We start from the raw sequence: 43,177 nt of genomic DNA, 5'->3' as shown, positions 1-43,177 counted from the left end.
GGTGCGGGCGGGCGACCGTGGCCGAGGCCACGGTCTGGGGGCGCTGCTGTCGTCTGCGGCGATGGCCAGCGCCTTCACGCATGCCGCGCTCGGCGCCGTCTTCGCCGGGTACCTCATCGAGCGGGTGGCCGGCCGCGTCACGTACGTCACGATCGTCGCGGGACTGTGCGTCGTGGGTGCGGCGATCCTCACCGCACGCCGCCGCGAGATCTCCGCCCTGCGGCTCGTCCCCACGACCCTGCTGGTGTTCCTGGGATGGCTCCTGGCGAGCGTCAGCTGGAGTCAGGATGCCGCGGGCACGATCGCCGGCTGGCTGGGGTTGTCGGGGCTCGCCTTCATCGCCGTCGTCATCGGGCACGTGCGCGACACGCTGCAGACCGCCCGCGCGCTCGGCGACGTCATGCGGGTGCTGCTCACCGTGTCACTCGGGCTCGAGATCCTCTCCGGCATCCTTCTCGACCTGCCGCTGCGCTTCCTCGGGATCGACGGTAACATCGCCATGCTCGGTCCCGTCCAGGGCATCTTCGGCACCCGCAACTCGCTCGGGTTCGTCGCGGTGCTCGCGCTCATCACCTTTCTCGTGGAGTACCGCACGATGTCGGTGCGCCCTGGAGTGTCGCTCTACTCCGCGGTGCTCGCCGGCTCGCTCGCCGCGCTCTCGGACTCCCCCACCGTGCTGGTGCTGGCCCTTGCCGTGGCCGCCGCGACCGGGGCGCTGGCCCTCGTGCGGCGCACCCGCAGCGACCACCGCCGCTCGGTGCAGTGGCTCTTCGGCGTCGCGCTGATCGTGGGGATCACCGTGGCATACCTGGCTCGGCATTCGATCATCGCGTGGATCGGCGCAGCGCGGGACTTCTCCACCCGCGCGGACCTGTGGGCGCAGATCGTCGTGTTCGTGCGCGCACGGCCCGTTCAGGGCTGGGGATGGAGCGGCACCTGGACCGATGAGTTCCCGTTCGGCACGATCAACTACATCCTGCGCGACTCCCACCGCTCAGCGCTCAGTGCCTACTTCGACGTGCTGCTGCAGGTCGGCTGGGTAGGGCTGGTGCTCTTCGGCGTGTTCGCCGGCCTGGCATTCGTGCGGGCGTGGCTCGTCGCCAGCGAACGCCGGTCGGTCCTCTACGCGTGGACGCCGCTCATCCTCGTGGCGCTGCTCGTCGAGTCGGTCTTCGAGAGCTTCGCCCTGGCCGGCTACGGCTGGCTCATGCTCGTGCTGTGCGCGGTGCGCGCCGGCCAGTCCCGGTCGTGGCGGGAGCGAATCGACGAGGCGTCGCAGGGGTCGGACCTGCCTCCGACGACGGACCTCCCGAGGGGTTTCCGAGGCGGGGCGGGGTAGGATCGACGCGCCATGCCCTCTGCTTCCGACGCCTCCACCTCCGCGCGATTCGACCCCGCGACGGCGACGATCGCCGTCGTCACCTACAACCGCTCGGGCCTGCTGACCCGGCTGTTGGAGAGCATCACGGCGATGGATCCCAAGCCGGGGCATCTGGTCATCGTCGACAACGCCTCGACGGACGACACGACCGAGGTGGTCGAGTCCTTCCGCGACCGCATCGGCACCGAGATCGTCTACCGCCGGCTCGACACCAACACCGGCGGCTCCGGCGGTTTCAGCGAGGGCATGCGCATCGCATACGAGCTGGGGTCGACGTGGATCTGGCTCATGGACGACGACGTCGAGGTCATGCCCGACGGGCTCGCGCGCATGGGCGCCTGGGCGCCGCGGTTCAAGTCCATCCAGGGGCGACGCTACGACTACGACGGCAGCGAGTTCTACTGGCAGTACCGCATCGCCGAGCCGCTGGCCATCCCGATCCCGTTCGCGCCCGCCGGGTTCGACGAATCCGGCTACAAGGAGATGAACTCCGGCTGCTTCGAGGGGATGTTCATCCACCGCGACATCGTCGCGCAGATCGGTCTGCCCGACCCCCGGTTCTTCATCTACTGGGACGACCAGATGTACGGCTGGCTCGCATCACGAAAGACCACCGCCGTCATCGTGGACGAGTTCGTGCTGCGCCGCACGCGTGAGATCAAACAGTGGGACATGGGCATCCGCCACATGAACGCGTCGAGCAACGCGTATCGCTACTACATCATGCGCAACCGCGGACACATGAAGCAGTACTACCGGGCTCTCGGGGTCTACAACCCCGTGCTCTTCGGGCTCGGGACGGCGCTGACGTTCGTCAAAGAGGTCATCCGGCTGCTGTTCGTCGAACGCACCGTGCGGGGCACCTCGAACCTCTTCCGCGGCATCCGCGACGGACGCAGGATCGCCAGGGATACCACCTGGCACCCCATGCCGTCGCTGACGGTCTCCGCCCCCACCGACCACTGACCTGAGGAGGCCCCTCGTGGCTCACGTGCTCCAGAACGTCATCTTCCCGCTCGACCGGGACCCGGATCTGCTCCCCCTCTACGTGGACCCCGAGACGTGGACGTCCATCGATGAGGAGCCCGTCCGCATCACGTCGAATGCGCAGCTCGCCAATGTCCTCGGGCGCCACCGCGGACGCATCGTCGCCGGCCGTCGGGTGTCGTTCGGCACGTACTTCAACGCGTTCCCCGCGTCGTACTGGCAGCACTGGACAGCGGTGCGCGACGTCACACTGACCGTGCACACCGAAGGTCGCGCGACCATCCTCGTCTACCGGTCCACCGGCGCGGGTGTGCGCCAGCGCATCGAGACCCGGGAGGTCAGCGGCACCGCGACGACGACGTTCGACCTGGTGCTGGATCAGTACAGCGACGGCGGCTGGATCTGGTTCGACATCGCCGCCGACGACACCGACGCGACGTTCGAGGGCGCCACGTGGTCCACTTCGCTCGCCCCCACCCGCGAGGGCAAGGCCTCAATCGGCATCACCACGTACAACAAGCCCGATTACTGCGTGGCCACGCTGCGCGATCTGTCCCAGGCCGGTGACCTGCTCGACCTGATCGACCGTGTCTTCCTGATCGACCAGGGCACCCAGCTCGTAGCCGAGGAGGAGGGCTATGCCGAGGTGGCCGGCGCCCTCGGTGAGACGCTGCAGGTGATCCGCCAGCCGAACCTCGGAGGATCCGGCGGCTTCGCGCGGGCCATGCTCGAGACGCTCGACCGTCCTGACAGCGACTTCGTGCAGCTCCTCGACGACGACGTGCGGATCGAGCCGGAGTCGATCCGTCGCTCGATCGTCTTCGGTCGTTACGCCTCGACGCCGACGATCGTCGGCGCCCACATGTTCGACCTGCTCGACCGCGCCAAGCTGCACGCATGGGCGGAAGTGGTCGACGACGAGCCGTTCATGTGGCGCACGCTGTACCAGGAGCGCATGCCCCACGATTTCTCGGTGGCGAACCTGCGTCAGTCCCCTACCCTCCACATGCGCTTGGATGCCGACTACAACGGCTGGTGGATGTGTCTGATCCCCGTCGAGGTCATCCGGGCGGTGGGGCTGTCCCTCCCCGCCTTCATCAAGTGGGACGATGCGGAGTTCTGCCTTCGCGCCCGCGACGCCGGATACCCGACCGTTTCGCTTCCGGGCGCTGCCCTGTGGCACGTGTCGTGGGTGGGCAAGGACGACTCGATCGACTGGCAGGCCTACTTCCATGCACGCAACCGCATCGTCGCGGCGCTGCTGCATTCATCGACGCCCTATGGCGGCACGCTCATCCGCCACAGCCGCCGCGTCGACCTCAAGCACCTGATGATGATGCAGTACTACCCCGTGGCGCTGCGGCACCGGGCCCTGCGTGATGTGCTGTCGGGTCCGGCGCACATGCAGGCGAACCTCGCGACGGCCATGCCGGAGGCGCGAGCGCTGGCTTCCGCGTTCCCCGAGACGGTCGTGCACAAGGACGATGGCATCCCACTGCGCTCGCGCAAGGGCCGCCAGGTGTTCAAATGGGCCCGCCGCCACGAGTTCGACAGCCCCACCGGTCTGCGACTGCGCTGGTTCACGCTGACGACCCTCGTCTCACACTGGCTCCACACCCCGAAGCCCGAGAACGTGTCGATGCCCGAGGTCGAGTTCGGCAAGGGCGACGCGCAGTGGTGGCGACTGCCGCTCTACGACAGCGCGCTCGTCAGCGCCGCCGGGGGCGGCGGCAAGAACATCTACACCCGGGACCGCGCGCGCTTCCGCCGGATGCTCCTCGAGACGGCGCGTCTGCATTGGCTTCTGCGCCGGCAGTGGCCGCGCCTGTCCCGGGAGTACCGCGCCGCACTGCAGCAGCTCACCTCCGAGCAGAGCTGGCGCCGCGTCTTCGAAGAGTCCTGAGCAGTCAGCGGGCCCCGGTGCCGTAGTCGGCTTCGTACCGCGCCAGCACCTCGGCGATCGGCGCGTCGAGCACGAGCTCGCCCTTGTCCAGGTAGAGGCCGCGCGTGCAGAAGCGGCGCAGGTCGCGCTCGTTGTGGCTGACGAAGAACAGCGTCCTCCCTTCCGAGAGCAGCTCATCGATGCGGCGGTAGCACTTCTCGCGGAACGCTTTGTCGCCTACCGCCAGCACCTCGTCGACGAGAAGGATCGGCTCCTCGAGCTGCGACACGACGGCGAACGCGAGACGCACTTTCATGCCGCTGGACAGATGCTTATAGGGAGTGTCGACGGCGTCTTCGAGCTCGGCGAACGCGATGATGTCGTCGAAGCGGCGGGCGATCTCGCCACGGGGCATCCCGTGCAATCCCGCCGCGAGTCGCACGTTCTCCCGCACGGTGAGATCGCCGACGAATCCACCGGTGATCTCGATGAGCGGCGCAACGCCGCCATTGACCCTCACGAAACCCTCGTCGGGCAGCATCACACCGGCCACGAGCTTGAGCAGCGTCGACTTGCCCTGCCCGTTGCGGCCCACCACGCCGATCGCCTCACCCGGGCGCACCGCGAAGGAGACGTTGCGCAGAGCCCAGAACTCACCCGCCTGAGCCCGTCGCGACACGCCGCCGAAGAGGTCCTTCACCGTGCGGCCGCCCCTCCGGCCGCGACGGAATCGCACACCGAGGTCCTCGACCTGGATCGCGTGCTCCGCGTCGATCTGTCGCATCACAGCTCCTTCAGGACCGCCGGTTCGAGCCGCCGGAACGTCAGCACACCCACGGCCAGGATCAGCAGCGTCACCACGACCGAGCCCACGACCGCCGAGGTCTCCCATTGGTCGGGGAAGAACCCGACCCGGTACATCGTGAAGATGCCGGCGAGGGGGTTGAACACAGCGATGTCCGAGAAGCCCGCGGGCAGGTCCTTGACACCGTAGATGATCGGCGACGCATAGAAGAGCGCCCGCAGCACCAGGCGAGTCGTGCGCTCCAGATCGGTCCACAGCACGCACAGCGGCGCAATGATCAGCCCCAGTCCGACCAGCAGCAGGAGCTGGAGCAGCACGGCGGCCGGGAACCACAGCAGCCCCCATCCCACGGGGGCACCGGTGAACAGCGCGAAGACGACGAGCACGGGGATCGAGCAGAGGAACTCGATGCCTTTGCTCAGCACGATGCGGTTGACCCAGATGGACCTCGGGATGGCGGTGGACCGCACCAGCCGGGAGTCCTTGTTGAACGCCCGGGTGAAATCCGACATCGCAGCGTTGAACCACACCCAGGGCAGCAGGGCCGTGATCAGGAAGACGATGTAGGGATCTTCGCCGACGCCTCGATTGAAGATCTGTGTGAAGACGAACCAGTAGATCGCGCTCATCACGAGCGGGTCGAGCACCGACCACAGGTATCCGAGCGCGCTGGTCGCATAACGCACCTTCAAGTCCCGGGCGGACAGCAGCCACAGGGAGTGCAGGTAACGCCGCGGGGAGCCGGGCGCACCGACAGTGGGGCTGGTCACGCTGTCGATCCTAGGGGCGGCACGTCAGGCGAGCTCGTTGTTCCACATCGACAGCGCGGCGCCGATGGCCATGTGCATGTCCAGGTACTGGTACGTGCCCAGGCGACCGCCGAAATGCACGTCGCGCTCCCCCTTGGCGAGCTCGCGGTACGCGAGCAGGCCGGCGCGGTCGGCGGCGGTGTTGACCGGGTAGTACGGCTCGTCCTCGCGCGTGGCGAACCGCGAGTACTCGCGCATGATGACCGTCTTGTCGGTCGGATAGCGGTCCGCGCGCTCGGGGTGGAAGTGCTTGAACTCGTGGATGCGCGTATACGGGACGTCCGCATCGGCGTAGTTCATCACCGGTGTGCCCTGGAAGTCAGCGACCTCGAGCACCTCCTCCTCGAAGTCCAGCGTGCGCCACGACAGCTCCCCTTCCGCGAAGTCGAAGTACCGATCGACCGGACCGGTGTAGACGATGGGCACCTGGCCCACCGTGGCCTTCTTGTTCAGCGGCTGGCCTTCGTCGAAGTAATCCACCCCGAGCTTGATGTCGATGTTGGGGTGGTCGGCCATGCGCTCCAGCCACCGGGTGTATCCGTCGACCGGGAGGCCCTCCCACGTGTCGCTGAAGTAGCGGTTGTCGTAGTTGTAGCGCACCGGCAGACGGCTGATGACCTCGGCGGGAAGACTCTTCGGGTCGGTCTGCCACTGCTTCGCGGTGTAGTCGCGGATGAACGCCTCGTACAGGGGCCGACCGATCAGGCCGATCGCGCGCTCCTCGAGGTTCTGTGCCTCCCGCGGGTCGAACTCGCCCGCCAGCTCGTGCACCACGGCACGCGCTTCATCCGGCGAGTACGCAGCCTGGAAGAACTGGTTGATCGTGCCGAGGTTGATCGGCAGCGGGAAGACGACGCCCTTGTGGTTGGTGTAGACCCGGTGTACGTAAGAGGTGAACTCCGTGAAGCGGTTGACGTACTCCCAGACCGTCGCATTGGACGTGTGGAAGAGGTGCGCGCCGTAGCGGTGGACCTCGATGCCGGTCGTCGCCTCGTCCTCGCTGTACGCGTTGCCGCCGATGTGATGACGGCGATCGATGACGGTGACCTTGCGACCGTGGGCGGCCGCACGCTCGGCGATCGTGAGACCGAAGAAGCCGGAGCCGACGATGAGAAGATCCATACAGGGGGTACTTTCGCTCGAGCGCACGAAGCGCGCACATGTACGCTCCACTGTATCTGCGAGAGCCTGAGCACAATGTCAGGCGATGGTTCCTATGCTGGGTACGGTGACCGTCGATATCATGCTCCCCTTCTGGGGTGAGCCGGAGCTGCTGTTCGCGACAGTGGCATCCGTTCGCGCGCAGAACGACCCGGAGTGGCGCCTGACGGTCCTCGACGACGGCTACCCCGATGCCCGCGTCGCCGAGCATTTCCGGTCGATCGACGACGCCCGCATCCAGTACGTCCGCCGTGAGCACAATGCCGGCATCGTCGAGAACTTCCGCGCCAGTGTGGCTCGCGCAACCGCCGAGTACCTCACGGTGCTGGGCAGCGACGACCTGCTGCATCCCGACTACGTGTCCCATATCCATGCCACCGTCGAGCGTCATCCCGGCGTCGACGTCATCCAGCCGGGCGTGGTCGTCATCGACGCCCTGGGCCGACGCCACACCCCCCTCGTCGACCGCGTCAAGCACGCCCTCGCCCCCCGCACCGCCCACGGCGACGTGACGATGCACGGCGAGCACCTGGCGACGAGCCTGGTGCGTGGTGATTGGCTCTACTGGCCCTCGCTCGCTTTCAAGACCGCATCGATCCAAGCCCACGACTTCCGCGACGACCTGCCGATCATCCTCGACCTGGCGATCCTGCTGGACCTCGTCTTCGAAGGCGCCACGCTGGTGGCCACGGCGGACGAGGTGTTCAGCTACCGCCGTCACCGGGCGAGCGCGTCACAGACATCACTGCTGGACGGTCGCCGCTTCGAGGACGAGCGGCGGTTCTACCAGGAGGTGGCCGAGCGCGCGGGTGCGGCGCGCTGGGTCTCCACCGAGCGCGCGGCGCGTCGACGCGTGCTGTCTCGACTGCATGCCCTCGCGGAGCTGCCGCACGTCGTGCGACATGGCACGGCCGCCGGGCGCGCGGCCGCCCTGCGGCACATCTTCCGCTGACTAGCGGCGCAATGCCTCGCGCCAGGCGCGCAGCAGCATCCATCGCGCACGGAGGACCGCTGCGAGTCCCCGTGGTCGCGACGGAGAGGTGTTGTCGGCGTGCAGCCGCCGCCGGATGGTCGGCTGTTCGATGTGCACGAGCAGCCCCTGCGCGTTGCCGAACGTCGCCAGCCACAGATCATGGGACTCGGTGAGGAACGAGGGGAAGGGCAGCACCCGGTCGACGACGTCACGGCGCACCGCCATGGCACAGCCGAAGTAGGGCGCGACACCCGCCAGGATGCGCAGCTCATTGCGCAGCCGCTGCCGGGAACGCCGGGCGGACAGGCGCCACGGCACGCGCCGGATCGGCGAGCGCAGCGGCGCGTCCGAGCCCAGCAGCACGAGATTGGATGCCGCGACGGCCCCCTCCTGCAGGGCGCGCACGAAAAGCGCGCGCCTGCCGGGGATCCACACGTCGTCCTGATCGGCGAGCATGACGATGTCACCGCCGGCCAGCCGCATCGCCTCCTCGAAGGTGCGCACGTATCCGTGATTGACCGCGCGCGGATGCAGCGTGATGCGAGGATCCGCGATGCGGCGGATGACGTCGACGGTATCGTCCCGCGACGCGTCGTCGACGATGACGAGTTCGTCCTGGGGCTCGAGTTCAGTGAGGATCGAGCGGATCTGCTCCCCGACGAACGCCGCACCGTTGTAGGTCGCCATGCACACGCTGACCCGAACCTCGTTCACGAGGGCACCTCCTGCAGCCCGCGCAGCTCCCGCAGCAGCACGACGATCTGGTACGACGCCACGCACAGCTCCGAAACCGCCACAGCCCAGGCGACCAGCGGGACGGACCCGGCCGCTGCGAAGGCGAGGATCAGGGGCGCACCGACGCCCGCGCCGATCACCGTGGACACCGCCAGCGCCCGCACCCGGCCCACGACGACGAGGCAGGCGTAGCCGACCACGGCGGAGGTGCCGACGCCGACGAAGGCGATCCCCAGAGGCAACGAGATGGAGAAGGGCACCTCGAGTGTGCCGCCCGAGAGCAGCCTCGACGCGAACGGCGACAGCGTCGCGACGAGGATGCCGGCGCTCACCCCGATCGTGACCGCCGCCCCCGTCGCGGCACGGGCACGGCGCACCAGATCGGCCTGCGGGTCGGGCACCCAGCCCTGGAAGAACTGCTGGATGGGGAGGAAGGCGATCGAGGCGTACTTGAACAGCCGATCCGCCATGGCGTAGACCGGCAGCAGCGCCGGCACGAAGATCTGCACGGCGACCGCGGGCAGGGTGACATACAGCGTGCTGGTGGCGGTGGCCGTCACGGCGTGCCGCTGCTCGGCGAGTACCACGCGCAACGGACGCCGACTGCCGGCATCGGCCACCGCTGCGGTGCCGCGCAGGGCGGCGCGCGCGTCGAGCGTGACGGCCACGACGTAGCCGAGACCCTGGCCGACGAGGAACGCCCACATCTGGCCGGTGAGGAGGGCGCCCGCGACCCCCACCACCGTTCCGCACATGGTGGGCACCGTGTCGCACAGGAAGAGGCGCATCGGACGCGCCTGACCGGTGAAGTACCAGCTCGCGCCGAGGTGGGGAAGCAAGTACACCACGGCGCCGAGCACCGACGTCAGCACCTCGCCGCGCGTCAGCAGCAGCAGCACGAGCGCCGCCGACGGCACGGCGACGGCGTAGAGCTGAAGGCGCACCCGGAGTGATTCGCGATACAGCCGAGGCTGTCCGTCGGCCGGAGTGGACGCGACCATGGCGGCCCCGGTGGCACCCCACCCGAAGGCGACCAGCACTCCCCCCAGCTGCCCCACGATCTGCACCAGGACGAGGATCCCCCACGACTCCGGTCCCAGGGCAGGCACCAGCAGCGGCATCGCGAGGATGCCGAGCAGGCTCGCGGCGCCCACCGAGAGCGAGAACCCGCTGATACGTCCCACCACCGCCGCGAACGGCCGCGCCCTCATTCCGCCCCACCTTCCGGACGCAGCGGCGCATTCCAGCGGACGGCCGCCGCGATGGGCGCCAGCGCGGCCGGCATCCGGCCCATGCGCCCACGGACCGCGGCCACGACCGCGGCGCGATACACCCGCCACAGCGCCCGCCGGGGCTGGGCCACGACGAGCGCGTTCGCGAAATGGAGCCCGTCCAGCACGGTGTCGCGGAGGATCTGAGCCGGGGCCGTGCCGAAGTGCTCCCTGTTGAGCACCAGCCGATTGCGGACCCGGTAGAAGTAGCGGAACGGCGTGCTGAGGGTCACCTCCGGAGGAATGCCGGGCAGCCGCACGGGGCGCCCGAAGATCAGCCGCTCGTATTTCGCGCCCAGCGCGTGCCCGAGCCTCAGACCCTCGACTGCTGCCACGCGGTAGCCGGCGGCACGCAGCCGAAGCTCGAACTCGGTGTCCACCAGGTCGATGAAGAAGTCCTCGCGCAGACCCCCCACGGCTTCGAACGTGCTGAGGGGCACGAGCATGCCGGACTGGATCACGTTGGCGGCATCCGAGATCCCGTCGCGCATCGGTCCGCGAGCCTGGCGCACGGCGGCGAAGAACTCCGGGACCAGTGCGCCGATCACGCCGTCAGCGGCACGCGCCGCCCCCTCCGCCAGCGCGGACACGAAGCCGTCCGGCACCACCGAATCCTGGTCGAGCGTCACCACGTGGGTGGCGCCGTGAGAACGGGCGACGTCGACTCCGCGGTTCAATGCGGCGGCGATTCCTCGGTTCGTCGGGAACACCACGACCTCGGCGCCCAGGTGCGAGAGGCGGTCGAGGACCGGCGCGGCGGTCGGGCCGGAGCCGTCGTCGACCACGACGACACCGTCGACCTGCGGACGGACCGAGGACACAGCCCGCTCGGCCTGATCACCAGGGCGGAAGGTCGATACCACCGCCCACACCGACGGCGCGCTCATGCGCACCCGCCGGGGTGAGCACGCCGTGCGTGCGGGTTCGGACGAACGAGGGCGTCACGTGACAGGGGCATGGCCCACCTAGACTATCCTCACTCGCTGTGCCGCCGGTCGGCGGGGGAAGGCGAGATGGATGGATCCGCGAGGCGCGATCGTGCTGGCCGCATATCGGCCCGACGAGGAGCTTTTCCGCCGGCAGTTGCGGTCCCTGCAGGCACAGACCGTGACCTCCTGGGAGTGCATCGTCTCCGTCGACGGTGACCGTGAACCCGTCGAGACCCTCGTCCGCGACGCCACCGGCGACGACCCCCGCTTCCATGTCATCGGCGACGGTTCGCGACGCGGTTTCTACGGCAATTTCGAGCGCGGGCTGAGGGCGGTGCCGGCCGACGCGGCCTGGGTCGCGCTGTGCGATCAGGACGACCGGTGGGATGCCGACAAGCTGGCCGTGCTGCTCCCGCATCTCAGCGACGTCTCAATGGTGTCGGGCCAGGCGCGGATCACCACCTACCCCGAGGAATCGGTGTCGGGCCGCACGGAACGGATCGACGCGGACGCAGCGACCATCGTGCTGTCCAACCAATTCACGGGATCCCTCTGCGTGTTCGACCGTGAGATCCTCGCCACCGCGCTGCCGTTCCCGCACGTACACACGCGCGTGGCGACGCATGACCACTGGCTCGCCGTCGTCGCCGGGGCCTATCGCGGTACCAAGGTCACCGATCGGATCGTGCAGGACTACGTGCAGCATTCCGCCAACGTCTACGGCGACCCGAGCGCACTGCGAAGCTCCGGTGTGGCGGCCTCAGTGAGAAACGTGCTGTCCCAGGCCCGCCGCTACGAGGGGTCCGCCTCTCCCGCCGCAGTCGCCCGCATGACCTTCTGGACCTACGTCGGGTGGCGGCAGCTCATGGTGGACACACTCCGACTGCGAACCGGCGCCGTCGATCCGCGGTTGGACGCCCTCTTCGGGACGGGTCGACGACACCGTGCACTGACGCGGTTCCTGCGCCTTGCCGTGCAGACGCAGACCGTCCCTCGGCGCTTCGCCCTCGAGTACCGTGCCAGCTGGTGGGCGGGCGCGGTCACGGCTGGACGGCGCCGAGCCCGGGCTGCAGCGTCCGCTCAGTCGGGGGTCGCGCCTTCCTGACCGCCATCGAGGGCGTCGACGCGCGTGGCCAGCATCTCCACCTGCGTGCGCAGGATCGCCGACTCCTCGGCGAGCTTGCGGACCTCGTCCTCAGCCGCGCTGAGCTCCCACGACAGGTGCAGCGCGACGCCGAGCAGAAGCAGGATGGCCATGGCGAACAGCAGGTTCGAGGGCACGAGCACGCCCGAGAAGCGCGCCAGGCCCTCGAGCAGCCCCGGGAACAGCCCGATGATCAGTACGGCGAGCGCGATCACCAGCCAGAGCACGGCGTACTTCTCACGCAGCCGGCGCGTCAGCAGCATCCACATGACGAACACGAGAATGAGCAGCGCGAGGCCGATCCCGGCGATGACGATCATATGGGGCTCTCCTCTCCGGGGCGCCGTACCGCGCGACGCATGAGCGCCAACGTCAGCGCGAAGCTCGAACGCAGCAGGTACACGGTCGCGCCGAGCGGACCCTGGCTCGGACGGCCGAACGCCCGCGGACGCATCGCCACCGGGACCTGCGTGACGGTCAGGCCGGCATGCACGGCGGCGACCAGCGAATCCAGGGTGTCCCCGAGATACTCCTCCGGGTAGTAGCGCACGTATTGATCGATCGCGCGCGCGTTCGCCGCCCGGAACCCGCTCGTGACGTCGGTGAGGCGGGTGCCCGCGACGCGCGAGACGACCTTCGCCAGGACGACCATGGCCCACCGGCGGGGACCGCGCACCGAGTAGTCCCCCACTTCGGCGAAGCGCGCACCGATGGCGATGTCGGCACGGCTCAGGCCGGCGAGGACTCTGCCGATGTCGGCGGGGTCGTGCTGACCGTCGGCGTCGACCTGGATCGCGCGTCCGTAGCCCAAGCGCTGCGCGTAGGCGAAGCCGGTGCGCATCGCACCGCCGACCCCCAGGTTGAACGGGAGCGAGAGCACGACCGCGCCGGCGGCGCGTGCGACGGCGGCGGTCTCGTCCGTCGAGCCGTCATCGATCACGACGACGTCGAATTGCGGACCGGTGTCTTTGATCTCGCGCACCGTCGCTCCGACGTTGCGCTCCTCGTTCCACGCCGGCACGAGGACCAGCACACGGTCGGCGTTCGTGGGTTCTGTCATTCGCAAAGGCCTTTCACGGTCACCCACGCCCGCAGGCGATGACCTCAAAGAGTTTGGCATCCCCCTGCTGATCCACCAGACGCACCGCCGGGGACGACGCGAGATCGGTCAGCCCGGGGAGCGCATTGTCGCCGCCGTGCACCTCGCGCGAGCCGAAGTCGAGCACGTACCCCACGTCGAGCGCGTCGACGGCCGCGCAGACGGTCGGATCGGTCGCGGCGTCACGCAGAGCGTCGTTGACTTCGGCCATCTCCTCCGAGACGTCCATGAGGATGTGCGGCATGAGCACATCGCGGCCGCTGTAGGCGTAGGCGAGTCCTGCACCGGTGTACGGGTTGCCGGCGATGACGTCACCTTCGGGCACGTGCTCGTCGAGACGCTCGAGCAGCGCTGCCTCGTCGGCGCTGAGCAGCAGCGCGTCCGGCCCCATGTCGAAGCTGTCGTGAGCCTGCTGCACGGCGGCCTGCAGCGCGGGCTGCGCAGCGGCCACCAGCAGGAGCGCAGCGGCGGTGCCGAGGACGGCCCGTCCGCGAGAGGACAGCTGCAGGCGTCGCGACATCCATCGGGCGGTGCGCGCGTAGCCGAACGCCGCGAGCGGCGCGAGCGCGATGGCCGCCAACGCCGCCAGACGTGGCCAGTTGTTGTACCAGCTCCCGGTCAGCGCGTCTCGCAGGTTGCCCCACGGCGAAGAGGTCACGACGAGGAAGAGGACGATTCCGATCAGCCACATTCCGACGAGCACGAGGCTCGTGCGCGAGCGCTCGACGACCGCCCACAGCAGCCCGAGGACCACCCCCACCGCCGCGACCACGGCCGGTACCGGGTAGTAGAGCGTCACCGTCAGCGCCTCCCCCAGTGCGGAGAGCGGATCGGTCACCGTCGGCCACTGCCGAGTGGGAAGAGGGGGCCGCAGCAACTTCAGCAACAGGAGTCCGACACCCGCGTAAGCGAAGAACCCCAGGACGACGAGGATCCGCCGGCCCGCGGATGCCGCGCTCGCCCATGCCCGCCAGGCGAAGACCAGAGCCAGGGGAACCGAGAGCGCCAGCCAGGCGACGAACCCCCCGGGGTGGGCCAGCGCGACACCGGGGACGATCCCCGCGACGACGAGCGCCCACCAGCCCGGCGCGAGGCTCCCGCCGACACCGACGCCCAGAAGTCGCGCCGTCGCTGCGAGAGCGGCCGGCACCAGAGACAGAGCCAGCTGGTACGGGTACAGCACCCCGTAGTCCATGGGCAGGAACGGGAACGCGGGTACCGCGACAGCCGCGATCGCGGCACTGACGGTGACCGACAGGCCCGGCCCGGCCAGCGTGCGGGCGAGGAGCATGATCCCGGCCGGCCACACGACCGCCGCGATCAGGAGCGTCTGAGCGGTGACCACGACGGGGATGGAGGCGCCAGACAGCTGCACGACGAGAGCCGCCGTGGCGTGCCAGGCGGCGGGATAGAAGGGAACGCCGCCTCCCGGGCTCGTCATCTGACCGATCTGCAACGCGGAAGCGGTCCCCTCATCGAGGATGTAGCGGATGGCGTTGAGGTGGAAGACGTTGTCGAAGGTCTGCGAGATCGCATCCGGCGCCCCCACGAGCTGCATGACCCGCAGCGCGATCACGGTCGCCGCCGCTGCCAGCGCGACGAACGTCCATACGCCCCGAGGCCCGGGGGACGCTGCGGCGTCGCGGCCGAAGGGGCGGCGGCCCGAGCGACGCGCCAGCACGACGCGCAGCAGCACGACAGCGACCGCGATCAGTCCCGCGCAGAGGATGACGGGCACGACCGTCCATCGCAGTCCCACCATCGGGGCGAGTGTGCTCGCTACCCCGATCGCCGTCGTGGTGAAGGCGGGGGCCACCCCCACCGACCAGAGGCCACGCAGACCGATGATGCGTGCAAGGCCGACGCCGACCACCGCGTACAAGAGGAAGAGCACGAGCATCGAGCTCAGCAACTGGATCACCACTGCGGAGGGATGCCTTTCTCTTCATGCCGGGGACGCTCCAGGCTAACGCGGCCTCATGAGGCTCTCCTGTCAGCGGGTCCGGGCGTGTGTGACACGATGGACGGATGAAGGGCATCATCCTGGCCGGCGGGTCCGGCACGCGGCTGCACCCGATCACCCTCGGCGTCTCCAAGCAGCTGATCCCGGTGTACGACAAGCCGATGGTCTACTACCCGCTGTCGACCCTCATGCTGGCGGGCATCGACGAGATCCTCATCATCACCACTCCGCATGACGCACCGTTCTTCGAGCGTCTCCTGGGCGACGGGTCGCAGTTCGGCATCTCCCTGTCGTTTGCTCAGCAGCCGTCGCCGGACGGACTGGCGCAGGCCTTCACCATCGGCGCCGACTTCATCGGCGACGACAAGGTGGCCCTCGTCCTCGGCGACAACCTCCTCTATGGACCCGGCCTCGGCTCGCAGCTGAAGCGCTACGCCGATGTCGAGGGTGGCGCTGTCTTCGCCTACTGGGTGGCGGAGCCCTCTGCCTACGGCGTGGTGGAGTTCGACGACGCCGGCGTCGCGGTGTCGCTCGAGGAGAAGCCCGCCCACCCCAAGAGCAACTACGCCGTTCCCGGACTGTACTTCTACGACAACGACGTCGTCGAGATCGCCCGCAATCTGTCGCCCTCACCGCGCGGTGAGTACGAGATCACCGACGTCAACCGTGCGTACCTCGAGCGCGGCAGGCTGCAGGTGGAAGTCCTCCCTCGCGGTACCGCGTGGCTCGACACCGGGACGTTCGACCAGATGACGGACGCCGCCGAGTACGTCCGCACGATCCAGCGACGCACCGGGCTGTCGATCGGCGTGCCCGAAGAGGTGGCGTGGCGGCAGGGATTCCTCTCCGACGCGCAGCTGCGTGAGCGTGCGGAGAAGCTGGTGAAGTCCGGGTACGGCACGTACCTGCTGGAGACGTTGGAGAGAGGCCACTGATGTCGAAGCTGCTCGTGACCGGCGGTGCCGGCTTCATCGGTTCCAATTTCGTGCACCACGTCGTGGAGCACACCGACCACCACGTGACGGTGCTCGACAAGCTCACGTACGCGGGCAACCGCGCGTCGCTCGCGGGCCTGCCGGAGGACCGCGTGCGGTTCGTGCAGGGCGACATCGCTGACGCTCCCCTCGTGGACGAGCTGTTCGCCGACACGGATGCCGTCGTGCACTACGCCGCCGAGTCACACAACGACAACTCGCTGCACGACCCGCGGCCGTTCCTGGACACCAACATCGTGGGCACCTACACGCTGCTCGAGGCCGCCCGCAAGCACGACGTGCGCTTCCACCACATCTCCACCGACGAGGTATACGGCGACCTGGAGCTCGACGACCCCGCACGGTTCACCGAGTCGACGCCCTACAACCCGTCGTCGCCGTATTCCTCCACCAAGGCCGGCAGCGACCTGCTCGTGCGCGCGTGGGTGCGCTCTTTCGGCGTCCAGGCCACGATAAGCAACTGCTCCAACAACTACGGGCCCTACCAGCACGTGGAGAAGTTCATCCCGCGCCAGATCACGAATGTGATCCGCGGCATCCGTCCCAAGCTCTACGGCAACGGCGAGAACGTGCGCGACTGGATCCACGCAGACGACCATTCCTCCGCGGTGCTGACGATCCTCGACAAGGGCGTCATCGGCGAGACCTATCTCATCGGCGCCGACGGCGAGAAGGACAACAAGACGGTCATCGAGCTCATCCTCCAGCTGATGGGCCAGCCTGCGGACGCCTACGACCACGTCACCGACCGCGCCGGCCACGACCTGCGCTACGCCATCGACTCGACCAAGCTGCGCACCGAGCTCGGCTGGACTCCCCGGTTCCAGGACTTCGAGGCCGGATTGGCCGCGACCATCGACTGGTACCGGGAGAACGAGGACTGGTGGGCACCGGCCAAGGACGGCGTCGAGGCGTTCTACGCGGCGAAGGGTCAGTGAGCGTGACGGAGTACGGCAAGGCCCTGCAGCCGACCGAGACCGGCATCCCGGGCCTCGTCGTCTGGGATCTGCCGGTGCACGGCGACAATCGCGGCTGGTTCAAGGAGAACTGGCAGCGCGAGAAGATGACCGCCGCCGGTCTGCCCGACTTCGGCCCGGTGCAGAACAACATCTCGTTCAACGACGCCGTCGGCACGACGCGCGGCATCCACGCCGAGCCGTGGGACAAATGGGTGTCGGTCGCGACCGGTCGCATCTTCGGCGCGTGGGTGGACCTCCGCGAAGGACCCACGTTCGGCGCGGTCTACACCGCCGAGCTCGACCCGTCGAAGGCGATCTTCGTCCCGCGCGGCGTCGGCAACTCCTACCAGACGCTCGAGCCCGACACCGCGTACACGTACCTCGTCAACGACCACTGGTCCCCCGACGCGCAGTACACGTTCCTGAACCTGGCCGATGAGACAGCCGCGATCGCCTGGCCGATCCCGCTCGACCAGGCGGAGCTCTCGGCGAAGGACGCCGCACACCCGCGCCTGGCCGATGTCACCCCCGTGCCGCCGAAGAAGCTCCTCGTCCTCGGCGCAGCCGGCCAGCTCGGCCGGGCGCTGCGGGCCGAATACGGCGACGCGTCGCACATCGAGTACGCCGACCGCGCGGAGCTCGACCTGACGGCCCCGGGGCTGGAGTCCGCGCGCCGCTGGCGGGAGTACGACACCGTCATCAACGCCGCGGCCTACACCGCCGTCGATCTCGCCGAGACGGCGGAGGGCCGGGCGGATGCCTGGGCGGCGAACGTCACCGGCGTGGGCGCTCTCGCCAGAGTCGCGGCCGCCAACGGCATCACGCTCGTCCACGTGTCCAGCGACTACGTCTTCGACGGCACCAAGGCGAGCGGTTACACCGAGGACGACGCGATCGCACCGCTCGGGGTCTACGGACAGACGAAGGCCGCCGGCGACGCGCTCGTGGCGACGGTCCCCCGGCACTACATCGTCCGGACGAGCTGGGTCATCGGCGAGGGCGGCAACTTCGTGCGCACGATGGCGTCGCTGGCCGGTCGCGGCATCGACCCGAAGGTCGTCGACGACCAGGTGGGACGGCTCACCTTCACCGATGACATCGCTCGCGGCATCCGCCACCTGCTATCGGTGCATGCGCCTTACGGCGTCTACAACCTCACCGGCGGCGGAGCCGCCGAGTCGTGGGCGGACATCGCTCGGCGGGTGTTCGAGATCACCGGCAACGATCCCGCCCGCGTGACGCCGGTCAGCACGGAGGAGTACTTCCGCAGCGCCACCGGCCCCGTGGCTCCCCGGCCGCGCAACAGCGAGCTGGAACTGACGAAGATCGAGCGGGCCGGATTCACGCCGACCGATGCCGGCGAGGCGCTCGTCCGCTACCTCCGCGGCTGACAGCCCGGCTCGACGGACGGCCTTCCGCCGGACGTGCGGTCAGGCCGCACCGACGACGATACGCGGCACGCCGGCCCACGCGGCGGGGTCGGTGGCGTTGCGGCCGTCGACCAGAAGACGGATGCCGGGCAGGTCCGCGGGCCCGAACGCACGGTAGTCCGCGTGATCGGTCTGCAGGACGGCGAGGTCCACGTCGGCGCCGGTCGCGTATGGCTCGAACCCGAGGGCGCGCAGCTCGTCGTCGGAGTACAACGGGTCGTGCACCGTGACCGTCGCCCCGCGAGTACGCAGGGCCTCCACCGTCGGGAAGACGCCGGAGAACGCCGTCTCCTTCACGCCGCCTCGGTACGCGGCGCCGAGGACCACGGCGCGCAGGCCTTCCAGCGAGCCCAGCAGGCCCTCCGCCTGAGCGACAAGACGCTCCGGCATCGAGGCGTTCAGCAACCGGGCGGTGCGCACGATGTCCGCGTCCGGGTCGGTGGACAGGTACAGCCGCGGGTACACCGGGATGCAGTGGCCGCCGACGGCGATGCCGGGCCGGTGGATGTGCGAGTACGGCTGCGAGTTGCACGCCTCGATCACCTGGTAGACGTCGATGCCGTGCGCCGCAGCGAAGAGGCCGAACTGGTTGGCCAGTCCGATGTTCACATCGCGGTACGTCGTCTCCGCCAGCTTCGCCATCTCGGCGGCTTCCGCGGACCCGAGATCCCACACCCCGTTGGGGCGCGCAAGGTCGGGTCGCTCATCGAACTGCAGGACCGCCTCGTAGAACTCACGGGCGCGCTGCGCGCCGGCATCCGAGAGACCGCCGATGAGCTTGGGGTACTTGCGCAGGTCGGCGAAGACACGGCCGGTGAGCACGCGCTCGGGTGAGAACACGAGGTGGAAGTCCTCCCCCTCGGTCAGCCCGGACCCCTCTTCGAGCATGGGCTTCCAGCGGCCGCGGGTCGTCCCCACCGGGAGCGTCGTCTCGTAGGACACGAGGGTGCCGGGAGTGAGGTGCTCGGCGAGCGACCGGGTCGCGGCATCCATCCATCCGAAGTCCGGTTCCCACGTGGTGTCGTTGACGAACAGCGGCACCACCAGCACGACGGCGTCGGCGCCGGGGATCGCCTCGGCGTAGTCGGTCGTCGCGCGCAGCCGGCCCGCGGGGACCAGCTCGCTGAGCTTCTCCTGCAGATGGGCTTCGCCGGGGAAGGGCTCGCGCGCCGCGTTGATCTCCGCGACCGTCGTCGGGTTGACGTCCACGCCGATCACTTCGTGACCGGAATCGGCGAACTGGACGGCGAGGGGGAGCCCGATCTTTCCGAGGGCGACGACGGCGATGCGCATGGGTTCCATCCTATGCGGCGCCCGCGGCGCGGCAGCCGGGGCGCCGCCTGGTCAGGCGGTCAGGATGTCGATCACGCGTTGCGCCGCGTGGCCGTCGCCGTAGGGGATCGCGTCGGTCGCGGGGGGACGGGGCCGGGTGACCCCGGCCGCGATCTCCGCAGCCGAGCCGGCCAGCACGTTCCAGCCCAGTTGGACGGTCTCAGACCACTCCGTCTCCGTGCGCACTGTCGTACACGGCACGCGAAGCAGGAAAGCCTCCTTCTGCAATCCGCCCGAGTCGGTGACGACACCAGCGCTATGCAGCACGGTGGCGATGAGGTCCGGGTAGCTGAGCGGGCCATGGGGAATCAGGGAGCCCACCGCCAGCGAGATGCCGTGCTCGGCCGCCTTGGCCACGATTCTCGGGTGCGCCAGCAGGACGGTCGGCTTATCCAGCCCCGCCAACGCCGCGGCGACCTCGGAGAGGCGTCTGGGATCGTCGGTGTTCTCGGCGCGGTGGATCGTCGCGACATAGTGATCCCCGGTTTCCAACCCCAGTTCCGCAGCGATCGGGGACGGCCGATCCGCGACCTCATTTCGGACGTCGAGCAGCACATCCGTCATCACGTCGCCGACGAGCACCGCGCGTCCCGCCAAGCCTTCCCGCGCCAGGTGGTCCACGGCCACCTGTGTGGGCGCGAGGAGGAGATCTGCGGCGTGGTCGGTGAGGACGCGATTGTGTTCCTCGGGCATCCGGCGGTTGAAACTGCGAAGACCTGCCTCAAGGTGCGCGACAGGCAGGTGCATCTTCACGGCAGCCAGCGTCGCGGCGAGTGTGGAGTTCGTGTCGCCGTAGACAAGGACCCAGTCCGGCCGCTGGGCCGCGAGCACGGCATCCAGAGCCGACATCATGTTGCCGGTCTGCACGCCGTGCGATCCACTGCCCACGCCGAGGTGCACGTCGGGTCGGCCGATGCCGAGGTCTCGGAAGAACACCTCCGAAAGCATGGGGTCGTAATGCTGCCCGGTGTGCACGATGACGTGCTCCACGCCGGCCGCACGCGCCGCCGCGTGTATCGGGGCGAGCTTGACGAATTGCGGTCGAGCTCCCACGACGCTGACGATCTTCACTGAGTCTCCGATCTGCGGGTCACCAGTTCGGCGAGGAGATCGCGGGCGAGCGCCCGCTCACGCTCGAAACTGAGCTCGAGGGCCGCCGCGTGCGCGTTCGCCTTGTACGCCATGATTCGTTCCGGCGTGAGCATGGACAGCGAACGCACGCACGCGTCGACGCTGAAGTCATCGCTGACGACACCGAGATCGTATTCCGTGACCACCCGCTGCATCTCGATGGTGGGACCGATGGCGACCGCCAGCCGCGCCTGGACGAAGTCGAACAGCTTGTTCGGGAGCGTCAGGCGCGCGTTTGTGTGGACCGGCGGAATCCAGAAGACTCCAACGTCGTACGCGTTGAGAGTCGCCGGTAGATCGGCGGGGGGAACGGGGTCGTGGAAGACGATCCGAGGATCGCCCCCGGCGCGCTCCTTCAGCTGAGCGAGGTATCGGCCTCCGTCGGCCGCTGGCACGAGATACAGGTCGAGGGTGAACCGGTCATCCAGCGCGCGGACCGCATCGATCATGGTCTCGAGGCTGCGCCCGAACACCGCCCCTCCGCTGTGCACGAGCCGGACCCTCCCTGGCTGGACCGGGACGGGGTCCAGAGTCGAGTACGGCGCGGCGTTTCGCATGACGGCGGGCAACACACCGAACCGTCGGAAATACAGCTCGGCGATCTCGCCGCCCACGGTCGTGACCACGGCGGCGCGCGGCAGATAGGTGCGGCAGAGGTGGACCATGAAGGGCGCGACGAGCAGACGCCAGGACAACACGTGCGTGCGCTCTTCCGGCGCCCACTCGTGCATGTCCGCCCACACGGGAGCGCCGCCGGCGAGGGCGAAGGCGAGACCGAGCACGCGCGCGTCGTTGGCGACGACGAGATCGAAGTCCCGCCCCCGAAGGCGCTCGTGCGCGTACGCCACGCCCGGTGCGGCGATTTCGACGGCACGGAATCGCCGGAGTGCGAGCCGCGCGACCCCGAGCGGTGTCTGCGGCAGCGACGGTCGGTCGTCGGGCACCCGGATGTGCTCCGCCACTCCCGGCGGGGCCTCGCCATAGCCGACGGTGGTCACCTCGCCGTATTCCCGCAGAACCTCGATCTGGCGCAGGACCCGCGCGTCACGATTGATCGGGGAAAGTGAGATGCACAGGATGCGCGTCATGCCACCACGTCCCTGTAGATCGCCTCTAGCTCCTCCGCGCTGGCGGTGAGACTGCGCTCTGCCGTCACGAATCCCCGTGCCCGCGCGCCGATAGCCGCACGCTCGTCCACCGTCATATCCAGGGCCTCCCGCAGCCTGTCCGTCAGCGCGGCGACATCGCCCTCCGCCACCAGCCATCCCGTGTCGCCGTCCCGCAACATCTCGGCGGTGCCGCCACTGTCGTAGGCGAGCACCGGGGCACCGCATGCTTGTGCCTCGAGCAAGACCAACCCTGCGGCTTCGCGCGCGATGCCGTTGAGCCGCGTGGGCAGGACCACGACGTGGGCCTGCCGCATTTCCTCCCGCACCTGCTCGGCCGAGCCGCCGCCGAGCACGCGCACGTGCGAATGCGTTGCAGCCGCCGCTTCGAGTCGCGCTCGGGCACTGCCCTCACCCAGGAAAGTGAGCGCGTGCGGGCGGTCCTGGACGGCCTGAACAGACGCCTCAAGCAGATCGAAGACGCCTTTGGTCTCGACGATCCGCCCGACGAACAGCACGACGGGGACATCCGCCCGCGGTGCCGGTGTCGGCGCGGGCGTGAAGAAATCGGTGTCGATTCCCTGGTAGTGAACACGGATACGCTCCGGCGGCGCGCCACCGTTGACCGCGACGTCGGCGATGTAGCGACTGACCGCCAGAATCCTGTCGGACTCGGCGAAGGCGCGGCGCACCTGACGCGTGAGCCGCGCGAGCGCGAGACGTCCGGGCACCGTGCGGGAGGAGGCGGGTGTCATCGGAACGAAGGCGTCACCACCGTGCACCGTCGTGATCAATGGCGTCGTCTCGTCTCGGGCGGCAGCGGCGGCGGCCGAGCCGTATGCGAAGTGCTGGTGGATGACGTCCGGATTCCAGGACCGGATGTCGCGCGCCGTTCGGCTGGCGAGAAGAGCGCCCGCCTGTTCGCGGCGGCGCACCGGCCACGAATCCGCGACGGGCAGGTGCCGCGCGAGCGTGTCCTCGATCTCGATGGTGGCGCGCGCGGCGGGATCGACGATGTGTGCGGCGCCCGTGAAGAACCGGAAGGTGTGCCGGTCCGCCAGCACGCGCGCGTGAGCGAGCGCGAAGTACGTAGGCGGAATCAGCAAAGACCCTTTGGTCAGCGCAACGCGCAAGCTCTACCTCCAGGTGGCGGTGTAATGTGGGAGGACGGCCTAAATGGGCTTCCCGACGCTACACACAGGTCCGATGTGACGCACGAATCCGCACCCCACCTACTCTACGTCGCATGGGGATTCCCGCCGTCACGCAGCGGCGGGGCGTACCGCCTGCTGGCCACCGCCAACGCGTTCGCCGCCGCCGGCTGGGATGTCACCGTCCTGACCGTCCCGCGCGAGGTCTTCATGCGCAGCACCGGCATCGATCCTTCCCTCGAGGCGCGAGTCGATCCGCGCGTGAGGGTGGAACGCATCCCGTTCCCGCACGACGAGACGAATCTCGACCTGCGCACGTGGGGAGCGTTCCGCGCGCACGCACCCGAACTGTGGAACGGGTGGCGCGGCTGGCGGACGGGTCGAGTATTCCCCGAACCGAGGTATGGGCTCTGGCGGACTGAGCTGGAGCGCGCCGCCGAGCGCATCCACGCCGCGAAACCCGTGTCCCTGAGCATCGGCTCGGCGAACCCGAACGTGGTGCACACTGCCGGCTTTCACCTACACCAGCGGTACGGCGTGCCGTTCGTGATGGACTACCGCGACACCTGGCAGCTGGACATGTACTCCGGCCGCCGCACCCTGACCGATCGCAGCCCGGCAGCAGTCTGGGAGCGTCGCCTCGTGGAAGCCGCCGCGGAGGTCTGGTTCGTCAACGAGCCGATCGCGCAGTGGCATCGCGACCTTTACCCCACCGCAGCGCAGAACATCCGCGTCGTTCCCAACGGCTTCGACCGCGCGTTCGTCGGCGACCCCACGCCGCCGCGAGAGGGGCGAGCCGACGGCATCGTCTTCGGCAACATCGGCACGATGACCTCACAGACGCCCATCCCGCAGCTCATCGAGGCGTGGCTCGCCGCTGCGGATGACCTGCCCGGGGCGCGGCTCGATCTGTACGGATATCTCGGCCATCAGGGCGACGACGAAGGCGGCGTCCTCGCCCAAGTCGGACGTGTGACCGACGGGTCGGCGAGGTACCGCGGGCCCGTCGCCAAAGCGGCGATCGCCGACGTCTATGCCACGCTCGACGCTCTGATTCTGCCCCTGGGCACCAGCCGCTTCATGACCAGCGGAAAAGTGTTCGAGTACATGGCGACCGGGCTGCCGATCGTCTCGGTCCACGACCCGGTGCTCGCCGTCAGCGACACCCTGCGCGGATACCCGGGCTGGTTTCCCGCGGCGTCGCTGGACACGTCGGACGTCGCTGAGGCACTCGTGAAGGCCGGCGCCTACGCCGCCACCCAGACGCTTCAGGATCGGCTGGACGCGCGTTCCTGGGCCGACCGTTACGAGCGCTCGCGCATCCTGGCGCCGGTCGTGAAGCGTTGGAGCGAAGAAGCGGCCTCGTCACGCAGCGCGAGCGGCGCGAACGATCACCCCCAGCCCGAGCCCGGAATCACCGACACGAGAACGGCACTGCCATGAGCCGCATCGTTGCCATCGTTTCGCAGCCAGGCGCGATCGCCGGCCTGGGCGATCTCGTCGTCGAGCACGAGGTCGTCATCGTGGGCCCCAGCGGTGAGAACACCGATCACGTTCTGCGGCCCACCCCGCTCCCCTCCATCCTCCGGCGATGGGTCGACGCGGCGTGGCGGAGCCCGGCGGGCAGGAACGCCGTGCGTATCTCTCCCTGGGACACCTCTCGCAGACTTTGGCGAGCGGCCCGCCGTGACCGCCGGCTGCGCTCGCTGATCGCGGGGGCGGATGTCGTCATCGCCGTCGATCGCGATGCCGTGTTCACCGTATGGAAAATGAGCCGTAAGCGCGACGTCGGCCGCGCGTGGACCGCCGTATACGGGACTAACGCCGCGCGCTTCGCCCTCGCGCGCTGAGCCGTCAGGCGCGGGCGATGCGGGCGCGCCCTGCGGGCAGTCCCACGACGGCCGGCACCGGCGCCCCGGCACGCCGGCGGCGGCGGCGTGCCCAGCGCCACGCCGCATAGATGCCGTCGCGTTCATCAGCGATCAACAAGTCGGCGCGCGCGACGACATCCCGAGCCTCGACCGATCGCAGCGTCGCCCGGAAGAAGGCCGCCCCGGGATCGACAGGCGAGAGCCGGCGCAGTGCGCGGCCTGCCGGAGTGCGCAGCAGTATCGCGTCGAGCGCACGCACCGACGAGGACGGGCGCGGTACGACGATGTGCGTTCCAGACCACCCGATAGTCACAATCTCGCTCGTCTCGGGCGCGAGTCGGGCGAGAGTCTGCGCGTCCACGCCCGACGGCGCGAACAGAACCACCCTCACTGCGGCCCGCCTGCGAGTCGTTCCGTGATCTCCCCCACCGCATCGGCGAGCTGGCGGCTCCGTTCCCACTGCGCACCCCACGCGATCGCAGCGGCGCGCTCGCCCGCCGTCGTCCGCAGGGCATCCGCAGCCGCTGCCCGGAAGGCGTCGGCGACGTCCGGCGCCGAGAGAGAGCGTGTGGGATGCCAGTGCGGCGATTCAGCAAGCACCTCGCCGACCGGCGTCTCCGGCGTGTGCACCGACACCACGGGAAGGCCCGTCGCAGCGTACTCGTAGACCTTCCCGCTGGTCACTCCCGGCCCGCTCGGCAGGGCCAGGAGCAGTGCGTCGAATCCTCGGTAGACGTCGAAGACCTCCGAACGTGCCACGGGGCCTTCGTATCTGATCCCGACCCGTCGGGCCTTCGCGAGCGCGTCCCGCAGCTGGGGGCTGCCCTCCGCCGATCTGCCGAGATGGCCGCGGAGCACAAGCCGCGATCCGGCCGGCAGGTCAGGCGCGGCCAGCGCCCACCCGTCCACCACGGCCTCCAGCGGGAAGGCGCCGTAATTGATGGTCCCGATATACCCGAATGTCAGGCCAGTGGGAGCAGGCCTTCTGAGCGGGACTCCGACGTGCTCTGCACCGGCCGCCCCCGCCGGGGCATCGAATCCGTTCCTCACCGTGCGCATGGCAGAAGCTTGCAGGGGGTACTTCTGCTCGTGCCAGCGACGGATGGGGTCGTTGACGAACCACACCTGATGCGCACCGGCGATGAGAGCGCGCTCGCGCTCGCTCTCCTCCGGTGTCAACGTCTCCGGCGGCTTCCCCGTGAAGGTGCGGATCGTCCACGCATCGCGGTAATCCATGACGTACGGCACGCCGGCCACGCGATGCAGTTCCTCACCCGGAACGAAGTCCACAGCGGGCGCTGCGGTGCCCAAAGCGAGTGTGACGGGACTCTCGCGGTGCACCCGCACGGCAGCGCGACGAAGCGCGGGCGCCCACGACCCGTACCACGCCTCGGGGAAGCCTCGCCGATCCCGCCGCAGGCGCAGCTTGGCCCAGAGCTCCGGGAAGCGCGCGCGGAGCCTGCCCCATTCCCCGAGGTCGGTGGAGAGCTCCGGGTGCTCCAAGGGCACCTCCCTGACACGCACGGCGGGATGGACCCCCTTGAGCAACGATTCGTCCGAGACGAGGTTGTCCTGGAACAGCCGTGCAGGAGCGCACAGGACAGTGACTTTCCAGTGTGCTGCGGCGAAGGCATTGGCGATCCCGATCGCGCGGTACACCCCGCTGGTGCGCGCGGGGGCGAACGCCCACGCGGTCAGCAGAAGATGAGGAGTCATCCCTGCTCGACCCCGAGGAACGGAGCGAGCACGCGCGCCGATAGCGCGCCGTCGTGAACCGCGCCGACGAACCCAGGTCCGCGCGCCGCAATGGCCTGGTAATACTCCGGACGCTCGATCACATCGTGGAGGACGTCGTGCAACGTCGCCGGGGTCGCCTCGACGACGGGGACCTCCAGCCCGGTCACGTCCCGCACGTGGTCGCGGACCTGTTCGTGGACGTGGGCGATGACGAGCCTCCCCGCGGCCATCGCCTCAACGGACGTCACGGAGTACATGCCCAGAGCGAACTGTTCGAGCACGATGTCAGCCTCGGAGTACAACCGAGGCATTTCGGCCGACGGCACGCGGAGGACGCGGCGATACTCCAGCGCACCTGCGTCCGCGAGCGCCTCCACCACCGGCTCGATCAGCTGAGTCCCCTTGACCCGCGGATTGGTGGGCGCGTGTACCACGATGGGTCGCTCGCGCGTCAGCACGGGCTCCTCTGTCCACCACTTGGCGGGATCCACGACGATCGGCAGCCAGGTGGAACCGACTCGGTCGAGCAGCATCTCCGGGGTCGAGACGAAGACCGGGCCGCCGACGCGGTCCAGGACACTGTGGTGGAATCGGGCCCGTCGCTCCAGTCCGGCCACCCACTCGGCCGGCGCGTTACGGAAGGGGGACCACTCGTCCAATTCCGCGTGGCGCGACGGAAGACGGATGTCGGTGCCGTGGCACAGCATGCCGACGCGCACGCCCCGCTCGCGGAGGAAGGCGACCTCGCGCGCAACGACCTTGTCGCTCGCGGCACCGAAGAGGGAGGAGACGGCCTCCACAAGCACATGGCTGAACTGCGCGGCGACGGCGTCGCGTTGCCCCATGCCCCACCGCCGAGAGTTGGTGTAGATCGCATCCGACACCTGGTAGTCGTTCGGGAACGCGAGACCGCCGTTGTCCCCCGCCTGCATCGCCACAGCCCTCACCCCGGGAAGCCGCTCAGCTGCGCGAGCCCAGGCGTGGCCCTGCCCCGCGAAGTTGCGCGGGCCGACCATCAGCCGGACAGCCGCATCCGGTGCCGTCACAGGCGGAGGAACGGTCCGAGGATCGAAGCGGGCGCTCGGGGGTCCCACTCGCGCCGTCACCGCCTCGGGCAGGCGCGCACGCGTCAGCCTCCACAGCATGCGCGCACGGGCAGCCAGAGTGTCCGCCATTCCCGTCATGTGAGGCCCGAGAGGCGTGCCTGCAACGCGAAGTCCGGATGGGATCGAACGACCTCGTCGAAGGTTCCCTGTGCCGCGATCGTGCCCTCGCTCATGAAGAGCACCTTGTCCGAGTTGCGGATCGTGGACAAGCGGTGCGCGACGGCGATCACCGTCACCTCGCCATGCAGGTCCCGGATGGCCGCTGTCACGTCGGACTCGGTCTTGGAGTCCAAGGCGCTGGTGGCCTCATCCAGCACCAGAACAAGGGGGTCCGTATAGAGCGCGCGCGCGATGCCCAGCCGCTGCCGTTGCCCGCCGGACAGACTCAGTCCGCGCTCCCCGACGCGAGCGTGGACACCGCCATCGCGCTGGCTGATCGTATCCCAGAGCTGGGCGCGTCTGGCCGCCCGTTCGACGCGCTCGAGGTCGTAGCTGTCGTCCCAGACGAGGGCGATGTTCTGCGCGATGGTCCCGTCGAACAAGGCGACGTCCTGGGGCACGTAGCCGACGCGTGCCCGCCACGCGGCGAGGACCTCGGCGAGCGGCTCGCCGTCGACCGCGATCTTCCCCTGTGTCGGCGTGAGAAGTCCGAGGACGAGGTCGACGAGGGTCGATTTACCGGCCCCGGACGGACCGGCGATGCCGACCGTCGAACCCATCGCGATGTCGAGGTTCAGCCCGTCGACAGCGGGGGTGCTCGAGCCGGGGAAAGTGAAACTCACGTCCGTGAGTGTGAGGTGGCGAGGTTCCGCCGGAAGCGGTCGCCGCCCCAGGTTCTCTTGGGCTTTGAGATACTCCGCAGATGATTGGATGTCATCGATCACGTAGTTGACATACGGTGCGGTGGTCACGGTGCGGGTGATCACCGACTGGAATCCTGTCAGCGCGGGTACGAGGCGGAATCCCGCGATCCCGAAGAGCGCGATGGCCCCGATCGCCTGCTGAGGCCCTTCGGAGCCGCCCATGACGAACGCCGCACCACCGGTGAGCAGGAAGCCCCCGATCACCGCCGAGTCGAAGATGAACCGAGGAACTGCGGAGAGGAAGTTCGAGTTCGACCGGGCGCGCGCCGAGAGTGCCCGCTGTTTCTCCACGACGGCCTCGACCTCCGGCGCCTTCTCACGCAGGGTGATCTCCTTGAGCGCCGACACCATCCCGGAGATGAGGGCGGCCGCGGCCATCTGAGAGTCTCGTGCGACGCGTGCTGCCTGCCTCGTCCGCCCCCCGAGCACGAAATACTGGAGAACCGCGATCCCACACAGGTAAACCGTGGTGATGGCCGCTGTGACGGGCTGAGCGATGAAGATGACGAGGACGACGCCGAGCGAGGTGACCAGCAATCCCGGCAGTGTGGTGATCGGCAGGAGGAAGCCTGAGGTCACATTGGCGACACCTGTGTTCGCCATCTGAACGACCTGAGCCGAGTTGCGACCGAGGCGGTCGGTCCATGGCGCCCGCAGATATGCCGCGAGCAACTGAGCGCCGACGCGCACTTCGAAGTCGGCGAAGCGGCGCGTGGCGATCCATTGCAGACCGACATTCGCCGCGGACTTCGCGATGACGACGACGGAGAGCACGACGATGAGCCACACGAGCGCGCCTTCCGGCAACCCTCCGATCAGGGGCAACTCGACACCACTACCCGTCGCGGCTGCCGCCAGTGTGAGAGCGAGGAGCATGAGCGCCAGAACATCGACGACGGCCAGCACAGCCGAGACGACGGAGTACCACAACAGGAACCGTCGGGCTGAAGCGGGAAGGTAGGGCAGAAGTCGCCGTAGGAGAATTGTGATCTGCTTCATGCCGGCTCAGAGGTCTCGCGCTCTTCCCGCGGTGGCCGATTCCAGTGCCGCCTCGACGACGGCGAGGGTGCGCTGACCCTGAGCCATCGTGACGACATCGCTGTGCTTGCCCAGCACCGCATCACGGAACGCCTCGTGCTCGACCCGCAGCGGCTCGCGCTTCGCGAAAGCGAAACGAGTGACGTCCCCTTCCGAGACGCCGCGGAACGATGAGACGGACTCCCACTCCAGCGGGATCGTGCCGTTGGCGAAGAAGCTCAGGTCCCCCGTTGCGGTATCCGCGACGAAGGCGCCCTTCTCACCGGTGACGACCGTCACGCGCTCCTTCATCGGGCTCAGCCAGTTGACCAGGTGGTTCACGATCACCCCCGATTCCAGCCTGCCGGTGATCGCGATCATATCCTCGTGCTCGCGACCGCTCTTGAACGTCGTCTGCGCGAACACGCGCGCGTAGTCGCTCTGCGCGACCCACGCGGTGAGGTCGACGTCGTGCGACGCGAGGTCCTTCGCCACCCCGACGTCGGCGATGCGGGACGGGAAAGGCCCCTGACGTCGAGTCGCGATCTGGTGGACCTCGCCGAGGTCGCCCGCTTCCAGCCGCCTGCGCAGTTCCTGCAGGGCGGGGTTGTACCGCTCGATGTGTCCGACCGCGCCGACCAGGCCCGCTCGGTCGAACGCGTCGACCATGCGCTGTCCGGCCTCCAGCGTGTGCGCGATGGGCTTTTCCACCATCGTGTGCACACCGGCTGCGGCGAGCTTCAGTGCGGCATCCTCGTGGAAGCGCGTCGGCACGGCGACCACAGCGACATCGATGTCCGCCGCGATGAGCGCGTCGATGTCGGGAAGGATGCCGAGGTCTCCGGCAACGCCATGCGGGTCACCGCCGGGGTCGGCGATCGCGACCAGCTCGACCCCATCGATCTCTCGCAGCACGCGGGCGTGGTGGCGGCCCATCATGCCGACGCCGAGAAGGCCGGCGCGGAGGGCGGCCATCAGGCACCCGCCTGTGCGACGGCGTTCACGGCGGCGACGACGCGCTCGAGGTCGTCGCGAGAGAGCGAGGGGTGCACGGGCAGCGACACGACTTCCCGCGCGGCCTTCTCCGTCTCGGGCAGGTCCAGGCCGGGGGCGTAGGGCGCCAGGGAGGGCAGGCGGTGGTTCGGAATCGGGTAGTACACGCCCGCGCCGACGTTGCGCTCTTCCTTCAGCGCCTTGACGAAGCCGTCACGGTCCTCGGCGACGCGGATCGTGTACTGGTGGTACACGTGCACGGCGCCGTCGGCGACGGGCGGGACGACGACGCCCTGCAGATGCGCGTCGAGGAAGGCCGCGTTCTGCTGGCGCGTCTTCGTCCAGGCATCCACCTTCGTCAGCTGCACCCGGCCGATGGCCGCGTGGATGTCCGTCATACGCGCGTTGAAGCCCACGACCTCGTTCTCGTACTGACGCTCCATGCCCTGGTTGCGCAGCAGCTTGATCATGCGAGCGGTCTCCGGGGTGGCCGTCGACACCATTCCCCCCTCACCGCTGGTCATGTTCTTGGTCGGGTAGAGCGAGAACATCGCGAACTCTCCGAAGGTGCCCACCGGCTTGCCATCGAGCGCGGCACCGTGGGCCTGGGCGGCATCCTCATACAGCGCGATTCCGCGGCGGTCGGCGATCTCGCGCAATTCGCGCATGCGAGCCGGGTGCCCGTACAGGTGCACCGCGAGGATGCCCTTCGTCTTTTCCGTGATCGCGGCTTCGACAGCGACCGGGTCCAGCGAGAACGTCGCGGGCTCGATATCCACGAAGACCGGGGTACCGCCGGTGAGCGCGACGGAGTTGCCCGTCGCGGCGAAGGTGAACGACGGCACGATGACCTCGTCGCCGGCGCCCACGCCGGCAGCCAGCAGGCCCAGGTGCAGACCCGACGTTCCGGAGTTGACCGCAACGGCCGGGCGCCCCTGGACGAAGTGGGCGGAGAACTCCGCTTCGAACGCCGCGACCTCGGGCCCCTGCGCCACCATGCCGCTGCGCAGCACCCGGTCGACCGCTTCGCGCTCCTCGTCGCCGATGATGGGCTTGGCGGGCGGGATGAACTCGCTCACTGGGACTCCTCCAGGTTCTCGTCATGCTCGATGTAGCGGGTACCCGTTGCCGGGCACACCCAGACGTTGTCCCCGTCGCCGCGCCGCAGCGGGACTCCAGCCTTGCCGACCCACCCCAGGCGTCGCGCGGGGACGCCGGCGACCAGGGCGTGGGCGGGGACGTCCTTGACGACCACTGCGCCGGCGGCGACGGTCGCCCAGTCGCCGATGGTCACTGGTGCGACGCACGTGGCGCGCGCGCCGATCGATGCGCCGCGTCCGACGGTGACGCCCACCGGCTCCCAGTCGTGAGCGCTCTTGATCGTGCCGTCCGGGTTGATGGCCCGTGGGTAGGTGTCGTTGGTGAGCACGACGGCGGGTCCGATGAACACACCGTCGGCCAGTCGTGCCGGCTCGTACACCAGGGCGTAGTTCTGCACTTTGCAGTTGTCGCCCATGGTGACACCCGAGCCGATGTAGGCACCGCGCCCGACGATGCAGTTCTCCCCCAGCACGGCGCCTTCGCGCACTTGCGCGAGGTGCCAGATCGACGAGCCGGCACCGATCCGGGCATCGGACGAGACGTCGGCGGACTCGACGATCCGCACGGAACGGGGGTTAATCACTGAGGTTTCTCTCTGTCGGGGAGGTGCGGCGGGCCCGGGTCAAGTCTAGTCGTGGCGCTTCGGGCGACCTGGAGAACAGCCTCACGGGCGCGGTCCGCCACCGAGGACAGCGAGAGGTTCCGGCGCGCCCACTCTGCGCGCCCCATGCGCAGGCGGGCGGATTCGCCGCTCTGCTGCGCGGCGAGGAGACGGCGCATCCCTGCCGCGACGTCATCGACGGCGAAACCCACAGCCTCACCCAGCCCGGCATCGGTGACCAGGCGCCCACCCACGGCGGGACCGGCGAACAGCACGGGGGTGCCGGTGGCCGCCGCCGCGTATGTCTTCGTGGGCCGGGCGAAGTCGTAGCCGATGCCGGGCACGATGCTCACCAGCGAGGCCACGGCACCGCGGATCCACGCCGCGGACTCGGGCGGGCTGACCACGCCGCCGAAGTCGACCCGACCGGGAACGAGCTCCCCCGCCAGCTCACGCAGGCGCGCTTCGACCGCGCCCTGGCCGAAGAACTTCAGTCGCAGGTCCGGATGCTCGTCGGCCAGCGTCGCGAACGCGCGCACGAACACCTCGGGCTGCTGCCACTCCGACATCGTGCCGGTGTACACGAAGTACGGGTGGTCGCAGATCGCCGCCGCCGTCTCGGGGGTGAACACCGCCGTATCGATGCCATTGCCGATCGTGGTGATGCGCCCCGGCTCGGCGCCGAGGAGCAGCAGGCGCGCGGTCACTTCGTCACTGACGGACAGAATGCCTCGAGCGCGCTGCAGCACGATCCGCTCGAGCCCGCGGACGACGGAGACGACCGGGCGCGGGGCTCCCATCGAGATGACGCCGTCGGTCCAGACATCGGCGGCGTAGTACACCAGCGGACGACGCTTGATCAGCGCCACCGCGGCAGCCACTATGCCCGTCGTCGGGGGCGACTCGGCAACCACCACGTCGAAACGGGTGCCCAGCAGTCGCACGATGAGCGGGATGTCGAAGCTCAGATACTGCACGTAGCCGCGCACGTTGCCGCCGCGGTCCCGCAGCACCGGCCATCGCCGCACCCGCACGGCGGGCGGATCCGCGATGGGCGGAGCGGAGGATGGCGGACGCGTGGTCAGCACCTTCACCTCGGCACCAGTGCGAGACAGCGAGCGGGCGAGAGCGCCCAGGCGGAAAGCGCCGGCGCTCACCTCCGGCGGGAACAGGCGCGAGACGATGACCGCGCGCGTCATCGCTCGGTCTTTCCGTCGTCGGCGAGGGGCATCGCTGCCGACTCTATCGAAGCCCGCCCGCCCGCTCATCGAGCGCACGCCGTAATGCGCCAGAGCGACGCGCCGTCGTCCCCAGCGACGAACTCGAAGCCGTCACGGCCGCCGAAGGCGGTCATCCCCGGCATGACGTACCTCCCCGGCGCGACCTCGCCGGGGCCGAAGTCCAGCACATACTCGGGGTCGCCGTACTCGGCCAGCGCCGCACACACCGCCGGGTTCGTCGCGGCGTCGTGCAGGCCCTGGGCGAGCACGTTCCACGCCTCGTGACGCGGCGGCGACCAGGTACGCGGGTAGACGTCCAACCCGCTGAGCATGTAGCCGAAAGCGCCACCGGTCGAGGGATTCACCAGCACCCGCTGGCCCTCCTCGACGTACTCCGGCAGCTCCTCGAGCAGGTGGCGCTCGGATGGCTCGAGGTACGTCGACTCGTCGTGCGCGTAGCGGGAGCTCTGATCGAAGGTGTTCTCGACGACCATCGGCATCTGCTGCACCGGACGCACGACCACCCCGAGGGCGAGGAGCACCGCCAGCAGTCCGTAGCACAGCCAGATGACCCGGCCGCCGTGGGCGGAAAGGCGCCTCCCCACCCAACCGGCAATCGCGGCCGCGCCGACGGCCGCCAGCGGGATCACCACGAGCGGCACCAGCGCCACGATGCGGTAGGGGTCGGCGTACCAGGCACCCAGCAGCAGGGAGCGCAGTCCGACGTGGTCGATCGAGGCGACGGCCACATAGAGTGCGCTGAGCGCGAGCCACCCACCGACGAGCCAGCGCAGCCCGCTCCGGCGGCAGGCGACGACCAGCCCGACCACCATGAGCAGGCTGACCAGGATGGCAGGGGGAAGTCGCAAGTGGCTGTTCAGCGCCACGTCGGCCAGCGAGGCGAGGTTGCCGCGGAACGGCGCCCAGTGGGAGCCGCTCGTCGAGGACGACAGCACGTACCAGACCGCCGCGAGGGTCAGCCAGAGCATGGCGATGAGAGCGAACGCCGCCGCACGCCGCGGGCTCCGCAGCAGCGCGAACGTCGCCCAGACGGCGGTGATCAGGCCGAAGGCCAGCAGGCCCGCCGGCTGCGCAAGACCCAGGGCGGCCACCACCAGGAGAAGGATCACCGTCGCGCCCACCGCGCCCCGCCACCCGCGCGGCCAGCCTTCCCCTCCACGCACCCATCGCGGAATCGTGATGACTGCGGACACTGCTGCCGGCAGGAGCGCTGTAGACAGGCCGTACGGGTACAGCACACCCCACTGGAACATCAGCAGCGGGAAGGCCTGAAGCGCCCCTGCCAAGAGGCCTGACGCGGCGGCGACGGCGTCATCGGCGGTGGCCGTTCGGGTGAACAGGGCGATGCCGAGCGGCCAGATCACACCGGCGATGACGAATGTGACGGCGTTGGCGGCCATCGGAATGGACGCCCCGGTCAGCATCACCACCAGCGAGGTGATGGCGTGCCACCCCCCGGGGTAGAACCCGCGGCCGCCGATCACGCCGCTGACGTCGAGGGAAGACGCCGACTGCGTCTCGAGGACGAAACGGATCGCGTTCAGGTGGAAGACCGCGTCGTTGGTCTGCGAGATGTTGCCTGGGTCCTCGATGTACAGCACGAGACGGGTGACGACGAGCGCCGCCCCGGCCGCGATGCCGCTCAACAGCAGCGCCGTCTGCCGGTTCGGCGGGGTCGGCGACGGCCCGAGGTCCAGCACGCGACCCAGCACCGCCGCCACGGCGACGACGACCAGCGCGCCCACGGCGAAGGTGAGCGGCGCCCAGGGGACGCCGATCAGGGCGAACACCAGTGCGAGCCCGCCGATCACCGCCGTTCCGACCACCGGAGCGAGACCCCACAGACGCAGCCCGCGCAGCCCGACAAGCGCCAGCGCCGCCGCGCCGGGCACGAAGACCACCGCAGCCGCCACCAGCACGACAGGCAGCGCCCCGAGCCAGGACCCGATCATGACTCGACCAGGGAGATCGCGCCCTCCACCGGGCCGTCGTAGACAACCTCACCCTTGTTCATCACGATGCCGCGGCCGCAGAGCTCGCGGACCATCTCCATGTCGTGACTGACCACGACGAGCGTCTTGCGCTGCTCGATCAGCTCCTGGAACTTCAGCCGGCACTTCTCCCGGAAAGGGGCGTCGCCCACCGAAAGGATCTCGTCCACGAGCAGCACGTCCAGCTCGACGTGGATCGCCACCGAGAACGCCAGGCGCATGAACATCCCCGAGGAGTAGTGCTTGACCTCCTGATCGATGAAGGGCTCGATCTCGCTGAAGGCGACGATCTCGTCATACCGGGCGGCGATCTCCTTGCGACTCATCCCCAGGATGGCCGCGTTCAGGAACACGTTCTCGCGGCCGGACAGCTCCGGGTGGAAACCTGCTCCCACTTCGATGAGACCGGCTACGCGGCCGCGGGTGAGCACCTCTCCTCCATCGGGCTGCATCACACCGGAGATCATCTTGAGCAGAGTGGACTTCCCCGAACCGTTCAATCCGAGGATGGCGACCGACTCGCCCTCGTTGATGACGATGTCCACGCCCTTGAGGGCCTCGAAGACGCTCGTCGTCTTGCGCCCGCGAAGCATCGCTACGACGGTGTCTTTGAGAGAGTGCGCGTGGTGCAGCAGGAAGGTCTTGCGGGCCCGCTGCACGACGATGCTGGGCCGCTGTGATGTCGCGGTGGTCATAGGTCCTGCGCGAACCTTCCCTCGAGCCGGCGGAACACCAGCTGTCCGATGAAGAAGACCACGGCGCTGATCACGAAGGCCCACAGTGTGTTGAGGCCGAGATCCGGCGCGAGCGGTGTCTCCGCAATCGTCGGCGACGTCGACAGCCCGATGTCGGTCACGGGATACCAGAAGGCGAAGTGGAACAGTTCGACCGCCTGCGTGATCGGGTTCATCAGGTACAGCTGAGTGATCCAGTCCATGCCGATCGCCCTCGCTGCCTGAGCCACCATCGTCCAGTGGTACAGCACGGGCGACGCCCAGGTCGCTAGAAGCAGAAGCAGCTCGACGATGTTCTCGGCATCGCGGAAGCGCACGTTCACGGCGCCGAAAAAGAGCCCCAGACCGAGGGCGAACAGCAGGATCAGCACGATGGCAGCGACGATCGCAAGGATCTGGAGAACGGAGACGTGGGCGATCCAGCCCATCAGCAGGCAGACGAAGAGCAGCAGCGTGACCTGCGGGAGGAAGTGCACGAAGGCGACCACCACGGCCGACACGGCGAAGAGCTGACGAGGCAGGAAGACCTTGCGCACCAGCGGCGCATTCCCGACGATCGACGTGGTCGCGTTCTTGAACGCCTCGCTGAAGAGGTTGATCACGACGATGCCGCTGAAAAGATACACCGCGTAATTCGGGATGCCACGGTTGAGGTCGAGGAACAGCCCCATGACGGCCCAGAACACCAGGAACTGCGCGGCGGGGCGCACGTAGGACCAGGTCCATCCCAGCACCGAGTTGCGATAGCGCGTGGTGACGCCGGTGCGGATCAAGAGGCGCAGCAGATAGTGCCAGCGGAAGACGTCGAGCAACCCGCGACTGTGGCCGGGGACGTCGAAATCAGCGCGCGGTATGGCGGCGAAGGGGTCGGGTGCGTTACTCACGGTCGATCGTTCTCGCGGAGGATCCGCCGAGTGCCGGCGAACCGGTCTAGTCTAGTCGACCGTTCCCTGAGCCCCTGGTGAGCGACGACGGCCCTCACGTCAGCATCGCTGGAACTTGCCCACGGCAGCGCTCATGACGCCGTCGCCTCCAACGAGCGTGAACGCAGATCCGCCTTTCGACAACAGGAAGTCTGCGGCCTCGCCAGTGACGCAGTTGCCGCGGTTAACGAAGATCGGCGCGCGACGCTCGCCCGCCAGCACGGCACCCGTGAGGGCGTCGGGGAAGTCCCTGCCCGTGGCGAGCACAATCGAGCTGGTCCCAGAGCCGAAGGACGCGTTGTTGAGCGCGGCGTTCGTGGCGTAGCGGTCGAGGCCGCCGTAGCGTGTGACCGACAGCCCCTGCGAGGCCAGTTGGTCGGAGATCCCTCTGGAGACGACCCCCTCGCCACCGACGATGACGATCTCCTTCGATCCGAGGGACGCCACCGCCCGAATCGTCTGTTGGTCCACGTGATCGTTCTCACCCTTGACCAGGATGACCGGCGCTCCACGACCGCCTGCGACCGCAGCCGCGCCGAGCGCGTCCGCGAAGTCGCGCCCGGTCGCAACGTATACGGCGGGCGCTGAATCAAACTGCGCCGCGATGAACCGTGCTGTTTCGTACCGGTCCGATCCGCCGACGCGGTCGACGGCGAGCCCAGAGCCGAGGAGCGTGCGCAGACGACCCGCCATCGCGGAGTCGATGACGCCCGTTCCGCCGATGAGCACGACGCGCGTGGGCGCGAGCCGTTTCAGCTCCGCCTCCGTCGACGCGGGCAGTGCGGTTGAGCGCGTGAGCAGCAGCGGAGCGTCCTTGTGCGCAGCCAGCGGCGCAGCGGCGAGCGCGTCCGCGAAGTCGGTGCCGACGACGAGATAGACGGTCTGCGCACCGTTGGGGAAAGACTTGCGCGACACCTCGACGGCGGTCTCGTAGCGGTCCTGTCCGGACAGACGGTCCGCGCCGAAGCCGCGGGCGGAAACGCCCGCGGTCGTGCGCGACTCCGCATCGTAGCCGGGGATGTTCGCGGTGACGGTCACGGTGATGCGTCGCGTCGCGTCGTCGTTGGTCACGCGGTACGTCGACGCCGTCGCCCCGGCGATGGCCTTCCCGTCACGGCTCCACTGATAAGAGAAGGAAGCCGGCGTGGGGCTCCAGGTACCGGTCGCCGCCGTGAGGATCTGCCCGGCGACCGCCTTGCCGCTGATCGACGGCGTGCCGGCGACGAGCGGAAGTCGGGTCGACAGGTACTTCGTCGTCAGCCACATCTCCTGTCCGTTCACGCTCGCGCGGGTCCACGCGCCGTACGTGCCCGACGCCTGCACGACCGTGCCCTTGCCGAGGCTCGTCGCCCCCGTGCCGCACGCCGTGGTGGGTGCGGTGCGCGCGTTGAGCGAGTCGGCGGTGACGACGAGTTTGTCGCCGCGGGCCGCGATCTCGGTCGCCGGCGGCACCGTGCACGGCGCGATCTTCGCTGCGGCGCTTCCCGCGCCCTTGAACCACTGCTGGTAGTAGTTGTAGAAATTGCGGTTTCCGTACGCCGAACAGTCGTCCCCGGTGCCAATGCCTGCGGCGAGCGCGGCGATGTTGGGACGGTACGGCGTGTAGATGTAGAGGTTCGCCGTCGCCTGGTTCTCGATGTAGACCTGCGACGTGCCGCAGGCGCGGTCGGGGTGCCACTGGATGGTGTTCACGCGTCCCGGCCGGTAGTTGTACCACCCCGGGTTCTGCACGTAGAGCTGCTGCTGGCGCGCACCCAGGTAGATCTGGTTGACGAAACCTGCGGCGCGCGGATCGCACGGCGCCGTGTCCGGGCAGCTCTGCCCGAGCGCGGCGTCGAAGTGCCGCTGGGTCGGATTACTGCGGGTGATCAGGCCCTGCTCCTTCTGGAGCATCACCAGCAGCACCTTCTGGCTGATGCCGCACGCCTGCCCCGCGGCGGCGATGATCTCCGCCGCCGTCGCGCGGGCCTTGCCGGGGACCGCCTTGCAGTAGCGGTCCGCGGCCATCGCGGGCAGGTCGGCGGTGAAGTCCTTGATGCACGCGGGTCCCCCGGTCGCAGGAACACAGGAGGCGTTCTTCTCGTTGAGGAATGCCTGCACCTGTGCGGCGGTCATAGCCGCCCCGTCGAAGAACTCGGCATCGCTGATGATCATGCCGCCGTCGAAGATGGAGCCTGCTGCCTGCGCCGGCGCCGCGGGCGCCGCTCCCAGGAGCGACCCGACGAGCACGCCGGCGAGAGCGAGGACGGCGAGCTTGGACGACCTTCGGCGGCGCTCCGGGGGGTGAGGCATGTGACCAGTGTTGCGGAAGTTATGAGAGAACACCAATGTTCTTCAGGTAACGATTCGCCGGAGCGCTACAAGTCGGCGTGCAACTGCCAGACCCGTTCCGCGGCTCCCTGCCACGAGAATGCTCGCCCGCGGTCTGCGGAGAGCACCGACAGCCGCTCCCGCGCGGAATCCGACTCCATCACCTGCCGCAGCCCGTCGGCGAGCCCCTCGGCCGCGGCATCCACGAGGACGGCGCCATCCACGACGACCTCGCGGTGCACGGCGCAGTCCGCCGCGAGCACCGGGGTGCCGAGCGTCAGCGCGTCGACGACGAGCCAGGGGAAGGCGGTGACGGTCGCCGGAGCGAGCAGCACCGAGGCGCCGCTCAGCACCGCGGCACGGTCGGCGGCGTCGAGGCCGCCGGGCACATGCACCCGCTCGGCGGTGAGCCCTGCCTCGACGGCGAGGGCGGTGACGTCCGCGGCCTGCGCGTCGGCGACGCCGGTGACGACCATGGGAAGCCCTTCACCGCCGCGGGCCACCGCAGCGAAGGCGGCATCCAGCCCCGTACTCCAGGTACCGTCCACCAGCACGTACTCCCCCGGAAGCTCCAGCGCGCGCCGTCGCCCGACCTCGTCGGTCGGCACCGCGAACCCCTCGGGAGCCGCGCCGGCGATCACGCGGATGCGCTCACCGAGCTTCGCGATCTCGGCGAGACGCTCCGCGTGCGCATGGGTGGGCACCACGACGGCGTCGGCGTGCTTCCCGACCCGCTTGAGCATGGCCTTCTGCCACGACACGAACGGTCTCGCCAGTTCGTCGGGCGCCTCCCAGGCGGCGAGGTCCCACATCGTCACGACGGTCTGGTCGTGGTGGTAGACGCGGTCGTGCCGCACCAGGGGCGCAGCCAGGCCGGTGGCGTGGATCATCCCCCCACCGACCCCGGCGGCGATCCCCAGCTGCCACGATGCCGCCAGCTCGCGGCGCGCGAGGGGTGCGGTGTCCACCCGCGCGAGGCCGGGGACCTCCGCCCGCAGGGCAGCAATCACGTCGTCGGGCACCGACGGCACGAGCGCTGCCACATCGCAGCCCGACGGCGCGGTGCTCGCCAGGGCTCCAGCCAGCTCGCGCCCCGCCTGGGCCTGTCTGTCGCCGGTCGGCACCGGCGCCTCGATCACGACCCGCAGTGTCGTCGTCATCGCTCAGCCCTCCGGGGCGGGGGTGGGCGTCGGCGGATGCAGTGCCGCCTGCACCGCTTCGTGCACACGGTCGTAGTCCGGGTCGTCCGGGTCGATGCCGATTCCCTGGGGGGTCAGTTCGAGCGTCGTCAGAGGCTGTTCCTTGGCCTTCAGCGCGAGATCGGCGAAGTACGCCAGCATCGACTGGGGCAGGTCGGTCTCGATCAGTTCCTGCCCGGCGGCGGCGATGTCGTTGAACCGCGTCAGCGCGTTGAACGGATCGAGCTGCTCGAGCATCGCCTGCTGCAGCTGACGCTGCCGCTGCATGCGGTCCCAGTCGCTGGTGGTGTAGCGGGAACGGGCGTACCACTGGGCGGTGTCGCCGTCCATGTGCTGCTCGCCCGCCTCGATCCAGCCGATCGCCCATTCGTCGGCGGGCTGGCCGTCGTACGTCGGACCCCCGCCCTTGGGCAGCCGCTCGGCGACCGTGATGTCGACACCACCCAGGGCGTCGATCACCGCGGCGAAGCCGTGCATGTCGATGAAGACGTAGTACGGGATCTCGATGCCGAGGATTCCCTCCGCGGCATCCTTCGTCGCCTCCACGGCGGGCGTGGAACCCCGGTCCGCCGCGTCGGGGTACAGGCCCGAGCCGTCGCGGCACACCTGGACCGCGTTCATCAGCTGGTTGATGCCGGCCCCCCACCCGCAGGAGAGGTCGCCGTGCCCCTCGAAGCCGTCGGGGTAGAGGTCCCGCATGGGACCCTCCGAGAACGGCGCGTTCTGGATGTCGCGCGGGATGCCGGTGATCGTCACGGCACCGGACTCGGCGTTCACCGACACCACAGAGATGCTGTCGAAGCGCATCGAGTCGCGGCCGTCGCCGCTGTCGGCGCCCAGCAGCAGGATGTTGTAGTAGCCGTCGGACGGCGGCACGCTGGGGCCGCTCTGCCCGAAGATGCTGCCGAACGCGCCGCGCAGGGTGCCCACCGAGTACGCCGCATACGCGGTGCCCCCACCGGCGATCACGAGCAGTGCCACCGCGAGCGCGGCGATGCCGGCGCGGGCGCGCTGCCGAACGCGCACCAGTCGCACGAGACGCAGCGTGTCGACCGTGAGCACGCACCACAGCACGACGTAGCCGACGAGCAGCACCTGTGCGGCGGTGAGCGCGAACCAGTTGCTGCCGAGCGTGAACAGCGCCGGGCGCCAGAGGAGCGCGAGGAGTCCGACGACGACGACCAGCACCCACATCGTCAGCGTCGCGGCGAGGCCGACGCGGCCGAGCCGGCGGCTGCCGGCGAGCACCTGCGCAGAGCCGGGCACCAAGAAGTTCAGGGCGACGAGCCACCAGGCACGACGGGTCATGACCTCGGGCGACGTGGCATCCGGATGCCGCAGCGGGCGCTCCTGCAACAGTCGCGTCCGCGCGCCGGTCGATCCCGCAGCGCTCACGCGCGGCGGCATGGTCACGCTCACAGGGCGCCCTTCAGCCGGCGGTTCTTCTCCTCCACCTGGCTCTCCAGGTCGCGGGCGTAGCCGGCGACGCGCTCGGCGAGCCGATCGTCCGACATGCCCAGCATGCGCACCGCGAGGAGCCCGGCGTTCTTCGCGCCGTTGATCGACACCGTCGCCACCGGAATGCCGGCGGGCATCTGAACGATGCTCAGCAGGGAGTCGAGGCCGTCGAGGGTGGCCAGCTGCACCGGCACCCCGATGACCGGAAGCTCCGTGACAGAGGCCAGCATGCCGGGAAGGTGCGCCGCTCCCCCGGCGCCGGCGATGATCACCTTCAGGCCCCGCGCACGCGCCTCGCGGCCGTAGCGCAGCAGCTTGTCGGGCGTGCGGTGGGCCGAGACGACCTCGACCTCGTGCGGCACCGCGAAGTCCGACAGCGCCTGCGACGCGTCGCTCATGACCCGCCAGTCGGAGTCCGAGCCCATCACGACGCCGACGAGGGGTTCTTCAGAGGAATGCAGCGGCCGGGTCACCTGTCAAGGCTAGGGCGCGCTCCTGCAAGTTGCCCGCAACGGCGCGCGCCCGGCGTCGCCCTGACAGCCTCCGGCAGGCTCTCGCAGCCTCGATCAGTCGTCGAAGTGGGCCGCGGCGGCACGCGCCTCGTACACGGCGTCATCGAGATCGGGGCCGGCGACGGTGACGTGCCCGACCTTGCGGCCGGGGCGCGGCGCCTTGCCGTAGGTGTGGATCTTGGCGCCGGGGTGCTCGGCCATCGCCCGGTCGAAGCGGTCGTCGAGCCCGCCCGAGGCAGGGCCCCCGAGGATGTTGACCATCACCGACCACGCCGCA

38 protein-coding genes and 1 pseudogene are annotated in these 43,177 nt (G+C 69.2%); 10 read left to right on the top strand and 29 right to left on the bottom strand.

Translation table 11 applies throughout. The features are described 5' to 3' along the window. From NQ160_RS00785 to NQ160_RS00775, 3 genes are all read left to right on the top strand, one after another. Positions 1-1,339: O-antigen ligase family protein (locus NQ160_RS00785; RefSeq protein WP_306851920.1), on the top strand; the 1,339-nt coding region annotated here is incomplete at its 5' end. A gap of 12 nt (positions 1,340-1,351) precedes the next feature. Next, on the top strand, positions 1,352-2,347 hold the full coding sequence (locus tag NQ160_RS00780; protein ID WP_257513319.1) for a glycosyltransferase family 2 protein: 996 nt from the start codon (positions 1,352-1,354) through the stop codon (positions 2,345-2,347). 16 nt (positions 2,348-2,363) lie between these two features. After that, a complete protein-coding gene (locus tag NQ160_RS00775) occupies positions 2,364-4,271 on the top strand; it encodes a glycosyltransferase (RefSeq protein ID WP_257513318.1) in 1,908 nt (635 codons plus the stop codon). 4 nt (positions 4,272-4,275) lie between these two features. Here the strand turns inward: NQ160_RS00775 and NQ160_RS00770 are convergent, their stop codons facing one another. From NQ160_RS00770 to glf, 3 genes are read right to left on the bottom strand one after another with little or no spacing between them, the layout of a single operon-like run. Further along, a complete protein-coding gene (locus tag NQ160_RS00770) occupies positions 4,276-5,034 on the bottom strand; it encodes an ABC transporter ATP-binding protein (protein WP_257513317.1) in 759 nt (252 codons plus the stop codon). Next, positions 5,034-5,825, bottom strand: a complete 792-nt coding sequence (locus NQ160_RS00765) for an ABC transporter permease (protein ID WP_257513316.1) — start codon at positions 5,823-5,825, stop codon at positions 5,034-5,036. Before NQ160_RS00765 ends, NQ160_RS00770 begins: the two co-directional genes overlap by 1 nt. A gap of 24 nt (positions 5,826-5,849) precedes the next feature. Next, positions 5,850-6,986 carry a UDP-galactopyranose mutase gene (glf, locus tag NQ160_RS00760; RefSeq protein ID WP_257513315.1) on the bottom strand — a complete coding sequence of 379 codons (1,137 nt, stop codon included), beginning with the start codon at positions 6,984-6,986 and terminating at the stop codon, positions 5,850-5,852. A gap of 106 nt (positions 6,987-7,092) precedes the next feature. On the opposite strand from glf, the gene NQ160_RS00755 reads away from it, so the two are divergent. Next, a complete protein-coding gene (locus tag NQ160_RS00755) occupies positions 7,093-7,977 on the top strand; it encodes a glycosyltransferase (protein ID WP_257513314.1) in 885 nt (294 codons plus the stop codon). Here NQ160_RS00755 and NQ160_RS00750 read toward each other — a convergent pair whose 3' ends face one another. The 3 genes from NQ160_RS00750 to NQ160_RS00740 are packed head-to-tail and all read right to left on the bottom strand — an operon-like array spanning position 7,978 to position 10,891. After that, the gene (locus tag NQ160_RS00750; protein ID WP_257513313.1) at positions 7,978-8,712 is read right to left on the bottom strand and encodes a glycosyltransferase; all 735 of its coding nucleotides are present in this window, start codon (positions 8,710-8,712) and stop codon (positions 7,978-7,980) included. Beyond that, positions 8,709-9,944: a lipopolysaccharide biosynthesis protein gene (locus tag NQ160_RS00745; protein WP_257513312.1), complete on the bottom strand. Its 1,236-nt coding sequence runs from the start codon at positions 9,942-9,944 to the stop codon at positions 8,709-8,711. The genes NQ160_RS00750 and NQ160_RS00745 overlap by 4 nt, the downstream gene beginning before the upstream one ends. Beyond that, positions 9,941-10,891 (bottom strand): glycosyltransferase, encoded by a 951-nt coding sequence (locus NQ160_RS00740; RefSeq protein WP_257513311.1) that lies wholly within the window; start codon positions 10,889-10,891, stop codon positions 9,941-9,943. The genes NQ160_RS00745 and NQ160_RS00740 overlap by 4 nt, the downstream gene beginning before the upstream one ends. Before the next feature lie 130 nt (positions 10,892-11,021). Here NQ160_RS00740 and NQ160_RS00735 point away from each other — a divergent pair, with 130 nt between their 5' ends. Then, positions 11,022-12,038 carry a glycosyltransferase gene (locus NQ160_RS00735; protein WP_257513310.1) on the top strand — a complete coding sequence of 339 codons (1,017 nt, stop codon included), beginning with the start codon at positions 11,022-11,024 and terminating at the stop codon, positions 12,036-12,038. Here NQ160_RS00735 and NQ160_RS00730 read toward each other — a convergent pair. Genes NQ160_RS00730 through NQ160_RS00720 form a run of 3 tightly spaced genes read right to left on the bottom strand, consistent with a single transcriptional unit; the run spans position 12,014 to position 15,100 of the window. Next, positions 12,014-12,397 carry a DUF2304 domain-containing protein gene (locus tag NQ160_RS00730; protein ID WP_257513309.1) on the bottom strand — a complete coding sequence of 128 codons (384 nt, stop codon included), beginning with the start codon at positions 12,395-12,397 and terminating at the stop codon, positions 12,014-12,016. The genes NQ160_RS00735 and NQ160_RS00730 overlap by 25 nt on opposite strands. Beyond that, the gene (locus tag NQ160_RS00725) at positions 12,394-13,137 is read right to left on the bottom strand and encodes a glycosyltransferase family 2 protein (RefSeq protein ID WP_257513308.1); all 744 of its coding nucleotides are present in this window, start codon (positions 13,135-13,137) and stop codon (positions 12,394-12,396) included. Before NQ160_RS00725 ends, NQ160_RS00730 begins: the two co-directional genes overlap by 4 nt. Before the next feature lie 19 nt (positions 13,138-13,156). Continuing rightward, on the bottom strand, positions 13,157-15,100 hold the full coding sequence (locus NQ160_RS00720; RefSeq protein WP_257513307.1) for a DUF6541 family protein: 1,944 nt from the start codon (positions 15,098-15,100) through the stop codon (positions 13,157-13,159). A 104-nt stretch (positions 15,101-15,204) separates the two neighbouring features. Here NQ160_RS00720 and rfbA point away from each other — a divergent pair, with 104 nt between their 5' ends. Genes rfbA through rfbD form a run of 3 tightly spaced genes read left to right on the top strand, consistent with a single transcriptional unit; the run spans position 15,205 to position 18,484 of the window. Beyond that, positions 15,205-16,074: a glucose-1-phosphate thymidylyltransferase RfbA gene (gene rfbA, locus NQ160_RS00715; protein WP_257513306.1), complete on the top strand. Its 870-nt coding sequence runs from the start codon at positions 15,205-15,207 to the stop codon at positions 16,072-16,074. Further along, positions 16,074-17,072 (top strand): dTDP-glucose 4,6-dehydratase, encoded by a 999-nt coding sequence (rfbB, locus tag NQ160_RS00710; RefSeq protein ID WP_257513305.1) that lies wholly within the window; start codon positions 16,074-16,076, stop codon positions 17,070-17,072. Before rfbA ends, rfbB begins: the two co-directional genes overlap by 1 nt. Beyond that, a complete protein-coding gene (gene rfbD / locus NQ160_RS00705) occupies positions 17,069-18,484 on the top strand; it encodes a dTDP-4-dehydrorhamnose reductase (protein WP_257513304.1) in 1,416 nt (471 codons plus the stop codon). The genes rfbB and rfbD overlap by 4 nt, the downstream gene beginning before the upstream one ends. A 39-nt stretch (positions 18,485-18,523) precedes the next feature. Here rfbD and NQ160_RS00700 read toward each other — a convergent pair whose 3' ends face one another. Genes NQ160_RS00700 through NQ160_RS00685 form a run of 4 tightly spaced genes read right to left on the bottom strand, consistent with a single transcriptional unit; the run spans position 18,524 to position 23,225 of the window. Beyond that, the gene (locus NQ160_RS00700) at positions 18,524-19,816 is read right to left on the bottom strand and encodes a nucleotide sugar dehydrogenase (protein WP_257513303.1); all 1,293 of its coding nucleotides are present in this window, start codon (positions 19,814-19,816) and stop codon (positions 18,524-18,526) included. A 51-nt stretch (positions 19,817-19,867) separates the two neighbouring features. Next, positions 19,868-20,926: a non-hydrolyzing UDP-N-acetylglucosamine 2-epimerase gene (gene wecB, locus NQ160_RS00695; protein WP_257513302.1), complete on the bottom strand. Its 1,059-nt coding sequence runs from the start codon at positions 20,924-20,926 to the stop codon at positions 19,868-19,870. Next, the gene (locus NQ160_RS00690) at positions 20,923-22,074 is read right to left on the bottom strand and encodes a hypothetical protein (RefSeq protein WP_257513301.1); all 1,152 of its coding nucleotides are present in this window, start codon (positions 22,072-22,074) and stop codon (positions 20,923-20,925) included. Before NQ160_RS00690 ends, wecB begins: the two co-directional genes overlap by 4 nt. Then, a complete protein-coding gene (locus tag NQ160_RS00685) occupies positions 22,071-23,225 on the bottom strand; it encodes a glycosyltransferase (RefSeq protein WP_257513300.1) in 1,155 nt (384 codons plus the stop codon). Before NQ160_RS00685 ends, NQ160_RS00690 begins: the two co-directional genes overlap by 4 nt. A gap of 75 nt (positions 23,226-23,300) precedes the next feature. Between NQ160_RS00685 and NQ160_RS00680 the strand changes: the two genes are divergently transcribed. Continuing rightward, positions 23,301-24,686 carry a glycosyltransferase family 4 protein gene (locus tag NQ160_RS00680; protein ID WP_257513299.1) on the top strand — a complete coding sequence of 462 codons (1,386 nt, stop codon included), beginning with the start codon at positions 23,301-23,303 and terminating at the stop codon, positions 24,684-24,686. Continuing rightward, entirely contained in the window at positions 24,683-25,093 is a 411-nt protein-coding gene (locus tag NQ160_RS00675) for a hypothetical protein (protein ID WP_257513298.1), read from the top strand. Before NQ160_RS00680 ends, NQ160_RS00675 begins: the two co-directional genes overlap by 4 nt. Before the next feature lie 4 nt (positions 25,094-25,097). Here the strand turns inward: NQ160_RS00675 and NQ160_RS00670 are convergent, their stop codons facing one another. The 16 genes and pseudogenes from NQ160_RS00670 to NQ160_RS00595 form a co-directional block, all read right to left on the bottom strand. Further along, positions 25,098-25,505, bottom strand: coding sequence for a hypothetical protein (locus NQ160_RS00670; protein ID WP_257513297.1), 408 nt, complete (start codon positions 25,503-25,505; stop codon positions 25,098-25,100). Continuing rightward, the gene (locus tag NQ160_RS00665) at positions 25,502-26,830 is read right to left on the bottom strand and encodes a glycosyl transferase (protein WP_257513296.1); all 1,329 of its coding nucleotides are present in this window, start codon (positions 26,828-26,830) and stop codon (positions 25,502-25,504) included. Before NQ160_RS00665 ends, NQ160_RS00670 begins: the two co-directional genes overlap by 4 nt. Next, complete coding sequence (locus NQ160_RS00660) at positions 26,827-27,897, bottom strand: hypothetical protein (protein WP_257513295.1); 1,071 nt, start codon at positions 27,895-27,897, stop codon at positions 26,827-26,829. Before NQ160_RS00660 ends, NQ160_RS00665 begins: the two co-directional genes overlap by 4 nt. Before the next feature lie 134 nt (positions 27,898-28,031). Further along, positions 28,032-29,819, bottom strand: a complete 1,788-nt coding sequence (locus NQ160_RS00655; RefSeq protein ID WP_257513294.1) for an ABC transporter ATP-binding protein — start codon at positions 29,817-29,819, stop codon at positions 28,032-28,034. Between the two features lie 6 nt (positions 29,820-29,825). Further along, positions 29,826-30,812 carry a Gfo/Idh/MocA family protein gene (locus NQ160_RS00650; protein WP_257513293.1) on the bottom strand — a complete coding sequence of 329 codons (987 nt, stop codon included), beginning with the start codon at positions 30,810-30,812 and terminating at the stop codon, positions 29,826-29,828. After that, positions 30,812-31,909, bottom strand: a complete 1,098-nt coding sequence (locus NQ160_RS00645; protein ID WP_257513292.1) for a DegT/DnrJ/EryC1/StrS family aminotransferase — start codon at positions 31,907-31,909, stop codon at positions 30,812-30,814. The genes NQ160_RS00650 and NQ160_RS00645 overlap by 1 nt, the downstream gene beginning before the upstream one ends. Further along, positions 31,906-32,514 carry an acyltransferase gene (locus NQ160_RS00640; protein WP_257513291.1) on the bottom strand — a complete coding sequence of 203 codons (609 nt, stop codon included), beginning with the start codon at positions 32,512-32,514 and terminating at the stop codon, positions 31,906-31,908. The genes NQ160_RS00645 and NQ160_RS00640 overlap by 4 nt, the downstream gene beginning before the upstream one ends. Continuing rightward, positions 32,511-33,731: a glycosyltransferase family 4 protein gene (locus NQ160_RS00635; protein WP_257513290.1), complete on the bottom strand. Its 1,221-nt coding sequence runs from the start codon at positions 33,729-33,731 to the stop codon at positions 32,511-32,513. The genes NQ160_RS00640 and NQ160_RS00635 overlap by 4 nt, the downstream gene beginning before the upstream one ends. Before the next feature lie 65 nt (positions 33,732-33,796). Continuing rightward, entirely contained in the window at positions 33,797-35,725 is a 1,929-nt protein-coding gene (locus NQ160_RS00630) for a DUF6541 family protein (protein WP_257513289.1), read from the bottom strand. Continuing rightward, the gene (locus tag NQ160_RS00625) at positions 35,722-36,459 is read right to left on the bottom strand and encodes an ABC transporter ATP-binding protein (protein ID WP_257513288.1); all 738 of its coding nucleotides are present in this window, start codon (positions 36,457-36,459) and stop codon (positions 35,722-35,724) included. The genes NQ160_RS00630 and NQ160_RS00625 overlap by 4 nt, the downstream gene beginning before the upstream one ends. Continuing rightward, a complete protein-coding gene (locus tag NQ160_RS00620; RefSeq protein ID WP_257513287.1) occupies positions 36,456-37,382 on the bottom strand; it encodes an ABC transporter permease in 927 nt (308 codons plus the stop codon). Before NQ160_RS00620 ends, NQ160_RS00625 begins: the two co-directional genes overlap by 4 nt. A gap of 99 nt (positions 37,383-37,481) precedes the next feature. After that, positions 37,482-39,713: a cell wall-binding repeat-containing protein gene (locus tag NQ160_RS00615; RefSeq protein ID WP_257513286.1), complete on the bottom strand. Its 2,232-nt coding sequence runs from the start codon at positions 39,711-39,713 to the stop codon at positions 37,482-37,484. A gap of 65 nt (positions 39,714-39,778) precedes the next feature. Beyond that, complete coding sequence (locus NQ160_RS00610; protein ID WP_257513285.1) at positions 39,779-40,891, bottom strand: glycosyltransferase; 1,113 nt, start codon at positions 40,889-40,891, stop codon at positions 39,779-39,781. 3 nt (positions 40,892-40,894) lie between these two features. Further along, positions 40,895-42,349, bottom strand: a complete 1,455-nt coding sequence (locus NQ160_RS00605; protein WP_257513284.1) for an LCP family protein — start codon at positions 42,347-42,349, stop codon at positions 40,895-40,897. Beyond that, positions 42,346-42,813 carry a 5-(carboxyamino)imidazole ribonucleotide mutase gene (gene purE, locus NQ160_RS00600; RefSeq protein WP_257513321.1) on the bottom strand — a complete coding sequence of 156 codons (468 nt, stop codon included), beginning with the start codon at positions 42,811-42,813 and terminating at the stop codon, positions 42,346-42,348. The genes NQ160_RS00605 and purE overlap by 4 nt, the downstream gene beginning before the upstream one ends. A 141-nt stretch (positions 42,814-42,954) precedes the next feature. Further along, a pseudogene (locus NQ160_RS00595) lies at positions 42,955-43,177 on the bottom strand (5-(carboxyamino)imidazole ribonucleotide synthase); the annotation flags it as partial.

Source organism: Microbacterium sp. zg.Y909, assembly GCF_024626565.1.
Note: the sequence above shows the minus strand (reverse complement) of the source record. Positions and strands in the feature narration are given on the sequence as shown.

Excerpts from the sequence above, each read along its gene's own strand:
- NQ160_RS00780 (WP_257513319.1), top strand. The coding sequence starts at position 1,352 with ATGCCCTCTGCTTCCGACGCCTCCACCTCCGCGCGATTCGACCCCGCG.
- NQ160_RS00770 (WP_257513317.1), bottom strand. The coding sequence starts at position 5,034 with ATGCGACAGATCGACGCGGAGCACGCGATCCAGGTCGAGGACCTCGGT.
- glf (WP_257513315.1), bottom strand. The coding sequence starts at position 6,986 with ATGGATCTTCTCATCGTCGGCTCCGGCTTCTTCGGTCTCACGATCGCC.
- NQ160_RS00745 (WP_257513312.1), bottom strand. The coding sequence starts at position 9,944 with ATGAGGGCGCGGCCGTTCGCGGCGGTGGTGGGACGTATCAGCGGGTTC.
- NQ160_RS00740 (WP_257513311.1), bottom strand. The coding sequence starts at position 10,891 with ATGAGCGCGCCGTCGGTGTGGGCGGTGGTATCGACCTTCCGCCCTGGT.
- NQ160_RS00735 (WP_257513310.1), top strand. The coding sequence starts at position 11,022 with ATGGATCCGCGAGGCGCGATCGTGCTGGCCGCATATCGGCCCGACGAG.
- NQ160_RS00730 (WP_257513309.1), bottom strand. The coding sequence starts at position 12,397 with ATGATCGTCATCGCCGGGATCGGCCTCGCGCTGCTCATTCTCGTGTTC.
- NQ160_RS00725 (WP_257513308.1), bottom strand. The coding sequence starts at position 13,137 with ATGACAGAACCCACGAACGCCGACCGTGTGCTGGTCCTCGTGCCGGCG.
- rfbA (WP_257513306.1), top strand. The coding sequence starts at position 15,205 with ATGAAGGGCATCATCCTGGCCGGCGGGTCCGGCACGCGGCTGCACCCG.
- rfbB (WP_257513305.1), top strand. The coding sequence starts at position 16,074 with ATGTCGAAGCTGCTCGTGACCGGCGGTGCCGGCTTCATCGGTTCCAAT.
- NQ160_RS00700 (WP_257513303.1), bottom strand. The coding sequence starts at position 19,816 with ATGCGCATCGCCGTCGTCGCCCTCGGAAAGATCGGGCTCCCCCTCGCC.
- NQ160_RS00690 (WP_257513301.1), bottom strand. The coding sequence starts at position 22,074 with ATGACGCGCATCCTGTGCATCTCACTTTCCCCGATCAATCGTGACGCG.
- NQ160_RS00675 (WP_257513298.1), top strand. The coding sequence starts at position 24,683 with ATGAGCCGCATCGTTGCCATCGTTTCGCAGCCAGGCGCGATCGCCGGC.
- NQ160_RS00665 (WP_257513296.1), bottom strand. The coding sequence starts at position 26,830 with ATGACTCCTCATCTTCTGCTGACCGCGTGGGCGTTCGCCCCCGCGCGC.
- NQ160_RS00655 (WP_257513294.1), bottom strand. The coding sequence starts at position 29,819 with ATGAAGCAGATCACAATTCTCCTACGGCGACTTCTGCCCTACCTTCCC.
- NQ160_RS00650 (WP_257513293.1), bottom strand. The coding sequence starts at position 30,812 with ATGGCCGCCCTCCGCGCCGGCCTTCTCGGCGTCGGCATGATGGGCCGC.
- NQ160_RS00635 (WP_257513290.1), bottom strand. The coding sequence starts at position 33,731 with ATGACGCGCGCGGTCATCGTCTCGCGCCTGTTCCCGCCGGAGGTGAGC.
- NQ160_RS00630 (WP_257513289.1), bottom strand. The coding sequence starts at position 35,725 with ATGATCGGGTCCTGGCTCGGGGCGCTGCCTGTCGTGCTGGTGGCGGCT.
- NQ160_RS00625 (WP_257513288.1), bottom strand. The coding sequence starts at position 36,459 with ATGACCACCGCGACATCACAGCGGCCCAGCATCGTCGTGCAGCGGGCC.
- NQ160_RS00615 (WP_257513286.1), bottom strand. The coding sequence starts at position 39,713 with ATGCCTCACCCCCCGGAGCGCCGCCGAAGGTCGTCCAAGCTCGCCGTC.
- NQ160_RS00610 (WP_257513285.1), bottom strand. The coding sequence starts at position 40,891 with ATGACGACGACACTGCGGGTCGTGATCGAGGCGCCGGTGCCGACCGGC.
- purE (WP_257513321.1), bottom strand. The coding sequence starts at position 42,813 with ATGGGCTCGGACTCCGACTGGCGGGTCATGAGCGACGCGTCGCAGGCG.